Origin of the sequence: Marinobacter sp. VGCF2001 (genome assembly GCF_049943275.1) — a bacterium.
Classification (GTDB): Bacteria; Pseudomonadota; Gammaproteobacteria; order Pseudomonadales; family Oleiphilaceae; genus Marinobacter.
Window position 1 is genome coordinate 1 of record NZ_JBNFVX010000014.1, and the last position, 57,671, is coordinate 57,671.

Annotated in this window: 48 protein-coding genes (1 of these 48 running past the window's edge); 23 read left to right on the forward strand and 25 right to left on the reverse strand. The window is 57.9% G+C overall.

Annotated features, from left to right (window positions below; translation table 11 throughout):
- Positions 1-60 precede the first annotated feature (60 nt).
- The 3 genes from ACP2AU_RS12885 to tkt all read right to left on the reverse strand — a co-directional run bounded on the left by ACP2AU_RS12885 (position 61) and on the right by tkt (position 4,328).
- Positions 61-1,221 carry a phosphoglycerate kinase gene (locus ACP2AU_RS12885; RefSeq protein WP_426376610.1) on the reverse strand — a complete coding sequence of 387 codons (1,161 nt, stop codon included), beginning with the start codon at positions 1,219-1,221 and terminating at the stop codon, positions 61-63.
- Positions 1,222-1,299: 78 nt separating this feature from the next.
- Positions 1,300-2,328, reverse strand: a complete 1,029-nt coding sequence (locus ACP2AU_RS12890) for a type I glyceraldehyde-3-phosphate dehydrogenase (RefSeq protein ID WP_426376611.1) — start codon at positions 2,326-2,328, stop codon at positions 1,300-1,302.
- Entirely contained in the window at positions 2,328-4,328 is a 2,001-nt protein-coding gene (gene tkt, locus ACP2AU_RS12895) for a transketolase (protein ID WP_426376612.1), read from the reverse strand. Before tkt ends, ACP2AU_RS12890 begins: the two co-directional genes overlap by 1 nt.
- A 236-nt stretch (positions 4,329-4,564) precedes the next feature.
- On the opposite strand from tkt, the gene ACP2AU_RS12900 reads away from it, so the two are divergent.
- The 7 genes from ACP2AU_RS12900 to ACP2AU_RS12930 all read left to right on the forward strand — a co-directional run bounded on the left by ACP2AU_RS12900 (position 4,565) and on the right by ACP2AU_RS12930 (position 11,698).
- Entirely contained in the window at positions 4,565-5,566 is a 1,002-nt protein-coding gene (locus ACP2AU_RS12900; protein ID WP_426376613.1) for an ArsR/SmtB family transcription factor, read from the forward strand.
- Between the two features lie 145 nt (positions 5,567-5,711).
- A complete protein-coding gene (gene metK / locus ACP2AU_RS12905) occupies positions 5,712-6,902 on the forward strand; it encodes a methionine adenosyltransferase (protein ID WP_426376614.1) in 1,191 nt (396 codons plus the stop codon).
- Positions 6,903-6,974: 72 nt separating this feature from the next.
- Positions 6,975-8,369, forward strand: a complete 1,395-nt coding sequence (gene ahcY / locus ACP2AU_RS12910) for an adenosylhomocysteinase (RefSeq protein ID WP_426376615.1) — start codon at positions 6,975-6,977, stop codon at positions 8,367-8,369.
- A 12-nt stretch (positions 8,370-8,381) separates the two neighbouring features.
- Complete coding sequence (metF, locus tag ACP2AU_RS12915; protein WP_426376616.1) at positions 8,382-9,251, forward strand: methylenetetrahydrofolate reductase [NAD(P)H]; 870 nt, start codon at positions 8,382-8,384, stop codon at positions 9,249-9,251.
- Between the two features lie 187 nt (positions 9,252-9,438).
- Positions 9,439-10,197 (forward strand): transporter substrate-binding domain-containing protein, encoded by a 759-nt coding sequence (locus tag ACP2AU_RS12920; RefSeq protein ID WP_426376617.1) that lies wholly within the window; start codon positions 9,439-9,441, stop codon positions 10,195-10,197.
- A gap of 71 nt (positions 10,198-10,268) precedes the next feature.
- A complete protein-coding gene (locus ACP2AU_RS12925) occupies positions 10,269-10,940 on the forward strand; it encodes an amino acid ABC transporter permease (RefSeq protein WP_426376618.1) in 672 nt (223 codons plus the stop codon).
- Positions 10,941-10,951: 11 nt separating this feature from the next.
- A complete protein-coding gene (locus ACP2AU_RS12930; RefSeq protein ID WP_426376619.1) occupies positions 10,952-11,698 on the forward strand; it encodes an amino acid ABC transporter ATP-binding protein in 747 nt (248 codons plus the stop codon).
- Positions 11,699-11,707: 9 nt separating this feature from the next.
- Here the strand turns inward: ACP2AU_RS12930 and ACP2AU_RS12935 are convergent, their stop codons facing one another.
- A complete protein-coding gene (locus ACP2AU_RS12935; protein ID WP_426376620.1) occupies positions 11,708-12,196 on the reverse strand; it encodes a DUF2505 domain-containing protein in 489 nt (162 codons plus the stop codon).
- A gap of 201 nt (positions 12,197-12,397) precedes the next feature.
- On the opposite strand from ACP2AU_RS12935, the gene ACP2AU_RS12940 reads away from it, so the two are divergent.
- The 4 genes from ACP2AU_RS12940 (at position 12,398) to ACP2AU_RS12955 (ending at position 17,029) form a co-directional block, all read left to right on the forward strand.
- On the forward strand, positions 12,398-13,747 hold the full coding sequence (locus ACP2AU_RS12940; protein WP_426376621.1) for an adenosylmethionine--8-amino-7-oxononanoate transaminase: 1,350 nt from the start codon (positions 12,398-12,400) through the stop codon (positions 13,745-13,747).
- An 11-nt stretch (positions 13,748-13,758) separates the two neighbouring features.
- The gene (locus ACP2AU_RS12945; protein WP_426376622.1) at positions 13,759-14,493 is read left to right on the forward strand and encodes a 16S rRNA (uracil(1498)-N(3))-methyltransferase; all 735 of its coding nucleotides are present in this window, start codon (positions 13,759-13,761) and stop codon (positions 14,491-14,493) included.
- 163 nt (positions 14,494-14,656) lie between these two features.
- Positions 14,657-15,886: a hypothetical protein gene (locus ACP2AU_RS12950; RefSeq protein ID WP_426376623.1), complete on the forward strand. Its 1,230-nt coding sequence runs from the start codon at positions 14,657-14,659 to the stop codon at positions 15,884-15,886.
- Between the two features lie 90 nt (positions 15,887-15,976).
- A complete protein-coding gene (locus ACP2AU_RS12955) occupies positions 15,977-17,029 on the forward strand; it encodes an HDOD domain-containing protein (RefSeq protein WP_426376624.1) in 1,053 nt (350 codons plus the stop codon).
- A gap of 1 nt (position 17,030) precedes the next feature.
- Here the strand turns inward: ACP2AU_RS12955 and ACP2AU_RS12960 are convergent, their stop codons facing one another.
- Together ACP2AU_RS12960 and ACP2AU_RS12965 are read right to left on the reverse strand one after the other, a co-directional pair.
- On the reverse strand, positions 17,031-18,368 hold the full coding sequence (locus tag ACP2AU_RS12960; protein ID WP_426376625.1) for a YihY/virulence factor BrkB family protein: 1,338 nt from the start codon (positions 18,366-18,368) through the stop codon (positions 17,031-17,033).
- A 69-nt stretch (positions 18,369-18,437) separates the two neighbouring features.
- The gene (locus tag ACP2AU_RS12965) at positions 18,438-19,379 is read right to left on the reverse strand and encodes a D-2-hydroxyacid dehydrogenase (RefSeq protein ID WP_426376626.1); all 942 of its coding nucleotides are present in this window, start codon (positions 19,377-19,379) and stop codon (positions 18,438-18,440) included.
- A 74-nt stretch (positions 19,380-19,453) separates the two neighbouring features.
- Between ACP2AU_RS12965 and tmpT the strand changes: the two genes are divergently transcribed.
- The 4 genes from tmpT to ACP2AU_RS12985 all read left to right on the forward strand — a co-directional run bounded on the left by tmpT (position 19,454) and on the right by ACP2AU_RS12985 (position 25,161).
- On the forward strand, positions 19,454-20,113 hold the full coding sequence (gene tmpT, locus ACP2AU_RS12970) for a thiopurine S-methyltransferase (protein ID WP_426376627.1): 660 nt from the start codon (positions 19,454-19,456) through the stop codon (positions 20,111-20,113).
- Positions 20,114-20,367: 254 nt separating this feature from the next.
- Positions 20,368-22,290 (forward strand): PrkA family serine protein kinase, encoded by a 1,923-nt coding sequence (locus ACP2AU_RS12975; protein ID WP_426376628.1) that lies wholly within the window; start codon positions 20,368-20,370, stop codon positions 22,288-22,290.
- A 19-nt stretch (positions 22,291-22,309) separates the two neighbouring features.
- A complete protein-coding gene (locus ACP2AU_RS12980; protein WP_426376629.1) occupies positions 22,310-23,605 on the forward strand; it encodes a YeaH/YhbH family protein in 1,296 nt (431 codons plus the stop codon).
- On the forward strand, positions 23,602-25,161 hold the full coding sequence (locus ACP2AU_RS12985; protein WP_426376630.1) for a SpoVR family protein: 1,560 nt from the start codon (positions 23,602-23,604) through the stop codon (positions 25,159-25,161). The genes ACP2AU_RS12980 and ACP2AU_RS12985 overlap by 4 nt, the downstream gene beginning before the upstream one ends.
- Positions 25,162-25,211: 50 nt before the next feature.
- Here ACP2AU_RS12985 and ACP2AU_RS12990 read toward each other — a convergent pair whose 3' ends face one another.
- Together ACP2AU_RS12990 and ACP2AU_RS12995 are read right to left on the reverse strand one after the other, a co-directional pair.
- Entirely contained in the window at positions 25,212-26,570 is a 1,359-nt protein-coding gene (locus tag ACP2AU_RS12990) for a TrpB-like pyridoxal phosphate-dependent enzyme (protein WP_426376631.1), read from the reverse strand.
- A gap of 32 nt (positions 26,571-26,602) precedes the next feature.
- The gene (locus tag ACP2AU_RS12995; protein ID WP_426376632.1) at positions 26,603-27,487 is read right to left on the reverse strand and encodes a bile acid:sodium symporter family protein; all 885 of its coding nucleotides are present in this window, start codon (positions 27,485-27,487) and stop codon (positions 26,603-26,605) included.
- 213 nt (positions 27,488-27,700) lie between these two features.
- On the opposite strand from ACP2AU_RS12995, the gene ACP2AU_RS13000 reads away from it, so the two are divergent.
- A complete protein-coding gene (locus tag ACP2AU_RS13000; protein WP_426376633.1) occupies positions 27,701-29,125 on the forward strand; it encodes a WS/DGAT/MGAT family O-acyltransferase in 1,425 nt (474 codons plus the stop codon).
- 13 nt (positions 29,126-29,138) lie between these two features.
- Here ACP2AU_RS13000 and ACP2AU_RS13005 read toward each other — a convergent pair whose 3' ends face one another.
- The gene (locus tag ACP2AU_RS13005; RefSeq protein ID WP_426376634.1) at positions 29,139-29,762 is read right to left on the reverse strand and encodes a TetR family transcriptional regulator; all 624 of its coding nucleotides are present in this window, start codon (positions 29,760-29,762) and stop codon (positions 29,139-29,141) included.
- Positions 29,763-29,957: 195 nt separating this feature from the next.
- On the opposite strand from ACP2AU_RS13005, the gene ACP2AU_RS13010 reads away from it, so the two are divergent.
- Together ACP2AU_RS13010 and ACP2AU_RS13015 are read left to right on the forward strand one after the other, a co-directional pair.
- The gene (locus ACP2AU_RS13010; protein WP_426376635.1) at positions 29,958-31,064 is read left to right on the forward strand and encodes a ferredoxin reductase; all 1,107 of its coding nucleotides are present in this window, start codon (positions 29,958-29,960) and stop codon (positions 31,062-31,064) included.
- Positions 31,065-31,109: 45 nt separating this feature from the next.
- Positions 31,110-32,183 (forward strand): fatty acid desaturase family protein, encoded by a 1,074-nt coding sequence (locus ACP2AU_RS13015; protein WP_426376636.1) that lies wholly within the window; start codon positions 31,110-31,112, stop codon positions 32,181-32,183.
- An 81-nt stretch (positions 32,184-32,264) separates the two neighbouring features.
- Here the strand turns inward: ACP2AU_RS13015 and ACP2AU_RS13020 are convergent, their stop codons facing one another.
- Both ACP2AU_RS13020 and ACP2AU_RS13025 read right to left on the reverse strand, forming a co-directional pair.
- Positions 32,265-32,702: an RrF2 family transcriptional regulator gene (locus ACP2AU_RS13020; RefSeq protein WP_426376637.1), complete on the reverse strand. Its 438-nt coding sequence runs from the start codon at positions 32,700-32,702 to the stop codon at positions 32,265-32,267.
- Between the two features lie 25 nt (positions 32,703-32,727).
- A complete protein-coding gene (locus tag ACP2AU_RS13025) occupies positions 32,728-33,096 on the reverse strand; it encodes a YbaN family protein (RefSeq protein ID WP_426376638.1) in 369 nt (122 codons plus the stop codon).
- 183 nt (positions 33,097-33,279) lie between these two features.
- Here ACP2AU_RS13025 and moaA point away from each other — a divergent pair, with 183 nt between their 5' ends.
- The gene (gene moaA / locus ACP2AU_RS13030) at positions 33,280-34,272 is read left to right on the forward strand and encodes a GTP 3',8-cyclase MoaA (RefSeq protein WP_426376639.1); all 993 of its coding nucleotides are present in this window, start codon (positions 33,280-33,282) and stop codon (positions 34,270-34,272) included.
- A gap of 275 nt (positions 34,273-34,547) precedes the next feature.
- Here the strand turns inward: moaA and ACP2AU_RS13035 are convergent, their stop codons facing one another.
- The 9 genes from ACP2AU_RS13035 to ACP2AU_RS13075 all read right to left on the reverse strand — a co-directional run bounded on the left by ACP2AU_RS13035 (position 34,548) and on the right by ACP2AU_RS13075 (position 44,716).
- Positions 34,548-35,138, reverse strand: coding sequence for a nitrous oxide reductase accessory protein NosL (locus ACP2AU_RS13035; RefSeq protein ID WP_426376640.1), 591 nt, complete (start codon positions 35,136-35,138; stop codon positions 34,548-34,550).
- A gap of 22 nt (positions 35,139-35,160) precedes the next feature.
- On the reverse strand, positions 35,161-35,991 hold the full coding sequence (locus ACP2AU_RS13040; protein ID WP_426376641.1) for an ABC transporter permease: 831 nt from the start codon (positions 35,989-35,991) through the stop codon (positions 35,161-35,163).
- A complete protein-coding gene (locus ACP2AU_RS13045) occupies positions 35,988-36,920 on the reverse strand; it encodes an ABC transporter ATP-binding protein (RefSeq protein WP_426376642.1) in 933 nt (310 codons plus the stop codon). The genes ACP2AU_RS13040 and ACP2AU_RS13045 overlap by 4 nt, the downstream gene beginning before the upstream one ends.
- The gene (locus ACP2AU_RS13050) at positions 36,917-38,185 is read right to left on the reverse strand and encodes a nitrous oxide reductase family maturation protein NosD (protein WP_426376643.1); all 1,269 of its coding nucleotides are present in this window, start codon (positions 38,183-38,185) and stop codon (positions 36,917-36,919) included. The genes ACP2AU_RS13045 and ACP2AU_RS13050 overlap by 4 nt, the downstream gene beginning before the upstream one ends.
- A gap of 72 nt (positions 38,186-38,257) precedes the next feature.
- Positions 38,258-40,153 carry a TAT-dependent nitrous-oxide reductase gene (gene nosZ, locus ACP2AU_RS13055; RefSeq protein ID WP_426376644.1) on the reverse strand — a complete coding sequence of 632 codons (1,896 nt, stop codon included), beginning with the start codon at positions 40,151-40,153 and terminating at the stop codon, positions 38,258-38,260.
- Between the two features lie 82 nt (positions 40,154-40,235).
- Entirely contained in the window at positions 40,236-42,341 is a 2,106-nt protein-coding gene (gene nosR / locus ACP2AU_RS13060; protein ID WP_426376696.1) for a transcriptional regulator NosR, read from the reverse strand.
- A gap of 144 nt (positions 42,342-42,485) precedes the next feature.
- Positions 42,486-42,887: a ribonucleotide reductase subunit alpha gene (locus ACP2AU_RS13065; protein ID WP_426376645.1), complete on the reverse strand. Its 402-nt coding sequence runs from the start codon at positions 42,885-42,887 to the stop codon at positions 42,486-42,488.
- 55 nt (positions 42,888-42,942) lie between these two features.
- Positions 42,943-43,692: a Crp/Fnr family transcriptional regulator gene (locus ACP2AU_RS13070; protein ID WP_426376646.1), complete on the reverse strand. Its 750-nt coding sequence runs from the start codon at positions 43,690-43,692 to the stop codon at positions 42,943-42,945.
- Between the two features lie 217 nt (positions 43,693-43,909).
- Complete coding sequence (locus ACP2AU_RS13075) at positions 43,910-44,716, reverse strand: peptidylprolyl isomerase (RefSeq protein WP_426376647.1); 807 nt, start codon at positions 44,714-44,716, stop codon at positions 43,910-43,912.
- A gap of 150 nt (positions 44,717-44,866) precedes the next feature.
- Here ACP2AU_RS13075 and ACP2AU_RS13080 point away from each other — a divergent pair, with 150 nt between their 5' ends.
- The gene (locus ACP2AU_RS13080) at positions 44,867-46,213 is read left to right on the forward strand and encodes a hypothetical protein (protein WP_426376648.1); all 1,347 of its coding nucleotides are present in this window, start codon (positions 44,867-44,869) and stop codon (positions 46,211-46,213) included.
- A 21-nt stretch (positions 46,214-46,234) separates the two neighbouring features.
- On the opposite strand, the gene narI is transcribed toward ACP2AU_RS13080, so the two are convergent.
- The 5 genes from narI to ACP2AU_RS13105 form a co-directional block, all read right to left on the reverse strand.
- Positions 46,235-46,915: a respiratory nitrate reductase subunit gamma gene (narI, locus tag ACP2AU_RS13085; protein ID WP_426376649.1), complete on the reverse strand. Its 681-nt coding sequence runs from the start codon at positions 46,913-46,915 to the stop codon at positions 46,235-46,237.
- A gap of 19 nt (positions 46,916-46,934) precedes the next feature.
- Entirely contained in the window at positions 46,935-47,675 is a 741-nt protein-coding gene (gene narJ / locus ACP2AU_RS13090) for a nitrate reductase molybdenum cofactor assembly chaperone (RefSeq protein ID WP_426376650.1), read from the reverse strand.
- Positions 47,676-47,685: 10 nt separating this feature from the next.
- Positions 47,686-49,263 (reverse strand): nitrate reductase subunit beta, encoded by a 1,578-nt coding sequence (gene narH, locus ACP2AU_RS13095; protein WP_426376651.1) that lies wholly within the window; start codon positions 49,261-49,263, stop codon positions 47,686-47,688.
- Entirely contained in the window at positions 49,260-53,003 is a 3,744-nt protein-coding gene (locus ACP2AU_RS13100; protein ID WP_426376652.1) for a nitrate reductase subunit alpha, read from the reverse strand. Before ACP2AU_RS13100 ends, narH begins: the two co-directional genes overlap by 4 nt.
- A 130-nt stretch (positions 53,004-53,133) precedes the next feature.
- Positions 53,134-54,393: an MFS transporter gene (locus tag ACP2AU_RS13105; RefSeq protein WP_426376653.1), complete on the reverse strand. Its 1,260-nt coding sequence runs from the start codon at positions 54,391-54,393 to the stop codon at positions 53,134-53,136.
- Positions 54,394-54,576: 183 nt separating this feature from the next.
- Between ACP2AU_RS13105 and ACP2AU_RS13110 the strand changes: the two genes are divergently transcribed.
- From ACP2AU_RS13110 to ubiT, 3 genes are all read left to right on the forward strand, one after another.
- Positions 54,577-56,436, forward strand: coding sequence for a histidine kinase (locus ACP2AU_RS13110; RefSeq protein WP_426376654.1), 1,860 nt, complete (start codon positions 54,577-54,579; stop codon positions 56,434-56,436).
- 27 nt (positions 56,437-56,463) lie between these two features.
- On the forward strand, positions 56,464-57,123 hold the full coding sequence (gene narL / locus ACP2AU_RS13115) for a two-component system response regulator NarL (RefSeq protein ID WP_426376655.1): 660 nt from the start codon (positions 56,464-56,466) through the stop codon (positions 57,121-57,123).
- Between the two features lie 97 nt (positions 57,124-57,220).
- Positions 57,221-57,671: the 5' portion of a ubiquinone anaerobic biosynthesis accessory factor UbiT gene (gene ubiT / locus ACP2AU_RS13120; protein ID WP_426376656.1), read on the forward strand. Its footprint extends 95 nt past the window's final position; the window shows 451 of its 546 coding nt (coding positions 1-451); its start codon is at positions 57,221-57,223; its stop codon lies off the right edge, out of view.

Sequence of the window (57,671 nt, forward strand, 5' to 3'; positions counted from 1 at the left end):
CCCCACCCTCCTTGCGATTTTGGCGTTGTGCTTTGCCGCCGGTTTGGGGCGGCAACTGGATTATTCGCCTCTTTCTTCCAATACGGCTACTGCCGGCAGGGTTTTGCCTTCCACGAATTCGAGGAACGCGCCGCCACCGGTGGAGATGTAGGAGATCTTGTCAGCTACGCCGTATTTGTCAACGGCGGCAACGGTATCTCCGCCGCCAGCCAGGGAGAAGGCGTCGCTTTCGGCGATGGCGTCTGCCAGTGCCTTGGTGCCGTTGCCGAACTGGTCAAACTCGAACACCCCGACCGGGCCGTTCCACAGGATGGTTTTGGCGCTTTTCAGCAACTGGGCAAACTGGCCGGCGGTTTCCGGGCCTACATCGAGGATCATGTCGTCGTCGCTGACGTCGGAGATGTTTTTGGTGGTGGCAGTGGCGGTTTCAGCGAATTCGCTGGCGACTACCACATCCACCGGCAGCGGGATTTCCACGCGGCTGGCGATGTCTTTGGCGGTGTCGATCAGGTCGTGTTCGCACAGGGACTTGCCTACCGGGTGGCCGGCGGCGGCCAGGAAGGTGTTGGCGATACCGCCACCGACGATGATCTGGTCACACACGTTTTCCAGGGCGTTGAGTACGTCCAGTTTGGTGGAGACTTTGGAGCCGCCAACGATGGCCACCACCGGCTTGGCCGGGTTGTCCAGGGCCTTACCCAGGGCTTCCAGCTCGGCTGCCAGCAGCGGGCCTGCACAAGCTTCGGGGGCAAATTTGGCCACGCCGTGGGTGGAGGCCTGGGCGCGGTGCGCGGTGCCGAAGGCGTCCATCACGTAGACGTCGCACAGGGCGGCGTATTGTTTGGCCAGGTCTTCGTTGTCTTTCTTTTCGCCTTTGTTAAAGCGGACATTTTCGAACAACACCACTTCACCGTCGGCCACTTCAACGCCGCCCAGGTAATCCTTGATCAGGCGGACTTCCTGGCCCAGCAGGGTACTCAGGTGCTCGGCCACCGGCTTCATGGAGGAGGCTTCGTCGTACACGCCTTCTTCCGGGCGGCCCAGGTGGGACATCAGCATGACTTTGGCGCCGGCGTCTTTGGCTGCTTTGATGGTGGGCAGCGAGGCACGGATGCGGGCGTCGCTGGAGACTTTGCCGTCTTTGACCGGTACGTTCAGGTCTTCACGAATCAGAACCCGCTTGCCGGCAAGGTTCAGGTCAGTCATTTTTTTGATGGCCATAATCAGGTTCCGTAGTTATGGGTTCAGGATCAAACTTGGCGGGAATCCGCTCCGGCGGGCCGGATTCCCTGCATTCTGTCAGGCCTTGCTCAACCAGGTTCTGCTGACGTCCAGCATTCGGTTGGCAAAGCCCCACTCGTTATCAAACCAGCACAAAACTTTTACCATGGTGCCACCGGTTACCCGGGTCTGCCCCCCATCCACAACACCGGAATGGGAGTCGTGGTTGAAGTCGGAGCTGGCGAGCAGCTCGTCGGTGTACCCCAGAATACCCGAGAGCGGGCCTTTGGCGGCTCCGCTCAGGACTTCATTGACGGCGGCAATGTCGGTGGCCGTGCGCACGTTCACCACCATATCGATCGCAGAGACGTTCAAGGTAGGAACGCGCATGGCAACCGAGCTGAACCGGCCTTCCATGTGCGGTAACAAACGCTCGATGCCCCGCGCCAGACCGGTGTCGACCGGCACGATGTTGTGCAGCGCACTGCGGGTGCGGCGCAAGTCCTGATGGTGGTACGCGTCGATCACTGGCTGATCGTTCATGGCCGCGTGAATTGTGGTGGTGCTGCCCTGCTCCACGCCAAAGGCATCATCCAGCACTTTAATAACCGGCACCAGGCAATTGGTGGTGCAGGAGCCCGCTGCCACAATCCTGTCCTGGCGATCCAGGTCCCCGTCGTTAATGCCGAAAACCACGGTGCGGTCGACATCCGGATCGCCCGGTTGCGAGAACAGCAAACGCTGGGCGCCGGCTTCAATGTGTTTCCCGGCCGTAGTCCGGTCGGAATAGGCGCCGGAACATTCCAGCACCAGATCTACATCAAGCAACCGCCAGGGCAGTTCGACCGGGTCTGGATGGCGCAACACGCGAATGCGATCGCCATTAACCACCAGATGGTCGCCATCAACCGCCACCTCACCGTGAAACCGCCCATGAGTGGAATCGTATTTGGTGAGATGGGCGATGGTGTCGATATCCGACAACTCGTTTATCGCGACTACCTGAAGGTGGTCGCGATAGCCGTTTTCATAAAGTGCCCTCAACACGCACTGGCCAATGCGCCCGTAACCGTTGATGGCGATGCGAAACGGCGTTGAGTTGGTCATCAGGCGTCCAGCAGTTCGTTGGCAACTTCAAGGATGTTGTCGACGGTGAAGCCGAACTCCTTGAACAGGTCACCGGCCGGGGCCGACTCACCAAAGGTAGTCATACCCACGATACGGCCATCCAGGCCCACGTACTTGTACCAGTAGTCGGCGATGCTCGCTTCGATAGCAATCCGGTTGGTCACTTCCAGCGGCAGTACCTGCTGCTTGTAGGCTGCACTCTGGGTATCAAACACATCGGTAGACGGCATGGACACCACGCGCACGGCTTTGCCCTGTTCACGCAGCTTGGCCGCAGCGTCCTGGGCCAGACCGATTTCGCCACCGGTGGAAATCAGGATCAACTCCGGCGTGCCTTCGCTGTCAGACAGGATGTAACCACCCTTGGCTACGTTAGCCAGTTGTTCGGTATCACGCTGCTGGTGCGGCAGACCCTGGCGGGAGAAGACCATGGCCGTCGGCCCGTCTTTACGCTCCAACGCCGCCTTCCAGGCCACCGCAGATTCCACTGTGTCCGCCGGGCGCCAGGTGCTCATGTTCGGCGTGGTGCGCAGGCTGGCCAGCTGCTCGACAGGCTGGTGGGTCGGACCATCTTCGCCCAGGCCGATGGAATCATGGGTGAAGACAAAGATGGAGCGCTGCTTCATCAGCGCCGCCATGCGCACGGCATTCCGGCAGTATTCCATGAAGATCAGGAAGGTCGCGCCGTAGGGTACGAAACCACCGTGCAGGGCGATGCCGTTCATGATCGCCGCCATGCCGAATTCACGTACACCGTAATAGATGTAGTTGCCGGACGCGTCTTCTTTGGTCAGGCCTTTACAGCCAGACCAGATGGTGAGGTTGGAGCCAGCCAGGTCGGCCGAACCGCCCATCAATTCCGGCAGCAGCGGGCCATAGGCGTTCAAAGAATTCTGAGACGCTTTGCGTGAAGCAACGGTCTCGCCCTTGTCTTGGCATTCCTGGATGTAAGCCTGAGCTTTTTCGGCGAAGTCGGCCGGCAGGTCACCCGCCATGCGCCGCTTGAACTCCGCTGCCAGTTCCGGCTCGGCTTGTTCATAGGCCGCAAACTTTTCGTTCCACGCACTCTCGGCGGCACCGCCTTTTTCTTTGCCATCCCAGGCCGCGTAGATTTCAGTTGGCACTTCAAACGGACCATGCTGCCAGCCCAGAGCTTCGCGGGTCAGGGTAATTTCATCCTCACCCAGCGGCGCGCCGTGGCAGTCTTCTTTGCCCTGCTTGTTGGGAGAACCGAAGCCAATAACCGTTTTGCAGCAAATGATGGTGGGCTGTGCAGTGTTTGCACGGGCGGCTTCGATGGCCGCGCGGATGGCGTCAGAATCATGACCGTCGACGTTGGGGATCACCTGCCAGCCATAGGACTCAAAGCGCCGGGGTGTGTCGTCGGTGAACCAGCCGTCGACTTCCCCATCAATGGAGATACCATTGTCATCGTAGAAGAACACCAGCTTGCCCAGGCCCAGGGTGCCCGCCAGAGAGGCAACCTCGTGGGAAATACCCTCCATCAGGCAACCGTCACCCAGGAAGGCATAGGTGTAGTGATCGACAATGTCATGTCCCGGACGATTGAACTGGTCGGCGAGGGCCTTTTCCGCAACGGCGAAACCAACGGCGTTGGCAATGCCCTGCCCCAGCGGGCCGGTGGTGGTTTCGATGCCCGGCGTGTAACCGTACTCCGGATGCCCCGGGGTCCTGGAGTGCAGCTGGCGGAAATTCTTGATGTCGTCAATGCTTACGTCGTACCCGCTCAGATGCAGCAGGGAGTACTGCAACATGGAGCCATGGCCGTTAGACAGCACGAAGCGGTCACGGTTGGCCCACTGGGGGTTGGCCGGGTTGTGGCTGAGGTAATCGTTCCACAACACCTCGGCGATATCCGCCATACCCATGGGCGCACCCGGGTGGCCGGACTTGGCTTTCTGAACCGCATCCATGCTCAGCGCGCGAATGGCGTTGGCGAGATCTTTACGGGACGGCATTGACAATTCTCCAGTGTTTTTCAGGAAAAGACTTCAAGCTGCAAAAACTGCTCAAAAAGAAGGCGCGTATTTTCGCCGATTAGGGTACGCCGGGGCAAATCCAGATGTAGTGGTTTTCCGATGGCGGAGGCACAAAACGTCGAAACTGACTGATTTCACAGAAGTCATAAAACTATATCAAAAAATTTTGATATGGCTATTGATCAACCAACCGAACCCCCCTACACTCCTGCTCCATGAGTTCACTAAATGCACATTCAAACGAGCTGCCCTCTGTGGAAGCGCTGGCACCGGTCTTCAAAGCGAGCGGAGATCCGCTGCGGCTGGAGATTTTACGGGTACTGCGCCGGGACACGTTCGGAGTGCTAGAGCTGAGCCAGATGTTTGATATGCGCCAATCCGGCATGAGCCATCACCTGAAGGTGATGCATAAAGCCGGCCTGGTAGAACCCCAGCGTGAGGGCAATGCCATCTTTTATCGGCGCCCGCTGAATCTGGACAGCGACAAGCTGGCCGACCAGGCCATCCGGCAGATTTTTGAAACGGTAGACAGAGTCAACCTGCCACGAGCGCTGCAAGAAAAAATTGAAGCTGTCCGGGCGCAGCGGGCGGCGCAGTCCCAGGCCTTTTTCTCCCGCCATTCCGAGCAGTTCAGGGAGCAGCAGGAGTTGATTGCGGCCTTTGACCTGTATGCCGAGCCCACGGCGGAACTCATCCGCAAACGGGCCGCCCGCCAGTCATGGCAGGGAGTTCTGGAAATCGGCCCCGGCGAAGGCGGGTTCCTGCCGGTGCTGTCGGAATTATTCGGGCACGTTGTCGGCCTGGACAACAGTAAAGATATGCTCGCCAAAGCCACGCGCACCTGCATTGATGAGCGTCTGAACAACGTCGACCTGATTGAAGGTGTAACCGACACCTTGCTGGCCCGGGGCGATGCTTTTGACCTGATTGTGGCGAACATGGTGCTGCATCATGTGCCCAGCCCGGCCGATATTTTCCTGGATGCGGCAGCACTGATGAATAGCGGCGGATGCCTGATTGTCAGCGACTTGTGCAGCCACGATCAGGACTGGGCCAAGGCAAATTGTGGTGACTTGTGGCTGGGCTTCGAGCCCGAGGAGCTGACCGCCTGGGCCAGCGAAGCTGGTCTGACCGCCGGCGAACAACTGTTTATCGGCCTGCGCAACGGCTTCCAGGTACAGGTCAGAGAATTCTGGAAAAGCGCTGAAGCAGCGTAATTCCGAACGGCAGCACGAATATCAAAACTTTTTGATATGGGCGTAGGTAGTTGTACGTATGCCCCTAATAAAAACCAAAGGCATCCGGCAGGTCTTCCAGGACGGGGCCGGTACGAATTTGTAATCGCTCAAGAGGAGCACACCTATGTCTGACTACAATATTTTCACCTCTGAATCGGTGTCCGAAGGCCATCCGGACAAGCTGGCCGACCAGATCTCCGATGCAGTGCTGGATGCGATTCTCACTAAAGATCCGCACGCCCGTGTGGCCTGCGAGACCATGGTCAAAACCGGTGTTGCCATCGTTGGTGGCGAAGTCACCACCAGCGCCTGGGTCGATCTTGAAGACCTCGTTCGGGGTGTGATCAAAGACATCGGCTATACCTCCTCCGAAGTGGGCTTCGATGGCGACACCTGTGGTGTGATCAACATCATTGGCAAACAGTCTGTGGACATCGCCCAGGGCGTGGATCGACAGAAGCCTGAAGACCAGGGCGCGGGCGACCAGGGGTTGATGTTCGGTTATGCCAGTAACGAAACCGACGTTCTGATGCCGGCCCCCATCACGTTCTCTCACCGACTGGTTCAGCGCCAGGCTGAGGCCCGGAACAGCGGCCTGCTGCCCTGGCTGCGCCCGGATGCGAAGAGTCAGGTGACCTGCCGATACGAAAACGGCAAGGTGGCCGGCATTGACGCCATCGTGCTCTCGACCCAGCACGATCCGGATGTCAGCCAGGCCGACCTGAAAGAAGCTGTCATGGAGCTTATCGTCAAACACACGCTTCCGGCGGAGCTGCTGCACAAAGACACCCAGTTCCACATTAACCCGACCGGCAAATTTGTGATCGGCGGCCCCGTAGGCGACTGTGGCCTGACCGGCCGCAAAATCATCGTAGACACTTACGGCGGCATGGCACGCCACGGTGGCGGTGCGTTCTCCGGCAAAGACCCGTCCAAGGTGGACCGTTCCGCCGCGTACGCCGGCCGCTACGTAGCCAAGAACATTGTTGCCGCTGGCCTGGCAGAGAAGTGCGAGATTCAGGTGTCCTACGCCATCGGTGTCGCGCAACCGACCTCCATTTCTTTGAACACCTTCGGTACCGGCAAGATCAGCGACGACAAGATCATCGACCTGGTACGCGCGCACTTCGACCTGCGCCCCTATGCCATCACCAATATGCTGGACCTGCTGCACCCGATGTACCGGGCGACAGCAGCTTACGGCCACTTTGGCCGCGACCCTCACGAGATGACCGTCGGTGGCAAAACCTTCACTGCGTTCCCGTGGGAAAAAACCGATCGTGCAGACGCCCTCAAAGACGCTGCCGGTATCTGATAGGCCATTCGGAATTCGTGGGCGTATCCATTGCCATCGGATAAGCCCAAACCAAACTGACAGGAGAAATACATGAGCACTCCGGCTGAAAAACTGAACGATTTCCAGGACTACAAAGTTCGCGACATCACCCTCGCAGACTGGGGCCGCAAGGAAATCAAGATTGCCGAAGGCGAAATGCCCGCGCTGATCAAGCTTCGCGAAAAGTACAAAGCGGAGCAGCCGCTGAAAGGCGCGAACATCATGGGCTGCATCCACATGACCATACAGACTGCCGTGCTGATCGAGACGCTGGTGGAACTGGGTGCCGATGTGCGCTGGTCTTCGTGCAACATCTTCTCAACCCAGGACCAGGCGGCTGCAGCGATCGCGGCCCAGGGTATCCCGGTCTTTGCCTGGAAAGGCGAAACCGACGAGGAATACGAGTGGTGCCTGCACAAAACCGTGGGTGCCGACGTGGACGGCTGGCAGCCGAACATGATCCTGGACGATGGCGGCGATCTGACCGAACTGCTGCATAACGAATACCCGGAAATCATCAACAACGTGCATGGCGTGACTGAAGAAACCACCACCGGCGTTCACCGTCTGCAGGAAATGCTGCGGGACGGCACTCTGAAGATTCCGGCCATCAACGTGAATGACTCGGTGACCAAGTCCAAGAACGACAACAAGTATGGCTGCCGCCACAGCCTGAACGATGCCGTCAAGCGTGCCACCGACCACCTGCTGTCCGGCAAGAAAGCGCTGGTGATCGGCTACGGTGACGTAGGCAAAGGCTCCGCCCTGTCCCTGCGTCAGGAAGGCATGATTGTGAAGGTCACCGAAGCTGACCCCATCTGCGCCATGCAGGCGTGCATGGACGGCTTCGAAGTGGTGTCCCCGTACATCGACGGCGTGAACACCGGCACCGAGCAAGGCATCAACACCGAACTGCTGGCCACCACCGATCTGCTGGTGACCACCACCGGCAACGTGAACGTGTGTGACGCCAATATGCTGAAGGCGCTTAAAAACGGTGCGGTGGTGTGCAACATCGGCCACTTCGACAACGAGATTGATACCGCCTATATGCGCAAGAACTGGGAGTGGGACGAGGTCAAACCCCAGGTTCACGTGATCTACCGTGACAAAGCGGCCAACGATCATCTGATCCTGCTGTCCGAAGGCCGCCTGGTGAACCTGGGTAACGCCACCGGTCACCCGTCCCGGATCATGGATGGCTCGTTTGCCAACCAGGTACTGGCCCAGATGTACCTGTTCGAGCGCAAGTTTGCCGACCTTCCCGAGGACTCCAAAAGCAAAGGTGTTTACGTGCAGGTGCTGCCTAAACAGCTGGATGAGGAAGTCGCCCGGGCCATGGTGGAAGGTTTTGGTGGCGTGATCACCAAGATGACGCCGGACCAGGCGAAATACATCGGTGTACCGGTTGAAGGCCCGTACAAGCCGGAAAGCTACAGGTACTGATCGGATACGAGCATGGAATCGCAAAAGCAGTTTAAACGCCGCTTCAGCTTCGAGTTTTTCCCGCCCAAGACCGACCTGGGCAAGGAGAAGCTGCAAGCGGTTCGTAACCGGCTGGCCGAGGTGAATCCGGATTTTTTCTCGGTCACCTTCGGAGCCGGTGGTTCAACCCGGGACCGCACCATTGAAACCGTGCTGAACCTGCACAAACAGGGCATATCCACAGCCCCCCACCTGTCCTGCGTGGGTGGTACCCGCCAGGAAATTGGTGAGCTGCTGGATCTGTATCGGGAGAATGGCATCAACCGGATCGTCGCCCTGCGGGGCGATCTGCCCTCGGGCATGGGCGCGTCCGGCGAATTACGGTATGCCAATGAGCTGGTGGAATTCATCCGGGAACACAGTGGCGACCACTTCAATCTTGAAGTGGCGGCCTACCCGGAGTTTCACCCGCAAGCCCGTAACGCCGAAGAAGATCTGAAGAACTTCGCACGAAAAGTACAGGCCGGCGCCAGCAGCGCCATCACGCAGTATTTTTTCAATGCCGACAGCTACTTCTACTTCATCGACCGGCTGGAGCAGATGGGTGTCACCATTCCGGTGGTGCCGGGCATTATGCCCATCGTCAACTTCTCCAGTCTGGTGCGGTTCTCCGATATGTGCGGGGCCGAGATTCCTCGCTGGATTCGCAAACAGCTGGAGGCTTATGGCGATGACACCGACAGCATTCGCAAATTCGGTGAAGATGTCGTCACCGATATGTGCGAGAAACTGCTGAAGGCAGGCGCGCCAGGCCTGCATTTCTATACCCTGAACCAGGCGGAGCCCAGTCTCTCGATCTGGAAAAACCTGGGCATTGGTGATCGTGAAAAAATCGCCTTTTGAGCCATGAACGAGAGGAGCGCCAGCTCCTCTCGTATTTCATAAACACCTGATTTCCTGAAATTCCTGTCGTCTTGGTCTAAACTGTCGCTGATGCATCCCCGTAAACGCTCTTGTGAATGCACGAAGATTTCGTGCACTCAGACTGCCGTAACCGGCATCCGGAGCATAAAAACAGAAAGGAGAAAGCATGAGCACCAAATGGTTGAAAACACTGGGCGCCGGTGTGGCACTGTCGGTAGCCGCAACATCCGTGACGGCAGAAACCCTGAGGGTGGTAACAGACCCCAGCTTCGTTCCTTTTGAAATGATGGATCAGGAAACCGGTGAAATGATCGGTTTCGACATGGAGATCATCCGCGAGGTCGCCGACCGCGCCGGCTTTGAAATCGACCTGAACACCATGGATTTCAACGGCATTATCCCTGCCCTGCAAACCGGTAACGTGGATATCGCCATTGCCGGCATCACCATTACCGAAGCACGTGAGGAAATCGTCGACTTCTCCGATCCGTACTACGATTCCGGCCTGCGCATCCTGGTCAGCCAGAACAACGACGAAGTCGATGAAATGTCTGACCTCGAAGGTATGAAGGTAGGCACCAAAATCGGCAGCACCAGCTATGACTTTCTTACCAAGAGCCTGAATGAGAACGACGGCGTCACGCCCTACCCTGGCAGCTCCGATATGTACATGGCGCTGATGTCCGGTGCGGTCGATGCAGTGTTCTACGATGCCCCCAACGTAGGCTACTTTGCCAGCACCAAAGGCAAAGGCCGCGTCAAAACCGTCGGCCCTCTGTATGAAGGCCAGCAGTACGGCATCGCCCTGAAAAACGGCAGCAAATGGGTTGGCCCGGTCAACGAGGCCCTGGCAGACATTATGGAAGACGGCACCTATAAAACCATTTACGAAAAATGGTTCGGCCCGATGCCTGAAGGTAAGTAACCCGCCACTCGAACCGGCCGGGGCACACAATGCCCCGGTTGATTCCTCCCAACCCAACGGAGAAATACACTGTGGAATTCCAGTTTCAGTTTGACTGGCAGGCGGCCATCAATTCCATTCCCTACCTGGCCAAGGGTATTCCCTATACCCTGATGATCTCCTTCGGTGGCCTGGCCATCGGTTTTATTCTGGGCATTGTGTTCGGCCTGCTCAGCATCAACAAGCATCGGGCGATGCGCTGGCCGGCAACTGCCTACATCGAAATTTTTCGCGGCACGCCCATTCTGGTGCAAGTGCTGTTTATCTTCTACGGTCTGCCCGACCTGATCGGCGGCCCTATCGACCCATTAACGGCGGGGATCGCCGCGATTGCGCTGAACTCCGGCGCTTACATCTCGGAAGTCGTCCGCGGTGGCGTCCAGTCCATTGATAAAGGCCAGACCGAAGCCGGTTTATCGCTGGGCTTGTCGCGCCCACAAACCTTCTGGACCATTATCTGGCCACAGGCCTTTCGTCGAATGATTCCGCCTCTGGGCAACCAGGCAATTGTCAGTATCAAGGATACCTCATTGTTCTCGGTCATCGGCGTGGGCGAACTGGTTCGACAGGGCCAGGTCTACATAGCCAACACGTTTACGGCCTTCGAGGTCTATTTCGTGGTCGCGCTCATGTATCTGGCAATTACGCTGTCTTTATCCCTGATTCTGCGACTGCTTGAACGTCGCGGCGTTGCGTCTGCCTGAGGAGCCCGAGCATGACACAAATCGTAAAAATGAAGGGCATGAACAAATACTTCGGCAAACTGCATGTCCTGAAGAACATTGACCTTACTGTCGAGCAGGGCGAGGTTGTGGTGATTATCGGCGCCAGCGGCTCAGGCAAGTCCACACTCATCCGCTGCGTCAACGGGCTGGAAGAATACGAGTCTGGCACCCTGGAAGTCGATAAACAGCCACTGGCCCCCAAAGGCGGTAACCAGAAAGCGCTGACGGAGATCCGTAAAGAAGTGGGCATGGTGTTCCAGCAGTTCAACCTGTTCCCTCACCTCACCGTGAAGAAGAACATCATGCTGGCTCCTACCAAGGTAAAAAGGGCTCCGGAGGTGGTTGCCAACGCGACCGCCGAACGCCTGCTGGAACGCGTAGGCATCGGCAACCAGGCCGACAAGTACCCCAGCCAGCTTTCCGGCGGCCAGCAGCAGCGGGTGGCCATTGCCCGAGCCCTGGCCATGGAGCCAAGGCTCATGCTGTTTGATGAGCCCACCTCGGCACTGGATCCGGAAATGATCGGTGAAGTGTTGGATGTCATGCGCGAGCTGGCCAGGGAAGGTATGACCATGATGGTGGTCACCCACGAAATGGGCTTTGCCCGCGAAGTGGCCGACCGGGTGATCTACATTCACGAAGGCCAGATTGTCGAGGAAGGCAAACCGGACGACGTCTTCGATAACCCCCAGAATGAGCGCACCCAGGCATTTCTATCCCGGGTACTGGCTCATTAAAACTCGCACTCAGAGCAACTGGCGGATGACAGCATACTCACGCTCAATCTTGGCGTGGGAGTCATCCGCCAGAAATTTCGCAATTTTCCTCCCCAGAAACGGCACGTCACATAACACCGACAGATTCACGTAGTTGATACACCGCTCACCATTGCCCAACAGCCGCATAACGCCTTTTATCCGCGCCGGAACACCCTCGATGCGAACCCGAAACTCGCAGTGCCACTCGTTATCGTCTTTCCGGAACCAGTGCTCCTCCTGGCGCACCCGATTCCACTCCCGGTGAAAACCGGACAGCACACCAGGCACCGGCGCTGAAGCCTGCATCTCCCGCTCAATGACCAGCTTGGCGGCGGCCTCGTCTTTCTTCAGCTCCGTCACCTCGAGATTCCGGGCCCCCAGCTGGTCATTTTTACGACGGATGTGGGTCTCGTCGAAAAACCGCTCGATCACCTGTTCAAGCCCGCGCTCGTAGGGATGTTCCAGATTGAGTTCCATTAGCTATCTCCGATTGTTATTCGGGGCGTATTGTTACGGCAGGCGCAGCCGGCCACATTGGCCAGACGGGCACGCCACCATGGCAAGCAGGCCAGCGCGACCAGTTCACACTCTGGACGCTGTTAAGGCATCGCTCTGACAAGTATCATGGGAGGGTTTTGACGCCCCCGGAAATGGCCGGACAGCTGACAGGAGAGAAAAATGCGCAATGCCGATCTGGTCGCACGGGATCTCAAATCCGTGTGGCATCCGTGCACCCAGATGAAAGATCACGAATCCCTGCCCCTGATCCCCATCAAACGGGGCGAAGGCGTATGGCTGGAAGACTTCGAGAGCAACCGTTACATCGATGCCGTCAGCTCCTGGTGGGTGAACCTGTTTGGTCACGCCAACCCCCGCATCAACTCTGCCATTCAGGAACAGATTGGCCAGCTGGAACACGTCATCCTGGCCGGGTTCAGCCACGAGCCGGTCGTGAACCTGTCAGAGCGGCTGATTGAAGTGACCCCCGAGGGGCTGAACAAGTGTTTCTACGCAGACAACGGCTCATCGGCCATCGAAGCCGCCCTGAAAATGAGCTACCACTACTGGAAAAACCACGGCAAGCCGGCCAAGAAAAATTTCGTCAACCTCAGCAACAGTTACCATGGCGAGACGCTGGGCGCTCTGGCTTTGGGGGATGTCGCGCTATACAAAGACACCTACCAGCCGCTGCTGATGGAAGTGCTCACCGCACCATCGCCAGATGCCTTTAACAAGGAAGCTGGCGAGACGGATGAAGAATACGCGCTCCGCCAGTTCGAGGCCATGGACGCACTGCTGGCCGAAAAGCACGACGAAATCTGCGCCGTGGTGGTGGAGCCGCTGATTCAGTGCGCCGGTGGTATGCGTATGCACCATCCCATTTACCACACCAAACTGCGGGAAGCCTGCGACCGCTACGGCGTGCACCTGATTGCCGACGAAATCGCGGTCGGCTTTGGCCGCACCGGCACCCTGTTTGCCTGCGAGCAATCCGGCATCACTCCGGACTTCATGTGTCTGTCCAAAGGGCTGACCGCCGGCTATTTGCCGCTGTCTGTGGTGCTCACGACCGATGATGTCTACGACGCTTTCTACGACGACTATGAAACCATGCGGGCCTTCCTGCACAGCCACAGCTACACGGGCAACCCCATCGGCTGCGCCGTCGCGCTGGCAACGCTGGACATTTTCCGCGATGAAAACGTCATTGCAAACAATCGCCAACTGGCGCGCTGCATGGGGGAATCGGTGGCCCATCTGGCTGACCATCCAAACGTTGGGGATATTCGCCAGCACGGCATGACACTGGCGGTTGAAATGGTCAAAGACAAGGCCAGCAAAACGCCGTTTCCGTGGCAGGAACGTCGCGGCATCAAGGTATACAAGCACTCACTGACCCGGCAGGCCCTGCTGCGACCGCTTGGCAACGTTGTGTACTTCATGCCACCTTACGTCATCACCGAAGAACAGATCCGGCACCTGGGCCAGGTGGCCACCGAAGGCATCGAAATCGCGGTCAAGGACTGAGAGCACCACCCATGAGAATCCCCCGGATTTACACCGACAGCCCGCTGGCTGTCGGAAGCCTGTGCTCGCTGGACGACAACGCCGCCAACCATGTAGGCCGTGTTTTGCGTATGCAGGCGGGCCAGGAGCTCCGGCTCTTCAATGGTGACGGGCAGGACTACCTGGCCGCGATCACCGAGGCGGGCAAAAAGCACGTAGAAGTGGAAGTTACCGGCGCGACTGACAACCACACGGAATCGTCCCTCAGAGTGGTTCTGGCACAGACCCTGTCCAAAGGAGACCGCATGGACTACGCCGTCCAGAAAGCGGTGGAAATGGGCGTGACCGACATCGTTCCTTTGACCACCGAGCGCTGCGACGTCAAGCTTAAAGGCGACCGGGAAGACAAGCGCCTGCGCCACTGGCAACAGGTTGCCATCAGCGCGGCCGAACAGTGCGGCCGCGCCAGGGTTCCTGAAATACAGCCGGTCATGACCGTGCAGCAGTGGCTCGACTACGCACAGGCCTTCGACCTGCGCCTGGTGCTACACCACCGCACCGAACACTCCCTGAACACCCTTAAAAAGCCATCGGGCGTCGCCCTGATGATCGGCCCCGAGGGCGGCCTGAGTGCCGGGGAAATCGCTTTGGCCGAGAGCCACGGCTTCCTGCCGGTAGCCCTGGGCCCCCGGGTGCTGCGCACCGAAACCGCACCGGTTGCCGCCATTGCCCTGTGCCAGTGGCTCTGGGGGGATATCGGCACCTGAGACAGTCGGGTGACTATTCATGGCGTCACGTACTGGCATCCCAGTCATTGACAGACTCGGGGGCGATCAACATTATTCTTGTCTGACAAAAAAGCCCGAAGCTACCACCGACACACGAGCAGCCGGTTGCGGTAGGGCTTTCCAAAACCCTGCGGAGCCATGGATGACAAACCTACTGACCAATCCGGAATTTTGGCAATACCTCAGCATCCCCGTGATTGCCGCCCTCATCGGCTGGACCACCAATTGGCTCGCCATCAAGATGACGTTCTATCCCCTGGAGTTTATCGGTAAGCCCCCCCTGCTGGGCTGGCAGGGCATTATTCCTTCCAAAGCCCGGAAAATGGCCGCCAAAAGCGTCGATGCGACCATTGCCAAAATCGGTACCGTTCAGGAAATCTTTGAGCAGATTGACCCCAAAGTCCTTGCCGCCCACATCATCTACAGCGTCGACCCCAGAGTTGAAGAGTATGTCGATGAACTGATGCTGCGTGAGTACCCTACGTTCTGGGAGAACCTGCCGGCCTCGGCCCGCAAAATGGTCTATGACCGGGTACGCAAGTCCACGCCCCAGCTGGTGGACAATCTGGTGGAAGATATTTCGGACAACATCGAAGATCTGCTCGATATCAAAGGCATGGTGATCGAACGCCTGGCCCGTGACAAAAAACTGCTCAACCGGATCTTCCTTGAGTGCGGCAATGTGGAGTTCCGATTTATCATTAATTCCGGCCTGTACTTCGGTTTTCTGTTCGGCCTTATTCAGATGGGCGTCTGGTACCTGTACCCGGCTATCTGGGTGTTGCCCCTGTTTGGCCTGCTGGTGGGCTGGGCCACCAACTGGATTGCCCTGAACGTGATCTTCCGCCCCCTGCATGAACACAGAGTCGGCCCGCTTCGCATTCAGGGCCTGTTCCTGAAGCGCCAACCGGAAGTGGCGGAATCCTTCTGCCATATCGTGACGCACGAAATCCTGACCGTTGGCAACATTATCAACGGCATTATGGATGGCCCCAAAGGCGAACGCGCCCGCAACATGGTCAAGAAGCACATCAAACCGCTGGTTGACGAGACTGCGGGCATGGGTAAAGCCCTGACCCAGATGGCCTTTGGCCCCACCGGTTTTGCCACGCTGAAAAACCAGGTAGGTGAGAAAGCCATTGAGATTTCCCAAAGCTCGTTCAACAACCCCGTCTTCGAACGGGACCGGGCACGTGCGGTGGAGTCCATTATGGTAGAACGGATGAACGCGCTGTCCTCGGAGGAGTTTCAGGACCTGCTGAGGCCCTGCTTCCAGGAGGATGAAATCAAGCTGATCCTTGTGGGCGCCTTCCTGGGTATGGTGGCCGGTATTTGCCAACTGGTTTTCGTCTTCGGCGAGGCCTTTTTCTGATAATCGTCAGGGCTGTGCAGGGTTGCATAACGCTACTATACTGCCCGTGGCACCAGTCGACTTTCTATACACACTACTCGGAGGCACGGAATGCCGGGCTTTTTTTCCTGGATAGCAAGCCTGTTCAGCGCCAACTCGGCCCCACCCCGGGCTGCCTCTGAAACCCGGCTTTTGAATCCTGCCGGCGCAGCCGCACAAACAGAGTCGAGCGGGGCAGAACGCGAGATTGTCGGCCAGCTCGAGGAGCACCTGTTCAGCTGGCTACTGGACGCAGCCCCCACCCGGCTTCGTCGGTTTACCGACGGCGACCAGAAGGAGCTGGCCGAGCTGGAACGACGCCTGAATCTCAGCGAGATGGAAGAGCTCCCCAGAAAACCCGGCAGCCTGCCAATGCTGATGCGGGCTTTATCCAACGAGGCCACGGACCGCAAAGAACTCACCCGCATCATTCTGGACGACCCGTCACTGACCGACCAGTTGCTGCAAATCGCCAACAGCCCCTACTTCCGTCTCAGCGACCACGTTATCGAAACGGTGGACCAGGCGGTGTTCGTTCTGGGGGTAGACGGTATTCGTAACGTGATTGCCGCAGCTGTCATGCGCCCCATGATGGCCGCCCGCAATAGCCGTGAGGCGCTCTTTGCGCAACGGGCCTGGCGCTGGGGCCTCACCTGCGCCCGGGCCGCCGAGATGATTGCCGGAATTCACAAAGACGATACCAGCGCCCACTTTATGGCCGGGCTGCTGCCGGCGCTGGCGTACATTACCCTCCGCCGGGAACTCGGGCGTATCTGCCGTACCCATGGCTCCGGCAGTGAGCCCTCGCCGGCCCTGTTGAAAACCGCACTCTCCCGCTACCAGTGGACGACATGCCAGCTGCTGGCCAACATCTGGAACCTGCCGCCCAAGTACCACGCCTGGTTACTGTCGGCAGAACGACCAGCCCCCAGGCAGGCGCACACGGCGCTGACGGACGGTTTGCTGCTGGGCACCCGCGAAGTACTACGCCATGCCCGCCAGAGAAACCTCCCGGAAGAGCACCTGCTGGAAATCGTCCACCTCTCTCCCGAGCAACTGGGCCGGGTGCGGACGGCACTGCTCAGGATGCTTCAGGACGGCAAATCCTCTCAAGTGAACGGGTGATTCACGTTCCTCGCCCGCCATCGGTTGCCGCGCCCGCATCGCCCCCCAGCAGACTGGCGAAACTGACGTCGTCACTGGCCGGAACCAGGTCGACGAGGGCTTTCGGCAAGGCACCGGTTGGCAGGCGATTCACCACGCGATCCTCATCGTTTCTGACCGCCCGAAGCACGCTCCCTATGGTAATCAGGTTTAACGAGCGCCCGGGCACCAGCTGATCACCATCACGGCCTGCAAGATTCAGCAAACCGGCCCGAATCAGTTTGTCACTGATACTGCGGGTCACTTCGCCGGGAATCCGTAACTGCTGCTCCAGCGACTCCTGCTGGGGGGCGGGCTCGCCACGGCTGAACGGCTGAGCAACCATCCACATCAGGGCCAGCCCCACACGCTCCTGCAATTCCGGCGCCTGCTGAACGTTGCGGCGCTTGGCTACAGAACCCGGATTCTGCAGATAAAACGCCAGGCTCGCACCGAGCAACAGAATCATCCAGTTCAGATAGGTCCAGATCAGCAGAATGATACCAACAGCAAAACCGGAATAGATCGCTGCATATTTGGCAGAACCCGCCACAAAAGACGCGAACAGCATACCGGCTGCCTGCCAGGACACGCCTGCCACCAGGCCCGCGATAAAGGCGTAACGCAGCTTCACCCGGGTATTGGGAATGAAAATGTAGACAAAGGTGAAAGCGCCCACCACCAGAAAGAACGGCGTGAACCGGCTGGCAAGCACAATCAGCGACCCAAACGGCTCGATGGCCATCAGGTCCTGGGCCACTTCCGAGGAGAAAATGGTGGCGGTCACGCCGATAGCCGACACCATCAGCAAAGGCCCGACCATGATGACACTCAGGTAGTTGCTGAACCGCTGGGCCATGGAGCGCATTTCCGGCACCCGCCAGATCATGTTGAACGAGCGCTCGATCTTCTGCACCAGGGAAATCACGGTATACACCAGCAATGCCAGGCCGACCGAACCCAGCACACCGACTTTCATGTTATCGACAAAACCCAAAATCCGCTCGGCCACCTCCACACCCTGCGGGCCCATCGGCTCGAAAAACTGAAACAGGAAAGGCTCCATGCGCTGGTGTACGCCAAGGGCCTTCAGCACCGAGAAGCTCAAAGCCAGCAACGGCACGATGCTGAGCAACGTGGTGTAAACCAGGCTCATGGCGTGCAAAGTGAGCTGGCCGCTGATCACATCGCGGATCAGCGCATAGGCCGACCGCGCGGTTTTATAAAGCCAGGTCCAAGGCCAGGTTTGCGGCGGGTTAGCGTTGGAGAGTATCCAGTCTTCAGCGGCCTGAAGCCGCTCTTTCATCTGGGTGGAAGCCACATAACATCCTGCTTGTCAGCGTTTCTTCAAGCTTATCAGGCAACTGCCAGTAAACAACCCGGAACGACACTATTTGTGACGCCGGCTCGCCAGATTCCGCGCGGTAATCTCCACAATCCGCTGCCGCGCCTCGCGGCTGGCCCAGGCCGAGTGTGGGGTAACAATCAGGTTGGGGATATCATCCGCCAGCAGCGGGTTACCCTTTCGGGGCGGCTCTTCAGTCAGCACATCAAAGCCGGCTCCAGCGATATCGCCATTGCGCAGGGCGTCAGCCAACGCTGCTTCATCCACCAAGCCGCCCCGACTGGTGTTGATCAGCAACGCCGAAGACTTCATCAAACCCAGTTCCCGGGCACCAATCATGTTGCGGGTTTCTTCTGTCAGCAGGCAGTGCAGTGACAGGACATCGGCCTGCACCAACAGTTCGTCCAGCGGAATTCGCGGGTAGCCATCCACGTCGCCGGGCTCTTGGCCGGGCCGGCAGCCGAGGACGATGTTCATGCCAAACGCTTTGGCCCGCTCGGCCACGCCCTGGCCCAGATCGCCGTAGCCAATAATACCCAGGGTTTTACCTTCCAGCTCCATGATCGGGTGATCCATCAGGCAGAACATATCACTCCGGGCCCAGCTGCCATTGCGGGCATCCCGGTTGTAATCCAGCAACCGGGTCGCGAGCGCCAGAATCAGTGCCATGGTGTGCTGAGCCACGGTGGAGCGGCCATAGTGGGTGACATTCATCACCTTGATGTCGTGGGCCCTGGCCGCCTCAAGATCGATGTTGTTGAGCCCGGTCGCCACCACCGCGATGGTTTTCAGTTCCGGGCAGGCCTCAAAGTGTTCCCGCGTGAGTAAAACCTTGTTGACCAGCACCGTATCAAAGCCCTGAATCCGTTCAAGAACCTGCTCAGGGGCGGTGCGCGGGTGACAGGCAAGCCCGCCGGTCACCTGCTCAATCGGGCTCAGATCCACATCATCACCCAGTGTTGCGGCATCCAGAAAAACAGCTCTCATACTTTACTCCTGACTCATAGACCCCAGAGATTAAGGTAGACTGCTGGAAAAGACCAAATTCAGGGAGGCTATTTATGGAACACGAATTCTGGCACGAACGCTGGGCAAAAGACGAAATCGGCTTCCACGAGGGCAGCGTCAACCAGTATCTGCACGATCACTGGGCCGAGCTGGCCGGCCAGGGTACTGAGGCAGTGCTCGTGCCATTGTGCGGCAAGGCTCACGATATGTGGTGGCTGCACGACCGGGGGCATCCGGTTATCGGCGTGGAATTAAGCGAGATTGCGTGCAAAGACTTTTTCGAGGAAGCCCGGGAGAAAGCCCGGGTGCATCCGGGCGAGCCCTTCACAACCTTCAGCCACGACGACCTGCAGCTCTGGTGTGGCGACTTTTTTCAGTTGGCGCCGGATGACCTCAAGCACGTTCGCCTGGTGTACGACCGGGCCGCGCTGATTGCCTTGCCACCGGAGCTTCGCAAAAGCTATGTGGACCACCTGACGGCGGTTATTCCGGACGGTACGAAAATCCTGCTGATCACCCTCGACTATGACAGCACGGAAATGAAGGGGCCTCCCTTCAATGTCAGTGACAGCGAGGTATTCGAACTTTATCAGGAGGATTACGAAATCACTCAGGTACTGACGCGGGATATGGCCCGGGACAACCCGTTCGCCAAGCGCAAAGGCCTCAGAAACGGCGCCTCGGAGAGCGTCTTCACGCTGGTCAAGAAGTAAGATTTTTGCGGAGAGCCCGGGCTCTCCGCCCCCTACCACAATTTAATGAAGCTAATTGGACAGCCAACTGTCCAACCCTCCAAGTCTGAACTAAGCTCAAAAATAAGCAGGCCGGAACACCCCGGATAACGTATACCTGCTTAACACCATCCCATTCATTCCAGCAACCAGAAACCCCGCCGGGACAGGCGGCGAAACAGCAACGGGGACATTGCGTGATTTTATAACAGGCACGAGTAAGCGAGGGGCTATCTATGAGTATTCTGCAGCACTTCAAAAACCGGTATGACCAGACACAGGAGGAGGAATACTCCCTTGAGGAATACCTGGAGATCTGCAAACAGGACCCAACGGCATACGCCACGGCCGCCGAGCGGATGTTGATTGCCATCGGCGAACCAGAACTGATCGATACCTCCCGTGACCCCCGCCTGTCACGCATCTTTTCCAACAAGGTGATGAAGCGTTACCCGGAATTCGACGAGTTCTACGGCATGGAAGACGCCGTGGAGAATATCGTGTCGTTTTTCCGGCACGCCGCCCAGGGTCTGGAGGAGAAAAAACAGATCCTGTACCTGCTTGGCCCCGTTGGCGGAGGCAAATCCTCCCTGGCGGAAAAACTCAAAGCGCTGATGCAGAAGGTGCCGTTTTACGCCATCAAAGACTCACCGGTGAACGAGAGCCCTCTGGGCCTGTTTGATCCTGGCGAGGATGGCCCGATCCTCGAAGAGGAGTACGGCATTCCGGTGCGTTACCTGAAGAACATCATGTCGCCCTGGGCCGTGAAGCGCCTGCATGAATTCGGGGGTGACATCAGCCAGTTCCGTGTGGTTAAACGCTATCCCTCGGTGCTGGATCAGATCGGGGTATCCAAAACCGAGCCTGGCGACGACAACAACCAGGACATCTCGGCGCTGGTCGGCAAGGTGAACATCCGGATGCTGGAGGATTACTCCCAGGATGACCCGGACGCCTACAGCTTCAGCGGTGGCCTGTGCAAAGCCAATCAGGGGCTTCTGGAATTCGTGGAGATGTTCAAAGCGCCGATCAAAGTGCTGCATCCCTTGCTGACCGCGACCCAGGAAGGCAACTACAACACCACCGAGGGCATGGGCTCGGTGCCCTTCGACGGGGTCATTCTGGCCCACTCCAACGAATCCGAATGGCAGACCTTCCGCAACAACAAGCACAACGAAGCCTTCCTTGACCGGGTATATATCGTCAAGGTGCCTTACTGCGTGCGGGTGACCGAAGAGATCGAAATCTACCGGAAACTGCTCAAGAACAGCTCCCTGTCCGGCGCCCCCTGCGCACCAGACACCCTGGATATGCTGGCGCAGTTCTCGGTACTGTCCCGGATCAAAGAGCCGGAAAACTCCAGCATCTTTTCCAAAATGAAGGTCTACGATGGCCAGAGCATCAAAGACACCGACCCCAAGGCCAAATCTATCCAGGAGTACCGGGATACCGCCGGCGTAATGGAAGGCATGGACGGCCTTTCCACCCGGTTTGCCTTCAAGATCCTATCGAAAGTGTTCAACTTCGACACCACCGAGATAGCCGCCAACCCGGTCCACCTGCTGTACGTGCTGGAAAAGCAGATCGAACAGGAACAGTTCCAGCCGGAGCTGCAGGAAAAATACCTGCGTTTCATCAAGGAATATCTGGCACCTCACTACGTTCAGTTTATCGGCAAGGAAATCCAGACCGCCTACCTGGAAAGCTACAGCGAATATGGCCAGAACCTGTTCGACCGCTACGTTACCTATGCCGACTTCTGGATTCAGGATCAGGAATTCCGGGACCCGGAAACCGGCGAAATTCTGGATCGCTCCTCCATCAACGACGAACTGGAAAAAATCGAGAAACCGGCGGGCATTTCCAACCCGAAGGATTTTCGCAACGAGGTGGTCAACTTTGTGCTGCGAGCCAGGGCCAACAACGGGGGCAAGAACCCGTCCTGGCTTAGCTATGAAAAGCTGCGCAGCGTGATCGAGAAGAAGATGTTCTCGAACACCGAAGATCTGCTGCCGGTCATCTCCTTCAACCCGAAAGCCAGCCAGGAAGACCAGAAAAAGCACAAGCAGTTTGTGGAACGCATGGTTGACCGCGGGTACACCGAGAAACAGGTTCGCTTGCTGGCCGAGTGGTATCTGCGAGTTCGGAAATCCCATTAACGGCAGCGGGAGCAGTACCATGGGAATGACCCACATTGTTGACCGGCGACTGAACGGCAAGAACAAGAGCGCAGTGAATCGGGAACGGTTCCTGCGCCGGTACCGCCACCACATCAAAAAAGCGGTGTCGGACGCGGTTCAGAAGCGCTCCATCACCGATATCGAACGGGGCGAGAAGGTAAGTATTCCCGCCCGGGATATCGACGAACCGATTTTCCACCATGGCCAGGGGGGCCGACACGAGGTGGTGCACCCCGGCAACCAGGAATGGGTGGCTGGCGACACCATCCCCAAGCCCGAGGGCGGCGGTGGTCAGGGCCAGGGACAAGGTCAGGCCAGTCCCGACGGCGAGGGTATGGACGAATTCGCGTTCCAGATCACCCAGGAAGAATTCCTCGATTTTCTGTTCGACGATCTGGAGCTACCCAACCTGGCCCGGAAAAAACTGAAAGACACAGAAGCGTTCAGCTATGTTCGCTCCGGCTTCACCACCCAGGGCGTTCCTGCCAAGCTGGATGTGGTTCGATCTCTTCGGGGAGCCCATGCCCGCCGGCTGGGGCTCGGCGGAGCACGCAAGAAAAAGATCCGGGATCTGGAACAGCAGCTGCAGGCGCTGAAAAGTGCCCCGGAAGAGCTTGATCCGGCCTTTAGCCACGAGGACCAGATAAAAGTTCTGGAAGAGGAAATTGCGCGGCTGAAAGCCAACGTGAAGCGCATTCCGTTTATCGACGAGATCGATCTGCGCTACCGCCAACACCTGAAGCAGCCCAAACCCGCCACCAGCGCAGTGATGTTCTGCCTGATGGACGTGTCCGGCTCCATGACCCAGATGCACAAGGACATCGCCAAGCGCTTTTTCATCTTGCTGTATCTGTTCCTGAAAAAGAACTACAAGAAAATCGAGGTGGTGTTTATCCGGCACCATACCAGCGCCAAGGAAGTGGATGAGGAAGAGTTTTTCTACAGCCGGGAAACCGGGGGCACCATTGTCTCCAGCGCCCTGAAGCTGATGCACCGGATTGTCGAGGCCCGATACTCGCCGGCGGAATGGAACATCTACGCCGCCCAGGCATCGGACGGCGATAACTGGAACGACGACTCGCCGGTCTGCGGCAAGATTCTGTCCGAGCGGATACTGCCTCTGGTGCAGTACTACTCTTACATCGAGATTACGCCGCAGGACCATCAGATGCTCTGGTACGAATACGAGAGAATCATGGAACAGTTCCCTCAGTGCTTCGCCATGCAGCAGATTGCCGATCCGGGCGATATTTACCCGGTCTTCAGACAGTTGTTCGAGAGGAAAGCGGCATGAGTAGCCTGATTGATCGCCCGAACGCACCGGAGAACGAACAACCCCGGGCAGGCACGCCCATTTCCACCAGCTCGGAGTGGTCGTTTGAGCTGATCCAGAAATACAACGAAGAGATTGCCACGTGCGCTGCCGAGTTTGGTTTGGATACTTACCCGAACCAGATCGAGGTGATCACGGCCGAACAGATGATGGACGCCTACAGCTCCGTTGGAATGCCCGTGGGCTATCACCACTGGTCGTTCGGCAAGCAGTTTCTGCAAACCTCGAAGGGCTATCAGCGCGGGCAAATGGGTCTGGCCTACGAGATTGTCATCAACTCCAACCCCTGCATCGCCTATCTGATGGAAGAGAATACCCTGCCCATGCAGGCGCTGGTGATTGCGCACGCCAGCTATGGCCACAATTCGTTCTTCAAGGGCAACTATCTGTTCCGCACCTGGACCGACGCCAGTGCCATCATCGATTATCTTGTGTTCGCCCGGAACTACGTCTCCGAGTGCGAGGAACGCCATGGCGTAGATGCGGTAGAAGAAATACTCGATTCCTGCCACGCCCTGATGAACTACGGCGTTGACCGCTACAAACGCCCTGCACCGATTTCCGCCGCCGAGGAAGCCCGCCGACAGACAGAACGAGAAGACTACGAGCAGCGTCGCATCAACGACCTGTGGCGCACCATTCCCAGAGCCGAAGGCGATGACGACCCGGTTCACCGCCGGCCACGGTACCCGGAAGAACCCCAGGAAAACCTGCTGTACTTTATTGAGAAGAACGCACCGTTGCTGGAAACCTGGCAGCGGGAGCTGGTGCGCATTGTGCGCAAGCTGGCCCAGTACTTCTACCCACAACGCCAGACCCAGGTGATGAACGAGGGCTGGGCAACCTTCTGGCACTACACGCTGCTGCACCGGATGTACGACAAGGGGCTGGTGAACGATGGCTTCATGCTGGAGTTCCTGCAAAGCCACTCGGCGGTGGTTTACCAGCCGCCGTTCAACAGCCCGTGGTATTCCGGCCTCAACCCCTACACCCTGGGGTTTTCCATCTTCACCGATATTCGACGGATCTGCGAACACCCCACCGATGAAGACCGGGAGTGGTTTCCGGACATTGCCGGCACAGACTGGCTGAAGACCCTGCATTTCGCCATGCACAATTTCAAGGATGAAAGCTTTATCCAGCAGTTCCTGTCACCGAAAGTGATGCGTGATCTCAGGCTGTTTGCCATCGAGAACGATGATCAGGAAGACCACTACACCATCACCGCAATTCACGACGATCCCGGGTATCGAACCCTACGCGAAAAACTGGCGCGCCAGTACAACCTCAGCTATCGCGAGCCGAACATTCAGGTCTGGAGCGTGGATGTGCGGGGTGACCGGTCTCTGACCCTCCGTCACATACCGGTAGACCGGGTGCCGTTGAGCCCCGCAACCGACGAGGTACTGAAACACGTGCACCGGTTATGGGGCTTTGATGTGCATCTGGAGAGTGTGGATGACGGTACTGTCGTTGAAGCGCATCACTGCCCGCCCCACACCACTGAGGCGGACTGAGTATCGGTGCGATTGGTGGAACGGTGTTCCGGCCAGGTCTCAGGGAATAGTCAGGCGCCGACGGATGGCAATCCGGACAACGCCATGGCCATTTCCTGTTCACTGTACTCGTGATCGCTCAATTCTCCGGCGAAGTACGAGGTGTAGGCCGCCATATCAAAATGGCCGTGCCCGCAAAGGTTGAACAGGATCACTTCTTCCCTGCCTTCACGCTTGCAACGCAAGGCCTCATCGATAGCGCCCTTAACCGCATGGTTGGCCTCGGGGGCCGGGACAATGCCCTCATGCCGGGCGAACAGCACGCCTGCCTCAAAACACTCGCGCTGGGTATAAGACACCGCGTCGAACAGCCCCAGCTCCTTTGCGTGCGACACCATCGGCGCCATGCCGTGATAACGCAGACCGCCGGCGTGGAAACCCGGTGGGGTAAAACCTGCCCCCAGCGTGTGCATCTTGGTCAGCGGCGTCATCTGGGCTGTATCACCGTAATCGTAAGCGTACTTCCCGCGGGTCAACGTCGGGCACGCAGACGGCTCCACCGCCACAATCCGTGACTTCTCTCCCCCTCGCAACGCATGGCCCATGAACGGGAAGGCAATGCCGGCAAAGTTGGAACCACCACCGGTACAGCCGACAATGACATCCGGCCAGCAATCCGCCATTTCCATCTGCTTCATGGACTCCAGGCCGATCACCGTCTGGTGCAACAACACATGGTTCAGCACCGACCCCAGTGCATATTTGGTATGCGGGTCCTGAACGGCCAGTTCGACCGCTTCGGAAATGGCCACACCCAGGCTGCCGGTATGGTCCGGATTCTCCGCCAGCACCTTACGACCAAACTCTGTCAGGTCAGAGGGTGATGCCACACATTGGCCACCGTAGGTTTCCATCACCGCCCGGCGATAGGGCTTCTGGTTATAGGACACCCGAACTTGGAAGACGGTTACATCCATATCGAACAGGGAGCCGGCAAACGACAGAGAGGTGCCCCACTGGCCTGCACCGGTTTCGGTAGTCAGCCGCCGTGTACCCGCTTCGCGATTGAAAAACGCCTGGGGAATGGCCGAATTGGGTTTGTGACTGCCGGCCGGGCTGCCGCCCTCATACTTGTAGAAAATCCTGGCCGGTGTGCCGAGCGCTTTCTCCAGCCGATGCGCCCGGAACATCGGGGCTGGCCGCCACATCCGGTAGACATCACGCACGGGTTCGGGAATCTCCACCTCCCGCTCTGTCGTCATTTCCTGTTCGATCAGCGATGGCGGAAACAGTGGTTCCAGGTCTGCCGCACCCACCGGTTGTTTTGTTCCCGGGTGCAGAACCTCCGGGAGTGGCTCGGGAAAATCGGCCTGCAGGTTGTACCAGTGCGTCGGCATCTGATCTTCGTCGAGCAAGAACTTGGTTTTCATAATGGTAAGATCCTGATGTTGTACAGAATTTTTCAATCAGCCTTGCCGACCGAGCCGGCAGGAATCACTCGCCGGCCATACATCGCCAGCAGAAAACCTATCGGGAACATGAGCACACCGTAAACGGCGGCGGGAATCGACATGGCGCTGGATTCGAGCAGCGTCAGCGTGACCATCAGCCCGATCGTACCGTTTTTGACGCCGAGCTCTACCGCCACGGCCAGGGACTCTCGCTGGGTCAGCCCGGCCACGCGGCCAACCAGCAACCCGAGAATAATCCCGGCCACATTCAGGGCAATGGTGGAGGGCCCGGCCTGCCGGAGCAGGTCCCACATCTGATCCCGGACACCGTACAACAGCGCCACAATCAGCCCCGCCAGTACGATCCCCCCGAAAATACTCACCAGGCTCTCGGCTTTGCGCGCCAGTTCAGGCTTGCGCGTCCGCACCAACATCCCAATGGCGACCGGCAACAGAACGATAACCACCAGCATGACAATGGTCTTGCCCACCGGCAGCGAGATATTTTCTTCCGTGCCCATGAAATGCTGCAACGCCACGTTGGTAAACAATGGCAGCGTGATGATGGTGATCAGGCTGGCGGAAACCGTCAGCACGATAGAAAGTGCGATATTGCCCCGGGACAACAGGACGAACAAATTGGAGGTGGTGCCACCCGGACACGCCGCAATAATCACCAGGCCAACGGCAATGGCCGGTGACACGCCAAACAGATAGGCCAGCCCGAATGCCACCAGTGGCATCAGCAGAATCTGAGCCAAAGTACCCACAATCATACCTTTGGGGTATACCGCAACCTGGCGGAAATCCCGCAAGGTGAGGGTCATGCCAATACCGATCATGATAATGAACAATGCAACCGGCAAACCTGCCGAAATCAGCGGGCTGGATTCCACGCTACCTCCAATCTTGTTTTTGTCAGAATCTTCAGGAAATGAAGTTAGCACACGAACCTTAAGTTCCGTAGCGCCGGTTCGCGACATTGTGTAACCGTGAAACCCTGCAAAAGGTTGGAACAGAATCCGCGTTTTGATCGTGTGGGCCTGCGGTTATCAGTATACTTGCAGGAAACAAACAAAATATAAATGACTGGCGGAGAACAACAAGGAATGAAACGTCTCGGAACACTGGATGCTTCCTGGCTGGCGGTTGAATCTGAAGACACGCCGATGCACGTGGGCACGCTGCAGATTTTCTCGCTCCCGGACGGAGCCCCCGACACTTTCCTGCGTGACATGGTTACTCGCATGAAAGAAGCCGGCGATGTCGCGCCTCCCTGGGGCTGCAAACTGGTCTGGCCGGGTTTTCTGGGGCGTGTGGTAGCCCCCTTCTGGAAGATCGACAAAAACATCGATCTGGATTACCACGTTCGCCACTCCGCACTGCCACGTCCGGGCGGCGAACGGGAGCTGGGCATTCTGGTTTCCCGGCTGCATTCCCACCCACTGGATTTTTCCCGACCACTGTGGGAATGCCACGTAATTGAAGGGCTGGAAAACAACCGCTTTGGCCTGTATACCAAAATGCATCACTCGATGATTGACGGCATCAGTGGCGTGCGGCTGATGCAGAGGGTACTCGCGACCGACCCCGAACGCCGGAATATGCCACCGCCCTGGACGGTGCGCCCGCATCAACGCCGTGGCTCCAAGACCGATCAGGAAGCCAGCGTACCGGCAGCGATTTCCCAGGCCATGGACGCCCTGAAGCTGCAAGCCGATATGGCCCCCCGGCTCTGGCAGGCCGGCAATCGGCTGGTGCACTCGGTGCGCCACCCGGAAGACGGGCTGACGGCCCCGTTCACCGGCCCGGTCTCGATTCTCAACCACCGGGTAACAGCCCAGCGGCGTTTCGCGACACAACATTATCAACTGGACCGGCTGAAAAACCTGGCCCACGCTTCCGGCAGCTCTCTCAACGACATCGTGCTGTACCTTTGCGGCACCGCCTTGAGGCGCTTTCTGGTAGAACAGGACAACCTGCCCGATATCCCGCTGACTGCGGGCATTCCGGTCAATATCCGGCCAGCAGATGACGAGGGCACCGGCACCCAGATCAGCTTTATGATTGCGTCACTGGCCACCGACGAAGCAGACCCACTGAACCGCCTGCAACAGATCAAAGCTTCGACCCGGCGGGCCAAGGAACATCTGCAGAAGCTGCCTCGCAGTGCCCTCACCCAATACACCATGTTGCTGATGTCACCGTACATTCTGCAGCTGATGTCCGGGCTGGGCGGCCGTATGCGCCCGGTGTTCAACGTGACTATTTCGAACGTTCCAGGGCCTGAAGACACTCTGTATTACGAAGGTGCCCGGCTTGAGGCCATGTACCCGGTGTCGCTGATAGCCCATGGTGGCGCACTGAACATTACCTGCCTGAGCTATGCGGGATCACTGAACTTTGGTTATACCGGCTGCCGGGATACCTTGCCCAGTATGCAGAAACTCGCGGTTTATACCGGCGAGGCCCTGGACGAGCTGGAATCGCTGGTGCTGCCGCCAAAGAAAAAGCGTACCCGAACCAAAAAATAGTCCCTGAGCGGGGTCAGTCACTTTGCCAGTGGCCGGCTCCGACAAAGATCATCTGCAGGAATCGGGTGGTGCGTTTTCGTATCTGCCCGACCTGATAATCATCGTCTTCGGCGATGCTGAGCAGGTCAGTCAGACTGAAGGCGACCGTGCGCACGACCAGATCGCAGGTCATATCCAGATCGGCATCGCTCAGGTGCTCCATGAGCCGGAGCCGCCTTAAATCGTGGGCCAGTTCGCTGGCGAAAAAGCGCATTTCACTGCGAATTCCCTCCTGCACAGCGCGGCTTCCTCCAGCGAGCCCCTGCGCCATAAACAGAAAGAAGCTGCGATTAGCCTGGGCATGGGCCACAAAGATGCCGACCGATTCCTCAATCAGCTTGTCCGCCTGCAGCACATTGGCGCGGGCTTCCCGCATCATGCGCCGGAGAACCAGCCCCAGTTCATCCACCAGTTGCAGGCCCAGGTCATCCACACTGCGAAAGTGGCGATAGAAGGACGTTGGCACCACGCCGGCCTGCCTTGTCACTTCACGAATGCCCAGGCTGGCAAAATGCCGGCCTTTTCCCACCAGTGTCAGCGCCGCGTTCATCAGCTTGGCGCGGGTTTCACCGGGTCTGCGTTTCTGTCTGTCTGCCATAGCCTGCCTGTCACTCCCGTTGCGGTCACAAGTGTACACATCTGAGCGCAGAAAAGTCCGCGAAACTTGTCATTACGAGCCAATGGCGCGGTTAACGGATTGCCTCAACACCACCTCGTGTGTACATTCGTACACATAAGTGAACAAGTGTACACGCGGAACCAGAATCCGGGCACCGACCATGGGAGCAACCCTATGCTGGCGAAGACGACAAAGACTCGCGCTATACACTGGCTTGGCCGACAATTACTGAATCGCAGTAATCCCGGTAGCTTTTTCGATCCTGTCTCGGAAGTGATCAACCCCATGTGGGTACAAGCGTACACTCCCGCCCAAGTCGAGCGTGTCCTGACAGAGACCCACGACACCAAAACCCTTGTTGTCAGACCCGCCAGCCGATGGGGTGGTTTTCGTGCCGGCCAGCACGTCAACCTCCGTGTCGAAATCGATGGCGTGCGGAGGCAGCGCACCTTCAGCCTGTCGAGTTCTCCCGAACGCTGGGAGAACAGAGGCCAGATCACCCTGACCATCAAGCGCCAGAACGGCGGACTGGTAACCAACTGGCTGCACGATCATCTTGAGGAAGGTGCAGTGCTCGGGCTGACCGACGCCTTTGGCGATTTCCTGGTGCCCACAACCGCAAAACCCGTTCTGTTTATTGCCGGGGGCAGCGGTATTACGCCGATTCTGAGCCAGCTGGAAAGCATGGCAGCACAGAACTACCGGGCACCGGTAACCCTGCTCTACTTCGTCAGGACGCAGGACGATGTCATTGCAGGTGAAAAACTGCGGGCTCTGGCCGAACAGCTTACGGCCCTGACCGTCCGGGTTGTGGCTACCCACGAACATGATCAGCCACGATACCTGAACGACGCCGACCTCGACGCGATCACCGGCCTGGCAGACCGGGAGGTCTATCTGTGCGGACCTGTGGGGCTGATGAACCTGGCCCGGGCACTGCTGAGCCGGCGAGGCATCGGCGACGAGCAGACACACCGCACCTTCTTCGCTCCCCCGGCCAACGCCAGTGCCCGCCCGGGCGCCCTCGGAGGCGAGGTGCGCTTTTCCCGCAGCGATCTCAGTGTGGATTCTTCGGGCGATGCCACCCTGCTGGACATTGCAGAAGCGGCCGGGCTGGCCCCTCCATACGGCTGCCGCATGGGTATCTGCCACCAGTGCAGTTGCAGGAAAACCAGCGGCACCGTGGTTAACCGTTTGACGGGCAAGGCCTCCAGCCCCGGAGACGAGAGCATTCAGCTCTGCATTTCCGTACCCCATGGCCCTGTGACCCTGGAAGTGTAACGCACAGCATTCGAGCGCAGCCTGTTAAAGCCGCAAGGAGAACTTATGATCAAGCTTGACGAACAACAGCTCAACGAACTTCAGAAAGACCTGGATGCCGTTCGCGATGAGGTATTGGCAGATCTGGGCGAACGGGATGCCCGCTATATTCGCAGAGTCGTTCGGTTGCATCGTGCGCTGGAAGTCGGTGGCCGGGTGATGATGCCTTTTGGCTTTATTCCGCCGGTATTTGTAGCCGCCACCGCAACCCTCGGCGTGGCCAAGATTCTGGAGAACATGGAAATCGGCCATAACGTGATGCACGGACAGTATGACTGGATGAACGACCCCACCCTGAACTCCCGAACCTATGAATGGGACACCGTGTGTACCAGCGAATCCTGGCGCCGGACCCACAATTACGAACACCACACCTACACCAACATCATTGGCAAGGACCGGGATTACGGCTATGCCGTTTTGCGCCTGAGTGACGACGAGCCCTGGAAGCCCTGGCACACACTGCAGTTTCTCAACTACATTCTGCTGACCGTGTTCTTCCAGTGGGGCGTCGGCCTGCATGAACTGGAAACGGAAAAACTCCGGCGTGGCGAAATCTCCTGGCGGGACAAGCTGCCGTTCCTGAAAGATTTTGCCCGCAAAGGCGGCCGTCAGGCGTTCAAGGATTACGTGTTTTTTCCGCTGCTGACCCTGCCCGTGGCGCCGATCGTATTGGCGGGTAACGTCGGCGCCAATCTCATCCGCAACGTCTGGTCGTCAACGGTCATCTTCTGCGGCCACTTTACCCAGGATGCAGAAACCTTCAGCGAGATAGAATGCGAGGGCGAGAGCAAAGGGCACTGGTACCTGCGCCAGCTGACCGGCTCGTCCAACTTTACCGGAGGCCGGTGGCTGCATATCCTGAGCGGGCACCTGAGCTATCAGGTTGAACACCACGTGTTCCCGGATCTGCCGGCCCATCGCTACCCTGAGCTTTCGGAGCGGGTACAGGAGATTTGCCGGAAACATGGCATTCACTACAATACCGGCACCTTTCGGGATCAGTACCAGACCGTGTTGAAACGGGTGTTGCGCTATTCGCTGCCGGAGCGGGCGAGCCGGCTTCTGCTCAAGGCGTAGGCCGGCGTTTGGGATGGGCAGCCTGATGGCCGGCGGACCGCACTGAAGCTATGGTGCGCCGGCTCACAAGACCACGCGATGTCATGCGATTTGCAGGAGTCTCAGTAGCTGGGGACGATGGTGTTCCTGGACAACATCTGCCAGGGTGTACTTGTCGAGAACACCGAGAAAAGCCTTGAGGGCTTCTCCAAACATCGATTTTAGGCCACATACCGGCGTTATCCTGCAGGCGTTGTTTGCCGAAAAACACTCCACAATATTCAGATCCTGCTCAGTCTCCCTGACCAGAATACCGATGTTGATGTCCCGGGGGGCCATCCGCAACCTCATACCGCCTTTCTTGCCGCGGATCGTTTCGATGTAGCCTTTTTTGTTCAACTGATGGACCACTTTCATCAGATGATTTTTGGAAATGTCGTAGCTATCGGCAATTTCCTGGATTGTGGTCAGGCGATCACCCTCTGCCGCCAGATAAATCAGCACTCTGAGTGAATAATCGGTGTAACGGGTGATGTGCATTCATAGCTCCAGTAAAACGAAAACCCTAGTAAGACGGCCGGGTCAGCATGTAACAGGCAACCCCCGCCAGAAACACCCCCGAAATAACCAGTACGAAACCTGGCGAACCAAGCCACGCCAGCGTGCTCCAGCTGAACCCCATCATCGCAAACGCCAAGACCTTGGCCTTGCGGGGGATCGCTTTGCGCAGGCGCCACTCCGCAATAGCCGGGCCAAACCTGGGGTGCTGCTCCAGCCAGTGCGCAAAGGCCGGTGATCCCTTGCTGGCAAAAAATGCCGCGAGGATCACAAACGGTGTGGTCGGCAATAAAGGAAGAGCGATACCAATCACACCCAGTCCTGCGCTGATATACGCAAGAATTCGAAAACCGGTTCTACCCTTTAGCATGGCCATGACAAGGGCCTCTTGGCGATTAATACCTGTATTAATTCTACCGAGAATCCGCCCATAGGTCTTCCCCGGAGTGCCCCGCTGCGTAAGGTCCGTAGTAATACTCCGCGAGGGGTATCGGAATCGGTCGGCTTGTTTGCCATAATTGGTCTAAACTGTAGGTGACACTGGAACAGGATCCGGCCAATGCCCCAGACCCGACTGACAGACCGCTTTGGTCGCACGGTAAACTATGTGCGCCTGTCGGTGACTGATCGTTGCGATTTCCGCTGCGTGTACTGTATGGCGGAAGACATGACATTCCTGCCTCGTCAGCAGGTGCTGACACTGGAGGAAATCGCCCGGGTGGCCCGGAACTTTGTCGCCCTGGGCACAGAGAAAATCCGGCTGACTGGCGGCGAGCCTCTGGTTCGCAAGGACATTCTCGAGCTGGTGCGTGAGATCGGTGGTTACGGCCTGAGGGACTTTGCCATGACGACCAACGGCAGTCAGTTACCGGACATGGCCGAGGATTTGCAGCGCGCCGGTCTCCATCGCCTCAATATCAGTCTCGATTCGCTCGATCCGGAAAAATTCCGCTCCATCACCCGCACCGGCAATCTTGACCGGGTGCTCGACGGCATCGATGCGGCACGGGCAGCCGGTTTCCGCGGTATCAAACTGAACACGGTCGTCATGAAAGGCCGAAACGACGAGGAAATTCCCGAGCTGATCGAGTTTGCCCGTCAAAAGCACGTGGACATTACGTTTATTGAAGAGATGCCGCTGGGCGAGATTTCCGAGCATGATCGCGGGCTGGCGCTGTGCACCAGTGAAGAAGTGCGCGACATTATCCGCAAGCGCCATGAGCTGATTCCGGCCACGGAGGATTCCGGCGGCCCGGCTCGCTATTACCGGATGCCGGGAAGCGATGTGCGAGTTGGATTCATTTCACCCCATTCCCATAATTTTTGCTCAACCTGCAACCGGGTTCGGGTGACCGTGGAGGGGCGGCTGTTGTTGTGTCTCGGCAATGAGCATTCGGTGGATCTTCGCCGGGTTTTGCGCGGGCATCCGGTGACAGATGACAAGCTCCAGGAGACGCTGATCGAGGCCATGGATCTTAAGCCGGAGCGTCATCACTTTTCCAGCAATGGGGATGTGCAAATTCTTCGGTTTATGAATATGACCGGGGGCTGACCTGGGCTGCACACCGATAGATGTAGCCTGCAAATCTGGCGCTTGATCAGGTGCGGGAAGCCTTTCCAAAAAACGCTCCTTCGGCACCCCTTCGGGGTCCGGCCCACAATCACAGATTGTGGTCGCTCAGCTTTCGCATGAAGCTTCGCTTCATAAGCGCTCGGCGGAGCCCCTGTGGCGCTTCTGCTCCGCCATCCCTGGCTCCGCAAATTTTTGGAAAGGCTTCCCGCACCTGATCTTTAGACGACTGGAGTAATCGCCAGGGAGCCCATGTTTTAATGGGCCATTTCAGACTCTCCGTTTACGTCATGGTCTTCATGCATTCCGGCCATATCATCCATCCCGCTCATATCATGCATGGCCGTACCGTTATTCAGATGCTCCAGCGTGACTTCGGCAAATACCAGTACGTTGCCGCCGTGCTCGGCCACGAAGTCCGTGGCGTCGGCCCGCTTGGCAAACGAGGCCAGGGTTGGGCCCATGGCACCGTTGAGGTTTGAGCCAACCACGTAGAACGCGTCACGGGCGTCAATCAGGTGAGTGTCGTCCGGGCTGTCCCAGTGGGTTTCGGCCATGTTGTGAACATAGAGGGTGTGATCGCGGTTTTCGTTTTCCGGCTGCAGAAACCAGGCGAACATATCTTTGGTAGAGCAGAATTTCCGGAGGTTCTGTTCTCGCTCCGTGAAGGCCTGGCCTTTAGGGCCGGGGAAGTTAGTGATGACCATGCCGCAAACGTGGCATTCGTCGCCGGATTCGAAATGCACCGGGTCTGGTTTTTCAACGCTTTCCGGCTCACTGCCGGAGCAGCCGGCCAGGAGGGTGGCGGCGAAGGCGGCGATGAGCCATTTGGTTGCTGGGTTTGCCATGCTTATATGTCTCCGGTCAGAATCAGATTCGTCGGTTTTTGAACAGTAACAGTGCGCCTGCCAGGGGGATGGCACACCACAGGATCAAGCCCAGCCAGAGTCCTGCAGCGCCGATGGGCAAGTCTGCACCGAGGCTGAGCACACCACTGAGTTGACCGCTGTCACCGAAGGCAACGATATTAAGCAGGCGGTAGATATCGGTGGGATTGAGCATCAACAGCCAGGGCAGCAGCTCGGGGTTCAACTTGCCTTCGCTGGCCACCAGGGTGCCCAGCAGCATCAGGTCGAAAATCAGCACAAAGAAAAACCAGATCGCCAACGCCAGGCCCGCCGCCACCGGTTTTTCGCTCACGCGCACGCTGACCAGGTACGCCAGTGCAATAAAGCCCCAGCCCAACAACACAGTAGACCCTACAAAACGCCCCATGGCGACGGCCAATGCGACAATGGCGACATCGTCCACCAGCAACGCAATGGCGATGCCCGCCACTCCAAAACCAATGATGGTGGCCAGCGCCAGGGTCAGCCCGTGGCCCAGAAATTTGCCCAGTAGCAGCTGGTTTTTGCTGAGTGGGTAGGTCATCAGCAGCAATAAGGTGCCGCCCTCTTCTTCCCCGACGATGGCGTCGTAAGCCAACAGCAGTGCAATCAGCGGAATCAGGAAGATCCCCAGGCTCGCGAGGCTGGCAATGGTCGCCGGAGTGGAAGCGTACCCTACCTGCCCGGACGCGGCCGCACCGAACCAGGCGATACCCAGAGCAAGGGTGGCGAAGACTAGAGAAATGGCCACCAGCCAGCGATTACGGAAGCTGTCGCTGAGTTCTTTGCGGGCGATGGTCCAGACGGCATTCATTGGTTTCCCCCCCGGTGGGCCAGGCCCCCTGAACCGATAAAATGTACATAGATGTCTTCGAGGCTGGGCTGGTGGATACCCAGATCTGCCACTTCACCCGACATCATCAAAGTCTTGATGAGCGCCATTTTTTCATGGGGTCTGACATCCACCTGCAGCCGTCCGTTGTCGCTTTTCATCATCAACCCCGCACGCGGCTCAGCCTGATCGATCGTTTTTTCCAGCGCCGACAAGGTGCTCGCTGGCTGGACGGTGAGGGTAACCGGCATATTGGCCTGCCGCCTGAGCGATGGCAGATCGCCAGATGCCTTCAGGGCCCCCTCGGTCAGAATCGCGGCCCGGTCAATGTATGGCTCGACCCCGGGCAAAACATGAGAGCAAAGTACAATACCGGTCCCCTCATCCCGTAGCTGGCGCAACAACCGGTAAAGATCGGCGGTCGCAACCGGGTCCAGGCCCACGGTGGGCTCATCCAGCATCAATAACTTCGGCTTACCCAGCAGAGCCTGGGCCAGCCCCAGCCGCTGGCGCATACCCTTGGAATAGGTTTTGGTACGGGCATCCATGGCATCTCCCAACCCTACCTGCTCCAGCAGTACAGGCACCTGTTTCAACGGTGCGCCTTTGAGGCGGGCAAAGTGGCTGAGTATTTCCCGCCCGGTCAGTTGCGGGTAAAACATCACGTTTTCCGGCAGGTAGCCGATATGCTGGCTTACCTGGGGATCTCCAGCCGTTCCGCCCAGTACCGACACTTTTCCCTCGCTGGGCTGCATCAGGCCCAGGATCAACTTGATCGAGGTGGTCTTCCCCGCCCCGTTATGCCCGAACAGGCCCAGAATCTCTCCCGGCTCCAGCCGCAAATCTATTCCATGCAACACCGTCGCTTTGTCGTAGCGGTGGCTCACATTCTCCAGTCGAAAACAGTTCATCGGATCTCCGATTGCAGATGGTCAGGAACGCGCATCAAGGGATGAGGATCACTCACCCCGGCGGACTTCACTACCGGGAACGCATCCTGCACCCAGCGCAGCGTATCCACGGCCGGGCTGAACATCAGCACCTTGGCCTCGGGGTATTTCCACAGCAGCCGGTCGACGTTGTCGTTCGGCTCATAGGGCACGTCGCCCAGGCCATCCTGATTGCGGTCCCAGCCCAGGTAGTCACTCCAGTAATTGCCCTTGCCATCTTCCGCCCAGGACTGGGTGCGGGTGGCCACATACTTCACCTGGCGCTGGTTCTCTACAAAGGCGTTGTTGAACACCTGATTGTCTTCGGAACCGGCGGTCAGATGAATGCCAATGTTGCTGTGGCCGAAATAGTTACCCTCAAAGGTGTTGTACAGCGAGTTATAGATGAACACAGCTTTGCCCTCGGCACCGGAAATCACCACCCCGGCACTCTGGCCCTGGGACACCCCCGTCACCACGTTATTGCGCAGCTCCGAGTGGGTGATGAAGTTCATCAGAATGCCGTAGTTCTCGTCGTTCTCGGAGCGGTTATTGAATACTTTAAGGTACTTGCTCTGCATCAACGCGTAGCCGGTACGGGTGCCCCGGGTAACGTTGTTTTCCAGCAGATTATGCATCGAATACATGTAATGAATGCCGTAGCGCAAATCGCTCATGACATTACCGCGAATGGTATTGCGGTTAGCCGTTTCTATGTAAATAGCATCCCGGGTCTGGCTGATGTCGTTGCCTTCAATTAAAGCCCCGGTGGTATTGAACAAATGGATTCCGTTGCCCCGGTCCTGAGACCGCAGGCTGGTGTCGCCACGGATATGGTTGCTCCGGACGGTAACATCGGGGGTTGCATCCAGCCAGACTCCGAAAGCCGGGCCCTGCAACCGGTTATCTTCAACCAGCGTTCCACGGGCTTCCCGTGCGATAAAAATTCCGGCATCCAGTTCATTGAGATCATCCCCCCAGTTGCGGATATCACAACCCGAAAAGGTGACCCCACTTGCCAGAATTTCCACCGTATTGCCCAGGCCGCGACCGTCAATGACCGTGTCCCGGGCACAGGAAACCGTGACATCAGGCACTCTGATAACCAGCGGGGATAAGGTATCGGGAGGAAGTTCGTAGGATGACCCCGGAGCCAGGTTGTCCAGCTCTTGCTGCAGGTCCGCGTTGGCGGAGAGCGCAAACAGAGCGACTGACAGGGCCACCCCATAACGCAGTTGTCGATACATCAAAGAAATCTCGGGATAGTGTTAAGTAACACGGGGCGCCTCAGGGGCACCCCGGGTCAGGCGACTATACTATCAGGCCTTCTCGACCAGCATCCGGCCACCCATCTCCATGTGGAGCGCGTGGCAGAACCAGTTACAGTAGTACCAGTAGACACCTGGCTTACCAGCGGTAAAGGTGACAGAAGCGGTCTGCTGCGGGCTGATTTCCATGCTCACGCCGTGGTTGACCATACAGAAGCCGTGGGTGACGTCCTCAACCATATCCAGGTTGGTCACGTACACCGTTACTTCATCACCTTCCTTCACCTTGAACTCGGTCATGCCATACTGCGGTGCAACAGAGGTCATGTAAACACGAACCTTATTGCCGTCGCGGATCACCTTGTTGTCGGATTCCAGAGTGACACCGTCCTTCTCCGCCTGAGCACGACAGCTGGCAAAGTAAGGATCGTCACGCTCGTAGATCTTCTTGGTCTTGATCTGATCACGGCGCACCAGGATGCAGTCGTGCGGTTCAGCGAACGTTGGGCCGTCGTGCACCAGCTTCATTTCATCGCCGGAAATGTCGATCAACTGGTCGTTCTCCGGATGCAGCGGACCAACCGGCAGGAACCGGTCCTTGGAGAACTTGGACAGCACCACCAGCCACTTGCCATCAGCATCCCGGGACTCGGTCAGCGACGCGTGGTTGTGGCCCGGCTGATACTGCACGTCCAGCTTCTGGCGGATGTAGTTTACCTTCTCGCCGTTGTAGTGCTTGATGGCATCGGCAATGTTCCACTTGCACACCTGACTGTCGATAAACAGCGTGGTGTAGGCGTTACCGCGACCATCAAACGTGGTGTGCAGAGGTCCAAGACCCAGCTCCGGCTCGGCCACAATAGTGTCGCGCAGCTCGATCTTGTCGTCGAACAGATCGTCCAGCTTGTCGATCTGGATGACCGATGCGGTCGGAGACAGCTTGCCGTTAGCGATGAAGTACTTGCCATCCGGAGAGGTGTTCAGACCGTGCGGGTTCTTGGGTACCGGGATATAACGGGTAAACTCGGACTTGCCACGGCCGTCGACCACCGGCACTTTGGAATCACCAATGGTTTTGTAGTTACCCGCCTTCACCGCCGCCGCAATGCGCTCGACGTTGAACACCACAACCCAGTCACGATCGTTACGCATGGTGCCCGCCAGATCCGCTGCACGCTCGGAGTTGTAGCAGGTGGACGCGGCGTACTTACCCGTGTAGTCGGCGTCGGTGTTATCGAGGTTACCGTCGACAATTACCTGCCAGGCCACTTCCATGGTTTCCGCGTCGAGCGCGTTAAACATGGTGTAGCTGTTTTCCAGGCTGAAATCGGTGCCGTCATTGGGCTGGGGAATCACAAACTCGGCGTTACAGAAGACGTAGTTGGTCTTCGGGACTTTTTGCAGCCGCAGGCCATGAATCGCCTGCACGTTCGGAATGTGGGTAATTTTGTCCGTCTTCATGATATCCAGACGGATACGGGCAACCCGGGTGTTGGCCTTATCGTTGATGAACAGGTACTTGCCATCGTAACGACCGTCGGTCATGGAAATATGCGGGTGGTGGCAGTCACCGTTCAGGTACTGCTCATCGCCGCCGAGGATTTCCTTACTTTCGTTGGTAATCCCCCAACCGGTTGCCGAATCCACGTTGAACACCGGAATCCGCATCAGCTCGCGCATGGACGGCACGCCCAGCACGCGCACTTCGCCCTGATGACCGCCACTCCAGAAACCGTAATATTCGTCCAGCTCACCCGGCGCAACGTGGGCTTTGTTGCGGGCTTCTTCAGCGGCCGCGGCCCAGGTCTCGCGGGACATCACAGAGGCGCCCAACCCCGTAGCGCCAGCCACACCGGCGAGTGCAGCCGCACCCATAAAGCGACGACGGCTCAGACCACTTTCAGGCACTTCAGGAGTGTCCTTGGTCAGATCATCTCTTTTTTTCATAGCATCCAACTCCGTTATTGGTTATGGCGGTTCTTGCTTCTCATGATTTTCCGGGGCCTTATGGTTGGCTCCTCGGGACTACTCAGTTCACCTGCACCACCGGAATCTCTTCCGGGTGGCCGGGTGCGTTATGACCACGGCGCTTGCCACGGCGCTTCACAATCAGCGGCGGGCACTTGTGGTCATCAAAATAGGTCATCTGACAATCCAGGCAGTAATGGCACTCCATGTAGTTGATCGTGCCGTCCGGATGAATGGCCTGAACTTCACACTCTTTGTCGCACAACCGGCAAGGGTTGCCGCATTCCTTGCGGCGTTTGAGCCAGTCAAATACCCGCAACTTGGTAGGCAGCGCCAGGGCAGCGCCCAGCGGGCACAAATAGCGGCAGTACACCTTGCGGGTAAAGATATTGACCACCAGCAACAGCACCGCGTAGGTCACGAACGGCCAGCTGCGATCGAAATGCAGGGTAATGGCGGTTTTAAAGGGCTCTACTTCGGCCATGCGCTCGGCGGTAGCCATGGATTCCAGGGAGATACCAAACAGCACCAGTAAAATGATGTATTTGATGGCCCACAGGCGCTCATGCCAGGCAAAAGGCACGGTGTACTGGGGCACTTTGAGCTTGCGGGCAATCTCATTGATCAATTCCTGCAAGGCTCCGAACGGACACAGCCATCCGCAATACACCGCCCGCCCCCAGAGCAGGACAATGCCGGCCACCACCGCCCAGAGCACAAACATGATCGGGTCGATGAGGAAAGTTTCCCATTTGAAGCCGCTGATCAGGCTGTTCACGAAGGTCAACACATTGACAATGGAGAGCTGGCCCAGGGCGTACCAGCCGATAAAGAACAGGGTATAAACCAGGAAACCGTGACGGAGCCAGCGCATCATCCTGGGCTTTTGCACCAGCCAGTCCTGGAAGAACAGAATGAACAGGAGCACGGCAATGCCGATGCCCAACACGGTGACCTGGAACTGCTTCTGGTACCACACCTGAACCCAGAGCGGCTGGGTTTCAAGCCATTCCTCTTCTGTCAGGACCGGCTCCGGGCGAGTGTAGTACTGGTCCGGCAGCTGATATTCCAGCGGAAATACCTGAAACTCGCTGTCGAGCGGACCGGTCTGGCGCTTGACCGTCAGCTCCAGCGTCCAGGGCGTGCCCGGGTCAAAGTTATACTGTTGCCGGACAATGAAAATCGCCATTTCCGAAAACTCGGGCATACCCTCGGCGTAGACGTCGCTGAGGCGATGAAAGTCCAGATCCCGGAAATTGAAGGTGTCCCCGAACTGCCGGATCTGTACCCGGTCAAATATACCGCCCCGGACATAACCTGAACCCTTGAAGGAATATTCACCATTGGCCATCACAGCAATGGCGTGCTCACCGTCCTGCAGTTCAGACATCAGCCACTGGTACTGATTTTCACCGAGCAGGTTGCGGCCAATCGTCGGAGCATCCAGGTAGGCGGCGTAAAGATCGATCAGGGCGTCGTCGCGCTCTCCGGCATCGGCGGTTTCAATGCCTTCGGCCGGCGTTCCGACAAAAGAATCATCCACCTGCCCTTTGGTGAGTATCAGGCGGCGCACGGAGCCGTCTCCGGTCAGTTCCTGCCAGGACTTCTCCTGGAACTGGTCCGTCTTCACGTTGGCCATGGGCGGGCGATTGCTTTCTCCGCCTTCCACAATGCCGATTTCCACACCCACCCGGTGGGCTGTGCGCATGATCACCTCGTTGATCACCATAACGGTAACCGTTGCACCCGACAGGCCGTCAACCGCCACTTTGCGCTCAGTGGACGTGCCACCCACGGTTACCCTCTGGTCGGCTTTTAACCCGGTATACTGATCGGTGAAGTCATGCATCTTACTCTCGGGTATACCCACCAGCAGGATCGGCTCGTCATGATGGATGACCTTGGCAGCCCGGATTTCGCCTTCGGTATCGAGCACCACCATCGCGTTGATCGGTTTACCGGAATAGGCGGGCGTCTGGACAAAATCCAGAGACTGGTAGGCATAGCCGATGAGCTCGTCACCGGCATACACCTCTTGAATGGCACGATTACCTTCCATGGGTTGAAGCTTTTCCGCTTCCGGAAAGGCTTTTTCAATAAGCTGGCGCCCGGCCGGGGGACTGTACTCCGATAGTGGCTGGGCCCAGCTCAACGGAGCAGCAAGCATCAATAAGACAGACAGCGCACAACGGATGACGTTTCTCACTACAACTCCCAAAATCCCATGGATTACATCAAGGGTCGTTCAATTTTGAGGAAAATCAAATACCTCTTAGAGGATAGGCCACGACAGACTGCCGCTACCTTGAGGTCAGTCAAGGTTGATGGCGTGGCCAGTTTTATCGAGCGGCAGGTAATTGCCCACGTGCCCCATGCGAATACTCTCCACCATCATGGTCATGGGTTGCTGGGCTTCGTCGCTGGAAGGTGCAATGCCGCCACGGCCGGACATGGCCCCGACAAAGACCATGTCCCAGTCCTGACCCGTCGCGCGGGATTCCTCCGCCAACACATCGAAATAAGGAATCTCATCGGGGGTTTTGTCGACACAGATAACCGGCGTCAGTGCGCCACCCTCGCCGCTTTCAAAAGCAACCCGTTCTGCCGCACTGGCATCTTCTGGCAATTCCGCTTTGCAAAAAACGAACAGAAAGCGCTGGGGCTCCGGTTCTTTCCGGCTGGCCTGAACAAGGTCCTGGTAACTGCTGATCATGTCTATCCCCTGCTGTTCGAGGCTTTAAAAAAACCGGGCCCTGGGCCCGGGGAGGCTATTGGCTGATCGCAATCAGCCGCTGAGGGTCGGAAATAAAAAGTTTGCTGCGGTTAACCCGAATCAGGCCGTTGGCTTTCAGGTCTGCCAGAATCCGCGAGAAGGTTTCCGGCTGCATGGCCAAACGTGAAGCCACCAGGCATTTCGGCAGCGGCAATTCAACCTCACCGCCTTCTTCGGTGCCTTTTGGCAGCAGGTCGATCAGATACCGGATGAGGCGATCACGGGCGTTCTGCACGGTCATGATTTCCAGATCGTGGAACCGGGACACCGCTCGCATGGCATAGTGGCTCAGCGCCGCCTGGGCATACTCCGGATTCTTGTCGAGCAGTTCGCGGTAGGCTTTGACCGGAATCATCAGAACTTCGCTGGATTTCAGGGCTTCCGCGTAGCAAGCGTAACGGGGCGGATCGGCGTAGATCATGACTTCGGCAAAACAGTCACCCGGCGCGATGCTGTCGAGGGTACGGTCTACGCCGGATGAATCGAGGCGATACAGGCGCAGGCGGCCTGAAATAACAAAGAAAAAATGGTGCGCTGGCATATCCTGCCGGTATAACAACTGGTGGTGCCCCAGCCTCAGGCGGCGCGACTGTAGAATCAGGCCTTCCAGGTCTTTGGCGCGCAGGCTGCTGAACAGAGCATGGCTGCGAAGCGCCTCCAGGCTGTCTTCTTCGTCCAGTGGTTTATTAATGGCGACAAGGACCGGTTTTGTATATCGGTGTTCTGCGGTTTGTGTCATAGCCATGGGGTATGCCCTCTGCATATTCATGCATCCAAAATCTTATTTTAAATATTAGAAGGATAATGGTTAAAAATCGCTCCCCCGATGGGGGTATCCCCGGCGTTATTTCCAAACAATTGACTTAACTCAACTGTCCGCTTCACTAACTAACATCAAGAAATGCTCACCCTGGCCCGGTATCGCCTGAGCCGGCGTCTCAATGACATCGCTGCGCCGGACTTCACTGCATCAATGGCGAATCCGGCAGTTCCAGGTCCACGCCTCTCACGCCGGTTTCCGCGGCCAATACCTGGAGGTATTGCCGGAAGGCCCGACGGGTCACGCTTTCGCTGAGGTACTGGCGGATCTGAGGCTTCACGTGGTCATAAGGTAGCCGTTCGCCGTCAATCCTCTGGTCAACCCGGACAATGTGCCAGCCATAGCGGCTTTCAATCAGTTCCGGGTTCAGCCCTTCGGCCAGGCTGAGCACCGGGCGCTCAAACTCCTCCACCGTCTGGCCTTTGCTGATCTGGCCCAGGCTTCCGCCCTGGTGGCGGGATTCGCAGGCGGAATATTGTCTGGCCAGCTCCGCGAACTGGGAGCGGCCGTCAAGGAGGGCAGACAAGATCTGTCGGCCAGCCTCTTCCTGGCGCATACGTTCTTCAATGTCCTCCGGAGCCGCTGCCAGCAGTATATGGCTTACAGCCATAATGGTGGGGCTGGAGAATCGCCCCGGGTTGGCGGCATAAAAGCGCTCACAATCCTGGTCGCTGGGATCAGGAACGTTAAGTTCGAGTTCCAGCACCCGGGCCAGGCGGCCCTCTTCGTCTTCAATGTTATCCAGGTTCAGGCGACTTGCCTGCTGCAGCAGCAGTTCACGGATAACCAGGCTCCGTGCCGCCTCATGCCAGGCCTCCGCCAGCTCTTCAGCCGGGTGATGCTGCATCTCTCGGGCGATGTCATCCTCGTGAATCTCGGTATCGCCCACGTATACCGGCGGGAATTGATTTCTGGGTTTGCCGGCTTCACCGGTAGGGATCAGTTGCATGGGTCTGCCTTGCCTGATGACTCTGTTCACTTGGCAACTAGTTAAACAGGGTTGCCGATAAAAATCGCTTCCTCATCGGAGGTAGAGCGGGAGTAAAACGAGGTATCCTGAAGCGGGCGTGAGACAGAATTTTCGGTGCGGAGGGTTGTTGTGTTTACTTTGAGACGGAAGGGCAGCTATCAGTTACAACTGAACCGATCCCTGACCGATGCAGGTCGCTACAAAATCGAGCTTTATCTGTTTACGCCCCACGAAGGCAGCCTCTCTTCCAGAGCCCTTTCCGAAAAACGTTTTTATTTTTCGTCACTGGAGCACCGGCTGCGCTTACTGGGGCTGCCGGATCAGGACCGGGTAGGCAAAGCTGACCAATCATTTACCCTGCTTTCGCCCCATTATGAGATTCGGCACGGCTCCTGGCTGTTTCAGTATCGGGCGTCCATCGACAGGCTGAAGCAACAGATTGAAACCGCAGGCCTCAGCGAGGAGTTGCTGAAGCGGGGCCTCCGCCTGAGCGAAAAGTTTGCCCAGCGCCTGCGCAAGGCCGCGCCGGAAAAGACAAGCCAGCAACGTTATTACCGGCTCCTGGATACCTGTTTTTCCTGGAACGCCGAACAATTCTTTCTCGAATGCATGACAAACGAGCGCTATGAGAGCCTGGCGCCTTCCCTGCAAACGGCCGTTATCGAGTTTCTGGAACAGGAGAGCCAGCACCGAAAAGCCCGGGACTACACCAGTAATTTTACCGGCACGCCCACGAGGATCTGGAACCGAATGCGCCTGTACCATCGCATCCTCGAATACCCTTTACTGCTGCGCACCCGGGTAACCGAACTGGGTGCGGGCACCCGCAAACTGGTGAAAGCGGCATCCACCACCGTGGTTATGTTGCTGTTCACCTATCTGCTGTTCAATATCCGGGACTTCAGCCAGGCCCTGTCCCTGAGCCTGCTGCTGGGCATCGCACTGATTTATGCCCTTCGTGATCTGTTGCGCGATGACATGATCAACGCCATGACCACCTGGTTGCGCCGGGGCAAACCCCGCTGGAAGGTTCGGTTGAGCACGCCATATACCAGCCGGTCGGCCGGTCACAAGAAGGTCTGGCTGGAGTACCGGAAAGCGCGGGAATTGCCGGGCCGAATCCGGACTGAGGCCCAGCGCTGGACCAGCAACGACGATCAACAGGTTATCTGCTACCGCTCTGCTATGTCACTGGAGAAATCGATTTTTGAACGGGATCACCTTCAGGATCGCATCACACTGGATTGCGAGGCCCTGTGCGAATTGATCCAGCCGACGACTGTTAAACTCTATGCCTGGAAAGATCCGGAGCGCACCTGCGATGGCGTGCAAGCACACGCCATCGAGAAACAGCACGATTACCAGTTACTGCTGATGTGCTCCGGTCCGGGGAAGGACACAACGTCGGCACAGCGCTGGCAACTTCGCCTGAGCCATGCCGGCGTCGTTCAGTACAAGTCTCAAAACGTATCCTGAACCGGGAGCGGCGGCCCCCTGTCAGGCGCGCTTGCGCACCACCTGATACTTACGCCCGAAGTACTCCACCGGCACGCTAAGCATGTGCACGAGGCGGGTGAACGGGAAGAGCACGAAGATGGTCAGGCCCAGGAAGATGTGGGTCTTGTAGATCCAGTGCACATCGGCGATATAAGCGGCGATGCCGGAACCTTCCAGGGTGAACACGCCTTGCGCCCAGGCTGAGAACTTGAGCATGGTGCTACCGTCCAGGTGGCCCAGTGTGGGCAGGATGGTGAGCATACCCAGCACCAGCTGAACCACCAGAATGATGATGATCATGTTATCGGCAAAGGTACTGCTGGCCTGAACCCGCGGATCCGTCATCCGGCGCCAGGCCAGCATACCACCGCCAATGATCGCCATTACGCCGGCAATACCACCCACCAGAATCGCCATGACCTGTTTCTGGCCCGGAGTAATAATCCACTCGTAAGCCCAGTGCGGCGTAAGCAGCCCTACCAGGTGGCCGAAAAAGATCACCAGTACGCCCACATGGAACAGTACCGAAGCCAACACCATGTTCTTTTTGCGCAGCATTTGACTGGAATGAGCTTTCCAGGTGAACTGGCCATGATCGTAGCGCGCCCAGGTACCGACAAACAGTACGATCAGGGCGATGTAGGGGTAGATGCCGAAAAGCAGTGTGTTGATATAGGACATTGTCTTTTCCTCCTGCGCCTCAGGCGCGCCCGGCCGGACGGGGCGTTGCGTCCGTCATCAGCTGATCACTCAGGTGAATGGTCTGGGTCTGTTCCATTTCCCGGCGGCGCTGTCCAATCACTCCGCCGGTGCCACAGGAACTGCCCTGGTCATCCACGAACTTCACCATTTCTTCTTCCCAGACCTTGTCCAGGGCTTCCGGCGTATCATCGCGCTCTTCGGAGGCGACAATCTGTGCCAGTTCCTGCCGATCCGCCTTGCGGCCAGACAGCACCAGCAAGGCATCCATGGCCACGTGATACAGGCTCTCGCGCTGGAACAGGCGTTCACCCAACAGGCCCAGAATGTGGTGGATATCCTCAAGCCAGTTGCGGATCTCGTCCCACGGCCGGGTAGAGAGGTATTCCAGGAACAGCGGCAGGTAATCCGGCAATTCCCTGGCGTCAATTTCCAGGCCGTTGGCCCGGTATTGTTCCATCAGGTCTACCATGGCCTGCCCCCGGTCCCGGGATTCACCGTGCACGTGTTCGAACAGCAGCAGCGAGGTGGCCCGGCCTTTATCAAACAGCCCCACGTAGTTTTCCTGGATGTCCAGCAGATCGGAATCACACAGCATATCCACGCAGCGCAGCAGTTGCTCCTTATTCTGTCGGGGCAGCCGGTTGTCCTCGAGGATCACGGCAACCAGGGCGTCTTTGGATTGCTGCAATTCTTCGGTGGGGTACTCCAGTACCCGCGCCAATACTTTCAAAAGTTGCATCAGGATCTCCTCAGTCTTGCAGCTGTTTCGGATCGACCTGTTTCACAGTCGCCAGTTTGCCGACCATGCTGGTGGTCTGTTTTTTGCCACCGAACAGGCTGAAGTCGCTGTCACCACCGTTGCAGCCGTCGCCGAAGCTGAAGCCACATCCGCCGCGCTCGCCGTAGGCGGTTGCATCCGGGAAAGCCTCTTTCGCCAGTTCACGATGGCTGGTGGGAATCACGAAGCGATCCTCGTAGTTGGCGATGGCCAGGTAACGATACATCTCGTCTGCCTGGGCCTTGGTCAGGCCGCACTCTTCGAGAGCGCGCAGGTCTTCCTTGCCTTCCACAGTTTCAGCCCGCTTGTACAGGCGCATGGCCATGATCCGCTTGAGGGCACGAACAATGGGCTTCTCATCCCCCGCAGTGAGCAGGTTGGCCAGGTATTTCACCGGAATCCGCAGGCTTTCGATCTTGGGCAGTACGCCATCGAACTCTACCTTGCCCGCTTCTGCCGCAGACTGGATTGGGCTCAGGGGCGGCACGTACCAGACCATCGGCAGGGTGCGGTATTCCGGGTGCAGCGGCAGCGCCAGTTTCCAGTCCACCGCCATCTTGTACACCGGGCTTTGCTGGGCGGCTTCGATCACGTTCATCGGGATGCCGTCTTTCTTGGCCTGCTCGATGACTTCGGGATCGAACGGGTCCAGGAAGATTTCCAGCTGCTTTTCATACAGCTCGTGCTCGCCTGGTGCGCTGGCCACTTCTTCGATGCGATCGGCGTCGTAAAGCAGCACGCCCAGGTAGCGAATCCGGCCGACACAAGTCTCGGAGCAAACGGTGGGCATACCGGCTTCGATCCGCGGGTAGCAGAAAATGCACTTCTCGGACTTGCCGGTTTTCCAGTTGAAGTAGATCTTCTTGTACGGGCAGCCAGAGACACACATCCGCCAGCCGCGACACTTGTCCTGGTCGATCAGCACGATGCCGTCTTCTTCCCGCTTGTAGATGGCACCGCTCGGGCAACTGGCCACACACGCCGGGTTCAGGCAGTGCTCGCACAGGCGCGGCAGGTACATCATGAAGGTGTTTTCGAACTGGCCGTAGATGTCTGCCTGCACCTGGTCAAAGTTTTTGTCTTTGCGGCGCTTGGCGAACTCGGTACCAAGAATTTCTTCCCAGTTCGGGCCCCATTCGATTTTCTGCATCCGCTGACCGGAGATCAGCGAGCGCGGCCGGGCAACGGGCTGGTGCTTGGTATCCCCGGCGGTGTGCAGGTGCTGATAATCGAAATCAAACGGCTCGTAGTAGTCGTCAATTTCCGGCAGATCCGGGTTGGCGAAAATGTTCGCCAGTACCCGGAACTTGCCACCAATGCGGGGGCGAATCTTGCCGGAGCTGTCGCGCATCCAGCCGCCCTTCCACTTGTCCTGGTTTTCCCATTCTTTCGGGTAACCAATACCGGGCTTGGTCTCAACATTGTTGAACCAGGCGTATTCCATACCTTCCCGGCTGGTCCAGACGTTCTTGCAGGTGACAGAACAGGTGTGGCAACCAATGCACTTGTCCAGGTTCAGTACCATGCCAACTTGGGAACGGATTTTCATTTTACAGCCTCCTGAACAGTGTCATTGCCTTCTTCATCAAGCCAGTCCACGTTCTTCATCTTGCGGACCACCACAAACTCGTCCCGGTTGGAACCCACGGTGCCGTAGTAGTTGAAGCCGTAGGAGTACTGGGCATAACCGCCGATCATGTGGGTCGGTTTCGGGCACACGCGGGTAACCGAGTTGTGAATGCCGCCCCGGGTGCCGGTAATTTCCGAACCGGGAATATTCACAATCCGCTCCTGGGCGTGGTACATCATCACCATGCCCGGCATTACCCGCTGGCTCACGACCGCCCGGGCGGCAATGGCACCGTTGGCGTTGAACAGCTCAATCCAGTCGTTGTCTTCCACGCCGATTTCTTTCGCATCATCTTCGCTCAGCCAGACAATCGGGCCACCGCGAGACAAGGTGAGCATCAGCAGGTTGTCGCTGTAGGTGCTGTGAATGCCCCACTTCTGGTGTGGCGTGATCCAGTTCAGCGCTTTTTCCGGGTTACCGTTGCTGCGCTGGTTAATCATGCTGCCCACCGCTTTGGTGTTGATGGGCGGGCGGTACACCAGCAGGCTTTCACCAAAAGCGCGCATCCATTCGTGATCCTGGTAGAACTGCTGACGGCCGGTCAGGGTGCGCCAGGGGATCAGCTCGTGCACGTTGGTGTAGCCGGCGTTATAGGACACGTGTTCGTCTTCCAGACCAGACCAGGTCGGGCTGGAAATGATCTTGCGCGGCTGCGCCACAATGTCCCGGAAGCGGATTTTTTCCTCTTCCTTGTTGGTGGCCAGATGGGTGTGATCCAGGCCGGTGAACTCCGACAGCGCGGCCCACGCTTTTACTGCCACCTGGCCGTTGGTTTCCGGCGCCAGAGTCAGGATGACTTCGGCGGCATCAATGGCGCTCTCAATCTTCGGACGACCGGCGTTGGCACCCTCAAGGTGGGTGTAGTTCAGGTCCTTCAGGAAGTTCACTTCCTTCTCGGTGTTCCAGTTGATGCCCTTGCCACCGTTACCCAGCTTGTCCATCAGCGGGCCAAGGGACGTAAAGCGGGCGTAGGTGTTCGGGTAGTCGCGCTCCACGGTAATGAAGTTGGGCGCGGTCTTGCCCGGAATCAGGTCGCACTCGCCTTTTTTCCAGTCTTTCACATCGAACGGCTGACCCAGCTCCGCCGGCGCGTCGTGCAGCAGAGGCAGGGTAACAACGTCTTTCTCGACACCCAGATGCCCCTCGGCAGCCTTGGAGAAGGACTTGGCAATGCCCTTGTAGATTTCCCAGTCACTGCGCGCTTCCCAGGCCGGATCGGTAGCGGCGGTCAGCGGGTGGATGAACGGGTGCATATCCGAGGTATTCAGATCGTTCTTCTCGTACCAGGTTGCGGTCGGCAGAACGATGTCGGAATACAGGCAGGTGGTGGACATACGGAAGTCCAGGGTCACCAGCAGGTCGAGCTTGCCTTCCGGCGCATTGTCCCGCCACTTCACCTCTTCCGGCTTGGCTCCGCCTTCTACACCCAGGTCCTTGCCTTGCAGCCCGCTCTTGGTACCCAGCAGGTACTTGAGCATATACTCGTGCCCCTTACCGGAGGAACCCAGCAGGTTGGAGCGCCAGATGAACAGGTTGCGCGGGCAGTTTTCCGGCGCTTCCGGATCTTCACTGGCAAACGCCAGAGTGCCGTCCTTCATGGACTTGGCCACGTAGTCCGCCACCTCCATACCGGCCTTTTCGGCTTCGGCGGCAATGGTCAGCGGGTTGCGGTTCAGCTGCGGCGCAGATGGCAGCCAGCCCATGCGCTCGGCGCGCACGTTGTAGTCGATCAGGCTACCGCCGAATTTGGACTTGTCGGCCAGCGGCGACAGGATTTCATCCACACCCAGTTTTTCGTAGCGCCACTGGCCGGAGTGGGCGTAGAAGAAGGATGTGGAGTTCATGTGCCGGGGCGGGCGCTGCCAGTCCAGACCAAAGGCCAGCGGCTGCCAACCGGTCTGCGGGCGCAGTTTTTCCTGGCCAACGTAGTGGGCCCAGCCACCACCGCTCTGGCCGATACAACCGCACATGATCAGCATATTGATCAGGCCGCGGTAGTTCATGTCCATGTGGTACCAGTGGTTCATACCGGCACCCACGATGACCATGGAGCGGCCCTTGGTCTTGTCGGCGTTGTCGGCGAATTCACGGGCAATACGGATTACTTTCTCGGCCGGCACGCCGGTGATCTGCTCCTGCCAGGCAGGCGTGTATGGCTTGATCTCGTCGTAAGAGGTGGCGCCGTCGTCGTCGCCCAGGCCACGGCTGATGCCATAGTTGGCCACCATCAGATCATAGACAGTAACCACGCGACCCTCGGAGCCATCCGCCAGCTGAACCTTGCGGGTACCCAGCTTGTGCTTGAGGATATCCTTGAACTCGACGTGCTTGAAGTGGTCGTGTTCTATGCCGCCGAAATACGGGAAGGCCACATCTACCACTTCGTCGTGCTTCTCAACCATAGACAACTGAAGGTTTACATCGGAACCTTTGGCGGTCTGCTTCAGGTTCCACTTGCCCTTCTCGCCCCAGCGATAGCCGATGGAGCCGTTCGGTGCTGTCAGCTCGCCAGAGGCTTCGTCGATGGCAATGGTTTTCCATTCAGGGTTGTTCTCTTCACCCAAGCCATCCACCAGATCGCTGGCCCGCAGGAAGCGGCCTGGCACAAAGCTGCCGTCGTCCTTTTCGTCCAGCATCACCAGGTACGGCATATCGGTGTAGCGACGCACGTAGTCGGTGAAATACGCGCTGGGCTTGTCAACGTGGAACTCCTTGAGAATCACGTGGCCCATGGCCATACCCAGGGCGGCATCGGTGCCCTGCTTGGGATTCAGCCATTCATCAGACAGCTTGGAGACTTCCGCGTAGTCTGGAGTGATGGCAACGGTTTTGGTGCCCTTGTAGCGCACTTCGGTGAAGAAGTGGGCATCCGGGGTACGGGTCTGGGGCACGTTGGAGCCCCAGGCAATAATGTAGCCGGAGTTGTACCAGTCGGCGGATTCCGGCACGTCGGTCTGCTCACCCCAGGTTTGCGGGGAGGCCGGCGGCAGGTCGCAGTACCAGTCGTAGAAGCTCATGCAGACGCCGCCGATCATGGACAGGTAGCGGCTGCCCGCAGCGTATGACACCATGGACATAGCGGGAATCGGAGAGAAACCGATGATGCGGTCCGGGCCATGTTTCTTGGCAGTGTAGACGTTAGACGCTGCAATCAGCTCGTTGACTTCGTCCCAGCTGGAACGAATAAAACCGCCCATGCCCCGGCGCGGCTTGTACTCGGCGGTCTTGGCCGGGTCCTCAACGATGGAAGCCCAGGCTTCTACCGGATCATTGAACTGGATACGGGCAGCGCGCCAGAGTTTCATCAGGCTCTTGCGCATCAGCGGGTATTTCAGCCGGTTGGCACTGTACATATACCAGGAATAACTGGCACCACGCGGGCAACCACGGGGTTCATGGTTCGGCAGATCGGGGCGGGTACGGGGGTAATCGGTTTGCTGCGTTTCCCAGGTGACCAGGCCGTTCTTGACGTAAATTTTCCAGCTGCAGGAGCCCGTGCAGTTTACGCCGTGGGTAGAACGCACAATCTTGTCGTGCTGCCAGCGCTGACGATAACTGTTTTCCCAGTCGCGGTTCACTTCGTGGGTTTCACCGTGACCGTTGGAGAACGATTCGCGGTTCTTCCTGAAGTAATTCAACTTGTCGATCAAATGACTCATGGTCTCTCTCTCCATCAACCCGTTTACCGGATCGTTGTTCCTAATGGAGACCATTGTGTGGAATCAAATCCCTGAAATCTGCGTGGTTACTACCACATAACCCGCGGCTACCCCCCTGTGGGTAGACCCGCTATATCCCGGGGTGGAGTAGCGTTTTACGCTCTTGCCTGCGCACTTGCCGCGAAAAAAACACCAGGCTGGTACTGATCAACACAAACAGAATCATGAAAACGGCAGTGCGTACGCCCAGCCACTGATTGGCCGCGCCGAAAAGGACGGGTAGCACAAAAGCCACACCACAAGCACTGACCAACAAGACACCGGCAAACAGCGAGGCCTCCTGCCGGTTGGCCAGAATCACCATACGCTGGAGCGATCCCATGCCCGCACCCATGGCAATACCGAGCATCACCACCAACGCACTCTCCATGGATACCGGCAAGGCAAACTCCACCACGAGTGGCTTTTCTACACCGGTAATAACCAGGCTCATGGGAGGATAGGACAGCACAAACAGCGCAATCAGGGTGACCGCTAAAGATCGTGAGGCAACCCGCGCTGAACCGCGGCGATCGGCAAGACCACCGCCAACGATCTGAGCAACGGCACCAGGAATAACAAACCATTGGGCGAGCCGGGCGCCGGTATCGGGTGAAAGTCCGTATTGGCCCGAAATAAAATCCGGAAGCCAGAGGGCCAGGGCGAAGAAACTCCCGGCGACCAGCCCGAAATAAAGACACAAAGGAAGATTTCGACCTTTCCTGATCACACCGAGAATCTCCGCGGCTGATCGTTCCCGGGCCCCGTAGTCCTCTCCTGTGGCGTCGGTCAACATAAGAAGAAGAGCAATCACCAGCAGCAAGGTAATCAGGTATGCCAGGGGCACGCCTTGCCAGGTAAACGCTTCGTGGAACAGAGGCACCAGATAATAGTTAAAGCCAACCCCGGTTACGCCTGCACCAAAAACCCCCAATACCAACCCCAGCCGCCGGATGTCACAATGACTCACCACGAACTGGAGGCCTGCACTATAAAAACCGCCCGCCAGCCCCAAACCCGCAGCCGCTACCAGGTAGCCAGTGAATGTGCTGGTCAGCAGCAGAATGCCCATACAAACGGCCAACCCGCATAAGCAAAGCAGCATCACTTCCCGGGCACCGTAGCGCTGCGCGGCGAGCCCCGCCGGAATGGCCAGCAAGGCACTGCCCGCCATTGGCATAGCCAGCAAGATGCCGAATTGCAGGCTACTCAGGCCCAGATCCGCTCGCATATGCATCCCGGCAACGGCAAACAGGGTCCAGCAACCGGCTGCCACCACAAAGCCTGTCACCGCCAACGGCAGGACAACGGCCAGAGAGGCTCCCTTTTCGTCATTCCGTTCCGGTTGCATTCCATACCCCCATCATCATCCTTCAGTTTCGGCTTTTGCCTGTCTAACGGTCAAAGGTTATGATGGGTTATCAACCTTCGAGGTAAATGACTATCCTCAAGGAGGTACCCTGGTAATGGTGATTCATCAATAAATGGCGACTCCCGATCGTCTTAACACGTTCCTTGAGTGCTGAAGCAACCTATGACCTCCCGAAGCCCACTCGTAAACCGCCTGGCGATTGCGATCGGCGCGATTGTGCTGACTGCCATCGTCAGCATGGCGACAACACTCGCGGTATCCAAGAGCATCGAAGGTAACGCAACCGCCATCAATATCGCCGGCTCGCTCCGGATGGGGGCATTTCAGCTGGTTGCTGCCGCAGCAGCCGGAGACCGCGCAGGAGAAGACGGTCCCGGCCTGAATGTCCGCATTACGGATTACCAGGAGCGGCTGGCCAAACCGGAGATTCTCCGCTCCATTCCCCGCACCAGCGACCACCCGCTGGCGGAACAATATCAGAGCGTCAGGCAACGCTGGGCGACCGTGCTCAAACCGGCGCTGGTTAACCATGAAATCGGAGCCCCGCTCAGCGCCGGGATGGTGGGCGCAGTTGAAGGTTACACCCGCGAGGTCGATCGCCTGGTGTCCATGCTGGAAATGCGCACTGAAGCCCGCATTGACCTGTTACACCTGATCCAGATAATCAGCCTGATTTTCTCCATTCTGGTGATTCTCGCGCTATTCCTGGATCTCAGAAACCGGGTGCTCAAACCACTGAGAAAGCTGATGGCCATTGCAACTGCCGTAGGCGAGAAAGACTTCAGTCATCAGGCCAACCTAAAAGGTTCGGACGAACTGGCCCAGCTGGGACAGGCGTTCGACCAGATGACCAGCGAACTGGCACTGACCTATTACGAACTGGAGAGCCGGGCGCGGCAGAAAACCGAAGAACTCGAGGTCAGCCATGCGGCGCTCGAAGTCATGCATTCCGCCAGTCGCGGGCTGTTTGCCAATCACGATCTGTGCAGTGGCGCCATTCCCATGCTTCAGGATCTTGAGCGCTTGCTGGGAATCGGCCCGATTCGCCTGTTCCTTCACGACAAAGAATCCGCTGAACCGGTTGAAGCCATCACCACCGCTTCACCCAAACGGCCGTTCTATTGCCGGGATCATCACTGCAATGCCTGCCTGGTCACGCCGGAAGTCTATGATGAAATGCCCCTGGAAGATAACGACGGGCGGCGCTTGCTGCTGCCTATCCGCACTCCGGGGCAACTGCTGGGCACCCTGGAAGTGTGGTACCCGGCCGACAAAGGATTGCCGGACACCTCCCGGCGGTTACTGGAAACCCTGAGCGACCAGCTGGCCACCGCCATTTTCCTGGAAAAGCAGATTACCGAGGAGCAGCAGCTGACACTGGCAGAGGAGCGCACCGTGATCGCCCGGGAATTGCACGATTCCCTGGCCCAATCGCTGTCGTACCTGAAAATGCAGGTGACGCGCCTGCGCCGGCTGAACATCGAGGGCGATCACAAGCCTACCCACGACAGCATTCTGGATGAGCTGAGTACCGGCCTGAACAGTGCCTACCGTCAGCTCCGTGAATTACTGGCCACCTTCCGGCTGAAACTGGATACGCCCGACCTGGCCACTGCCCTGCGAAAAACCATTGACGAGTTTTCCGAGAGGCTTGGCAAACCGGTCAGCTTTGAATATAACCTGCCACCCCAAACGTTGTCGCCGAATGAAGAAATCCATACCCTGCAGATCATTCGCGAGGGACTGGCCAACGCGGTCAAACACGCCGATGCTACCGACATCACAGTGAAGGTGATGTTCGACTCCCCACAGGTGCGAGCCAGCGTGCAGGACAATGGCAAAGGGTTACCCGGCGGCGGCCAACCCATCAACCATTACGGGTTGATTATCATGCAGGACCGGGCGCGGACACTGGGCGGGAAAGTGCAAGTGAATAACAAAGCTGAAGGCGGCGTGGAAGTCGCGCTGACATTCGTACCCAAAAGCCGCAACCTGATTCCTACGGAAACTTCGCCGGCCTGAGCCGCGCGCAGGATAAAGAGAGAGACAATGTCTGAAACACCCGCAAGCATTCTTTTGATCGACGACCACCCATTGTTGCGCCAGGGCATCAAGCAGCTGATCGGGCTGGAAGATGATATGGCGGTCACCGGTGAAGCCAGCAATGCCGCCGATGGCATCCGCATCGCCATCGAGAGTGAGCCGGACCTGATCCTGATGGACCTTAATATGCCGGAAATGGACGGTATCGAAGCACTGAAAAAGCTCAGGGAGCAAAATATCAGCTCCCGCATCGTGATGTTCACGGTGTCCGACCAGGAAGAGGATGTCGTCGCGGCACTGCGGGCCGGCGCCGATGGTTACCTGCTCAAGGATATGGAACCGGAGGATATGATTGCCCAGCTGCACCAGGCAGCCGTGGGCAAGATGGTGATCAGCGACCGGCTCACCACATTGCTGGCCGAAGCCCTGCGCTCCAATAAGCCGCAGCAAAGCAGCCGCCCGGACTTCGACAGCCTCACTCCCCGGGAGAAAGACATCCTGCGGCTGATTGCTGAGGGTTTGTCGAACAAGATGATTGGCCGGAAACTGGACATCAGCGACGGCACCGTCAAAGTTCACGTCAAGCACCTGCTGAAAAAACTGAATCTTCGTTCCCGGGTGGAAGTCGCCGTCTGGGCCGTGGAAGAGGGTTTGCACAAAGCCTGAGTTAACGCCGGTTGGTGTCTGCCTGAGCTATATCAAATCTGTTTTCCGCGAACTGCGGTAGGCTCTCCCGATCTGTTTCCTGATTGGAGAGCCTGCCATGCTGCCTACCCTGCCCCGCTTCGGCCAACGCCCCACGCCGCCCGGGCTCATGCAATTGCAACGCCTTGGCAGCAAGCTCCAGCACAACCCACTCGCAGACCAGACACTGGCTGTGCTCCGGGAATACGCCCCCTCGCCTGCACCGTTGCTGCAAGCCATTGACCAGCGGATTCCTCTGCCCCTGAAGCAACTGGCAGCCGAGGAACCACTGAACCGACTGTTTGCAGAGGCGATTGCGGAAGGTGAGTTCGAAGACTTCGAAGGCCGCCGCATACGCCTTGAAATCAATGGTGGTCAGCCAGGCATCACCCTGGGTTACTGGGCAGAACGTCTACGGGTAATAAATGGCCCGGGCGATACCACCATCCGGGGGTCGATCAGCGCATTCAGAACCCTGGCGGCGCGCGAGCAAGACCCGGACCAACTCTTCTTCCAGCGCCGGCTGGTCA

Excerpts from the sequence above, each read along its gene's own strand:
- ACP2AU_RS12980 (WP_426376629.1), top strand. The coding sequence starts at position 22,310 with ATGGGAATGACCCACATTGTTGACCGGCGACTGAACGGCAAGAACAAG.
- ACP2AU_RS13025 (WP_426376638.1), bottom strand. The coding sequence starts at position 33,096 with ATGGCCATGCTAAAGGGTAGAACCGGTTTTCGAATTCTTGCGTATATC.
- nosZ (WP_426376644.1), bottom strand. The coding sequence starts at position 40,153 with ATGAAAAAAAGAGATGATCTGACCAAGGACACTCCTGAAGTGCCTGAA.
- ACP2AU_RS12955 (WP_426376624.1), top strand. The coding sequence starts at position 15,977 with ATGCCGGGCTTTTTTTCCTGGATAGCAAGCCTGTTCAGCGCCAACTCG.
- ACP2AU_RS13035 (WP_426376640.1), bottom strand. The coding sequence starts at position 35,138 with ATGGCAAACCCAGCAACCAAATGGCTCATCGCCGCCTTCGCCGCCACC.
- ACP2AU_RS13050 (WP_426376643.1), bottom strand. The coding sequence starts at position 38,185 with ATGTATCGACAACTGCGTTATGGGGTGGCCCTGTCAGTCGCTCTGTTT.
- moaA (WP_426376639.1), top strand. The coding sequence starts at position 33,280 with ATGCCCCAGACCCGACTGACAGACCGCTTTGGTCGCACGGTAAACTAT.
- ACP2AU_RS13040 (WP_426376641.1), bottom strand. The coding sequence starts at position 35,991 with ATGAATGCCGTCTGGACCATCGCCCGCAAAGAACTCAGCGACAGCTTC.
- ACP2AU_RS12935 (WP_426376620.1), bottom strand. The coding sequence starts at position 12,196 with ATGGAACTCAATCTGGAACATCCCTACGAGCGCGGGCTTGAACAGGTG.
- metK (WP_426376614.1), top strand. The coding sequence starts at position 5,712 with ATGTCTGACTACAATATTTTCACCTCTGAATCGGTGTCCGAAGGCCAT.
- ahcY (WP_426376615.1), top strand. The coding sequence starts at position 6,975 with ATGAGCACTCCGGCTGAAAAACTGAACGATTTCCAGGACTACAAAGTT.
- ACP2AU_RS13005 (WP_426376634.1), bottom strand. The coding sequence starts at position 29,762 with ATGGCAGACAGACAGAAACGCAGACCCGGTGAAACCCGCGCCAAGCTG.
- ACP2AU_RS13020 (WP_426376637.1), bottom strand. The coding sequence starts at position 32,702 with ATGCACATCACCCGTTACACCGATTATTCACTCAGAGTGCTGATTTAT.
- ACP2AU_RS13065 (WP_426376645.1), bottom strand. The coding sequence starts at position 42,887 with ATGATCAGCAGTTACCAGGACCTTGTTCAGGCCAGCCGGAAAGAACCG.
- ACP2AU_RS12900 (WP_426376613.1), top strand. The coding sequence starts at position 4,565 with ATGAGTTCACTAAATGCACATTCAAACGAGCTGCCCTCTGTGGAAGCG.
- ACP2AU_RS12920 (WP_426376617.1), top strand. The coding sequence starts at position 9,439 with ATGAGCACCAAATGGTTGAAAACACTGGGCGCCGGTGTGGCACTGTCG.
- ACP2AU_RS12890 (WP_426376611.1), bottom strand. The coding sequence starts at position 2,328 with ATGACCAACTCAACGCCGTTTCGCATCGCCATCAACGGTTACGGGCGC.
- ACP2AU_RS13070 (WP_426376646.1), bottom strand. The coding sequence starts at position 43,692 with ATGGCTATGACACAAACCGCAGAACACCGATATACAAAACCGGTCCTT.
- tmpT (WP_426376627.1), top strand. The coding sequence starts at position 19,454 with ATGGAACACGAATTCTGGCACGAACGCTGGGCAAAAGACGAAATCGGC.
- ACP2AU_RS13105 (WP_426376653.1), bottom strand. The coding sequence starts at position 54,393 with ATGCAACCGGAACGGAATGACGAAAAGGGAGCCTCTCTGGCCGTTGTC.
- ACP2AU_RS12985 (WP_426376630.1), top strand. The coding sequence starts at position 23,602 with ATGAGTAGCCTGATTGATCGCCCGAACGCACCGGAGAACGAACAACCC.
- ACP2AU_RS12940 (WP_426376621.1), top strand. The coding sequence starts at position 12,398 with ATGCGCAATGCCGATCTGGTCGCACGGGATCTCAAATCCGTGTGGCAT.
- ACP2AU_RS13110 (WP_426376654.1), top strand. The coding sequence starts at position 54,577 with ATGACCTCCCGAAGCCCACTCGTAAACCGCCTGGCGATTGCGATCGGC.
- ACP2AU_RS12930 (WP_426376619.1), top strand. The coding sequence starts at position 10,952 with ATGACACAAATCGTAAAAATGAAGGGCATGAACAAATACTTCGGCAAA.
- nosR (WP_426376696.1), bottom strand. The coding sequence starts at position 42,341 with ATGCTTGCTGCTCCGTTGAGCTGGGCCCAGCCACTATCGGAGTACAGT.
- ACP2AU_RS13010 (WP_426376635.1), top strand. The coding sequence starts at position 29,958 with ATGCTGGCGAAGACGACAAAGACTCGCGCTATACACTGGCTTGGCCGA.
- ACP2AU_RS12945 (WP_426376622.1), top strand. The coding sequence starts at position 13,759 with ATGAGAATCCCCCGGATTTACACCGACAGCCCGCTGGCTGTCGGAAGC.
- ACP2AU_RS12965 (WP_426376626.1), bottom strand. The coding sequence starts at position 19,379 with ATGAGAGCTGTTTTTCTGGATGCCGCAACACTGGGTGATGATGTGGAT.
- ACP2AU_RS12990 (WP_426376631.1), bottom strand. The coding sequence starts at position 26,570 with ATGAAAACCAAGTTCTTGCTCGACGAAGATCAGATGCCGACGCACTGG.
- ACP2AU_RS13100 (WP_426376652.1), bottom strand. The coding sequence starts at position 53,003 with ATGAGTCATTTGATCGACAAGTTGAATTACTTCAGGAAGAACCGCGAA.
- tkt (WP_426376612.1), bottom strand. The coding sequence starts at position 4,328 with ATGCCGTCCCGTAAAGATCTCGCCAACGCCATTCGCGCGCTGAGCATG.
- ACP2AU_RS13075 (WP_426376647.1), bottom strand. The coding sequence starts at position 44,716 with ATGCAACTGATCCCTACCGGTGAAGCCGGCAAACCCAGAAATCAATTC.
- ACP2AU_RS13045 (WP_426376642.1), bottom strand. The coding sequence starts at position 36,920 with ATGAACTGTTTTCGACTGGAGAATGTGAGCCACCGCTACGACAAAGCG.
- ACP2AU_RS12950 (WP_426376623.1), top strand. The coding sequence starts at position 14,657 with ATGACAAACCTACTGACCAATCCGGAATTTTGGCAATACCTCAGCATC.
- narH (WP_426376651.1), bottom strand. The coding sequence starts at position 49,263 with ATGAAAATCCGTTCCCAAGTTGGCATGGTACTGAACCTGGACAAGTGC.
- narL (WP_426376655.1), top strand. The coding sequence starts at position 56,464 with ATGTCTGAAACACCCGCAAGCATTCTTTTGATCGACGACCACCCATTG.
- metF (WP_426376616.1), top strand. The coding sequence starts at position 8,382 with ATGGAATCGCAAAAGCAGTTTAAACGCCGCTTCAGCTTCGAGTTTTTC.
- ACP2AU_RS13015 (WP_426376636.1), top strand. The coding sequence starts at position 31,110 with ATGATCAAGCTTGACGAACAACAGCTCAACGAACTTCAGAAAGACCTG.
- narI (WP_426376649.1), bottom strand. The coding sequence starts at position 46,915 with ATGTCCTATATCAACACACTGCTTTTCGGCATCTACCCCTACATCGCC.
- ACP2AU_RS12975 (WP_426376628.1), top strand. The coding sequence starts at position 20,368 with ATGAGTATTCTGCAGCACTTCAAAAACCGGTATGACCAGACACAGGAG.
- ACP2AU_RS13000 (WP_426376633.1), top strand. The coding sequence starts at position 27,701 with ATGAAACGTCTCGGAACACTGGATGCTTCCTGGCTGGCGGTTGAATCT.
- ACP2AU_RS12885 (WP_426376610.1), bottom strand. The coding sequence starts at position 1,221 with ATGGCCATCAAAAAAATGACTGACCTGAACCTTGCCGGCAAGCGGGTT.
- narJ (WP_426376650.1), bottom strand. The coding sequence starts at position 47,675 with ATGCAACTTTTGAAAGTATTGGCGCGGGTACTGGAGTACCCCACCGAA.